Source organism: Pantoea sp. SGAir0215, assembly GCF_043543215.1.
The window spans coordinates 4,434,875-4,482,363 of record NZ_CP028031.1; the positions used below are offsets into that span (position 1 = coordinate 4,434,875).

Here is a 47,489-nt window from a genome sequence, read left to right on the forward strand (position 1 = left end):
GACGCCGAAACAGGCGCAGCACGCGCATCAGACTGGCTTCGCTGTCTGCCGCCGCCATGTCACCACTCAGCCACTGCGCATAGTGCCGCCACTCTTCAGGCTGAGGCGAGCGGTCAGCGATCGCCTGCCACCAGTCCGGGTTCTGCTGCAGGTTGTCGAGCACGAAATCGCTGAAGGCCAGACCGGCAAGCTGCTCTTCCGTAAGAGCAGAACCGGTAAGACCTGACTGTTCGACCGCCCGCTCGGCCTGAGTACGCAATACGGTAGGTAAGGCTGGCAACATGTTCTCTCCCTGATAGCGTGCTGTTAGATTCAGCGCGGCGAGCCGCTGGTTAACCAGAACGGCGGTTGTTTCATTGCCTGCGCGGTTAAGCCGTCTAAGCTGACGTGCTGCTTTTCGTGTATGGCGCGCTGTAGCTGCTGCCACGGGGCCAGCCAGCGCTCTACCGCGTCCGGCGAGTAAGCGCCTGCCAGCAAATGAACGGCCAGTAATTGTCGATCGAGACGCGTGGCTTTGTCCTGATATTCATTCGCCTGATGAATGGTGGCAAAGGTTTCTTTCAGATCGGCATTAATGCGGCCCAGCATGATATCGCCGAAGCGCTTGAAGGAACCTTGCAGCTTGGCTTGCCCCTTCTGATCAATCCACGGCGTCCATTGTGCCTCAGCCAGCCAGTGAGTAAGTGCTAACTGGGTTTCTACGGAGCGAGTAGAGAAGCAGAAGCTGTCTGCATCCACGTCTTCATTCAGCAGCGTTTCTTCCAGCGTCGTCAGCTTCTGACGCAGATCGCTACTGGCCTTACGCGGCACTAACGCACCAAAGAGCGCAAAGGCCTGGCGCAGCACGTCCAGCGCTTCACGTACTGATTCCCGTGCGCGCTTATTGCCCCGTAACCACACTTCTTCATGATATTGCCAGTGCTCCAGGCCAGCGGCCATTGCCGCCACCATGCCAGCTTCCACCGTCGCCTTCGGTCCGGCTTTCAAAAGCGGAAAAGCACGTAATTCACGTGGAAGGTTACCTTTCGCCAGCTGATAGCCGCGTGCCGCTTTGCTCAGGCTGCCCATACGCAGGTCGCCCACGGCAATCAGCTGCTGCGCAAAAGCCAGCATATCGCTGCGCTCACCGCTTTTTAACTCCAGTTCGACTTCTGACAGCGCTTCCTGATGCTCACCGGCCGCGACCTCGCCTTTATCGAACGCGATTTCCACTTCGCTCTTACCTGCCGTCACCAGCCAGATTTCACGGTCAAAATGCGTGCTGAACAGCGGGTTCAGGCGCTGCTGCAAGGCCGCGATATCCGTTCCCTCTGGCCAGATGTCGGCGGGCAGACGGCTGATATCCAGCGTAGGTTCCGTCAGGTCAACGTTGTATTCGCCGCGCTGATGTAAACCGCCCAGCGTACTGCCGGCCGTTTTCAGCGTCATTTCGTAACGCTGGTCCACGCCGCGAATACGTAAGCCCATGTTCCACCGTCGTAACTGGTTATCGTCGGTTTCAAAATAGATATTGGTCAGCTGGCGCGCTGCCTGATGCTGATGCGGAAAAGCCGCCAGCCTCTCTGCCAGTTTCCCGGCAGCGTTGGGTTTTGCAATGAACTTAAGCTCAATCTCAATGGTCATATTTTTTTATTCACTACGTCGCTGGCACTTGAGGATATATTCCCTGCCCGTTTAAGGTTATCTTCTGCTGCATCCACTGAGCCGAAGATGCGGGTTTTCAGGCGAAGAGTAATGCACAGAAGCCTTGCTGTCTCTGGTTTCTTTCTGCTTTCGCTCGCCTTTTCGCACTGTTATGAGACCAGGATAGTTCTCATTCAGATTTATGCGAAGCCTCTACAGACTGTGCCGGTAAATTATCTTTATTTTTAAACAAAACGAAATCGAATGAAAAAAATCACACTTGCTGGAATCACTTTGCTGGCCCTCAGCGCCCTTACACCTGCTCATGCCGATCAAAAACGCTATGTTTCTGACGAATTATCCACCTGGGTTCGCAGCGGCCCCGGCGACCAGTTTCGCCTGCTCGGTAAGCTGAACGCGGGTGAACAGGTCGAACTGCTACAAACCAATGACGCCACCAAATATGGCCAGGTGCGCGATGCGGAAGGCCGCACCGTCTGGATTCCCCTGTCGCAGTTGAGTGAAAATCCCAGCCTGCGCACCCGGGTGCCTCAGTTAGAACAACAGGTTAAAGACCTGACGGCTAAGTTAGCGAACATTGACAACAGCTGGAACCAGCGCACGGCCGAGATGCAGAATAAAGTGGCCAGCAGCGACAGCGTCATCAATGGGCTGAAAGAGCAAAATCAGAAGCTGAAGAACGAACTGATCGTGGCCCAGAAGAAGGTCAATGCCGCTAACGTTCAGCTGGATGACAAACAGCGCACGATCATCATGCAGTGGTTTATGTACGGTGGCGGCGTGCTCGGCGTGGGCCTGCTGCTGGGTCTATTGCTGCCGCATATGGTGCCGCGTCGCAAGAAAAACGATCGCTGGATGAACTAACCTTTTCCACCGCTCGCTGCAAAAGGGGATCGTAAGATGCCCTTTTTGGCCTGTCTGCAATATGTCGAATTTGTGTAACAATAAGGGTTGTGCCCGTCTGAATTCAGGTGCAGGACGCCCGCAGACGCGCAGGTCGCTTATTTATCTCTGGAGTGGTGCGTGAAGACGTTTCTTGTTGGCGGTGCGGTACGTGATGCGTTGTTGAAATTGCCGGTTAAAGACAAAGACTGGGTGGTCGTGGGCGCAACGCCAGAAAGCATGCTGGAACAGGGCTATCAGCAGGTGGGCCGCGATTTTCCGGTATTTCTGCATCCTGACAGCCGCGAAGAATATGCACTGGCGCGCACCGAACGCAAAAACGGCAAAGGCTATACCGGTTTTACCACCTGGTCGGCCCCGGACGTCACGCTGGAGCAGGATTTACAACGCCGCGATCTGACGATCAACGCTATCGCCCGCGATGAAAACGGCACGCTCTATGATCCCTACCAGGGGCAACAGGATATTGCTGACCGACTGCTGCGCCACGTTTCAGAAGCCTTTAGTGAAGATCCGCTGCGCGTGCTGCGCGTGGCGCGGTTTGCTGCGCGCTTTGCCCACCTTAACTTTCGCATTGCCGATGAAACCCAGGCGCTGATGCGGCAAATGGTGGAGAGCGGCGAGCTGGCCGATCTTACCGCTGAGCGCGTGTGGAAAGAGACCGAAAAAGCGCTGTCCTCGCATAATCCTCAGGTCTATTTTCAGGTGCTGCGTGACTGCGGTGCTCTGAAGGTGCTGTTCCCGGAAATCGATAACCTTTATGGCATCCCCGCCCCCGCCAGATGGCATCCTGAAATTGACACGGGCGTGCATACGCTGATGGCATTGACGCTGTCCGCCGCCTTAAGTGAGGCCATTGATGTACGTTTTGCCACGCTGTTTCACGATGTAGGCAAAGCGTTAACGCCCGTTGAAAAGTGGCCCAGCCATCGCGGTCATGGCCCCGCCGGTGTGCCGCTGGTTGCCGCACTCTGTGAGCGTTTGCGCGTGCCGAATGCCATTCGCGATTTAGCCCTGCTGGTAACCGAATTCCACGACACGATGCATACCATTGAGCAGTTGCCTTCTGAGGCGATTGTGGCGTTATTTGACCGTCTCGACGCCTGGCGTAAGCCTGAACGCGTGCATCAACTGGCGCTGTGTAGCGAAGCCGATGCCCGTGGGCGCGGTGGGCTCGCCAGCATGCCGTATCCACAGGGTGACTATCTGCGACGCGCATTTGCGCGGGCGCAGGCCGTGTCATCGAAAGCGGTGGTTGAGGCTGGCTTTAAAGGGAGTGCGGTGCGGGAAGAGCTGACGCGGCGCCGCATCGACGCCGTTGCCGAAGGCAGAGGTTAACGCGGCCAGTGACCTGGCCGCGTTGGGTTTACGTGAACAGCATGTAAACCGCAGCCGCTACGATAAAGCGGTAGACCGCAAACGATACGAAAGAGATGCGTTTGATCAGCTCCAGGAACACTTTGATCGCAATCATCGCGACGACAAAGGCAGTGATAAAACCCACTGCAAACATCGGGAAGTCGGCCATGCTCAGGAAGCCCAGGCTCTTGTACAGATCCAGCCCGGTCGCCCCCATCATCATCGGTACGGCGAGGATAAAGGAGAACTCGGACGCCGCATAGCGACTCACGCCCATCAGCATTCCGCCTGAAATCGTGGCACCTGAACGCGAGAAGCCCGGCCACAGCGCCAGACACTGGAAGCAGCCGATCATAAACGCCTGACGATAGGTAATGTCATCCACGCCAACGGATTTTGGCTGTTTTGGCTTCAGGAATTCCGCCGCTAACAGCAGCAAACCGCCGACCACCAGCGCATACATAACATTTATCGGATTAAACAGCGTTTTAATTTGATCGTGTAAGACCAGCCCTATCACGACAGCAGGAATCATGCCCAGCAGGATATGAATCAGCGTTAAGCGACCGGTTCCTGTCCCTTCGTGTTTGACTTCGCCAAAGTGAATGCCGATCAGGCCAAACAAACGCCGCCAAAACATCACGACTACCGCCAGAATGGAGCCTAGCTGAATCACGACTTCAAAGGTTTCGGCTTTGTCACCCTCAAAGCCAAGCAAATGCCCCACTATAATCATGTGCCCGGTGGAAGAGACCGGTAAAAACTCGGTCAGCCCTTCTACCACGCCCAGGATTGCAGCTACCCACAGCTGATGAATATCTGCCATCAATGTATTTCCTCTGTCCGTTTTAAAACCATGAAAAAGGCGCTAGCAGTCGCGCTATCGCCTTGAATCTTATCTGTCCAGCCTGAATATAACATTAAGCTCGCTTGCCATTGAGTTTGTTATAACGAAACGGCACCTGCTGAGACAGACCATAATTTGGTTTGGTTTCATTGTGATGGCAATCACATCATCACTATTTAGGAATAGTCCCGCGCTCAATTCGCACGCCAACCTGCGCGGCCTGCGCTACAGCGCCCGGTTTTGCTACCTTTATACGCACACCGGGCGAATTGAAACGGTTCATCAACAGATCCGCAATTTCTTCGGCAACGCGTTCGACCAGTGCAAAACGTCCGCCCGTCAGATGTGTCAGGATCGCCTCAGAGACGTCGGCGTAGCTCAGACAATCCTTAACATCGTCACTGGCGGCCGCCTGGCGGTTATCCCACGCCATTTCGATATCGATCACCAGCTTCTGCTGAATCCCCTGCTCCCAGTCGTAAACGCCAATTGTAGTGAAGACGGTGAGTTGTTCTATAAAGACGATATCCATGACGGTGCTCTCTGTTTTTGGCCAGGCCGGATACCACTTCCGGCAGATTGTGCGTATTATCCATAGTTGACGTGATCAAAACGACCCCAAAGGAAACGGGACGGTGTTATGAGTGCTTTCGCGCTTGGTATGATTATTTTCGCGTATCTGTGTGGGTCCATCTCCAGTGCGATTCTGGTATGCAAACTCGCCGGGCTACCCGATCCCCGCACCCACGGTTCAGGCAACCCGGGTGCCACCAATGTGCTGCGCCTTGGCGGCAAAGCGGCGGCAGCAACGGTGCTGGTATTCGATATTCTGAAAGGTATGGTGCCTGTCTGGCTGGCGTACCTGCTTCACGTGCCCCCGCTCTACCTGGGCTTAACCGCCATTGCCGCCTGTCTGGGCCATATTTATCCGGTGTTTTTCCGCTTCAGAGGCGGGAAAGGCGTGGCGACCGCGTTTGGTGCTATCGCGCCTATCGGCTGGGATCTGACCGGGCTGATGACCGGCACCTGGCTCTTGACCGTGCTGCTCAGCGGTTACTCATCGCTTGGGGCGATTGTCAGCGCCCTGATTGCGCCGTTCTATGTCTGGTGGTTTAAACCGCAGTTTACGTTCCCGGTTTCCATGCTCTCCTGCCTGATTTTGCTGCGACATCATGACAACATCCAACGTCTGTGGCGTCGTCAGGAAAATAAAATCTGGAAGCGCAAAAAGAAACAGTAAGCGTAAAAAAAGCCGGTTGACCGGCTTTTTTCTGTCAGATGGCAGGCAGTTCGGCCAGCGGCCAGCGCGGCCTGACGCTTACGCCCAGCTCTCCCCGCGTACCGCCTTTCAGACGCACCATGCCCGCGTAGGCAATCATGGCACCGTTATCGGTGCAAAATTCAGGACGGGCATAAAATACCTCACCACCGCGCTTCTGCATCATGACCGCCATTTGCTCGCGCAGCGTACGGTTGGCACTTACGCCGCCCGCAATCACCAGCCGCTTAAAACCGGTTTCATCCAGGGCGCGTTTGCATTTGATGGCCAACGTATCCACCACCGCATCTTCAAACGCACGGGCGATGTCGGCACGGGTTTGCGCGTCATCGTCATGGCCACGAATGGTATTCGCCGCAAAGGTCTTCAGGCCCGAGAAACTGAAATCCAGCCCCGGACGATCGGTCATCGGACGCGGGAACGTGAAGCGTCCAGCCGTGCCCTGCTGCGCCATTTTCGACAGCATGGGACCGCCGGGATAATCCAGCCCCAGCAATTTGGCGGTTTTATCGAAGGCTTCGCCTGCGGCATCGTCAATTGACTCGCCCAGCAGTACATATTCACCAATGCCGGTAACGCTGATCAGCTGCGTGTGGCCGCCAGAAACCAGCAAGGCCACAAACGGGAAGGCGGGTGGATTGTCTTCCAGCATCGGCGCCAGCAGATGGCCTTCCATATGATGCACGGGCACCGCAGGCACCTTCCACGCAAAGGCCAGCGCGCGCCCAATCGTCGCGCCCACCAGCAACGCGCCGACCAGGCCCGGCCCCGCCGTATAGGCCACCGCATCAATCTGCTGCGGCGCTAAATCCGCCTGTTTCAGCGCCGCCTGAATCAGGGGCACCGTTTTACGTACGTGATCGCGCGAAGCCAGTTCCGGTACCACGCCGCCGTAATCGGCATGCAGTTTTACCTGGCTGTAGAGCTGGTTCGCGACTAAGCCAGCCTCGTCATCATAGATTGCGATGCCGGTTTCATCGCACGATGTTTCAATACCCAGAATTCGCATTGCTTCACCTCATTCTTGCGGCGCGCAGTTTAGCATAGCCACTGTGCAAAAAGAGGACTCAATCCACGCAAAAAGTCATTTTCTGCTGCCTAAAGAGTGCGCTATACTCCCGCCCCTGGAAAAAACCGGCAGCCGCACAGGCATACGCTCCTGTTGGTTCTTAATTATCCATGGTGCTTTACAAGCCGACGCGAGTTGGAGTAAAATGCTGCACCATTTTGAAATGTGCTGGCGCCGCAGTCAGCAGAAAAACCGAATTTTATTGAGGTGAGAGTTACATGCCGGTAATTAAAGTACGTGAAAACGAGCCGTTCGACGTAGCACTGCGTCGCTTTAAGCGTTCTTGCGAGAAAGCAGGCGTTCTGGCTGAAGTTCGTCGTCGTGAGTTTTATGAAAAACCAACGACCGAGCGTAAGCGCGCTAAAGCATCTGCAGTTAAGCGTCATGCCAAAAAACTGGCTCGCGAAAACGCACGCCGCACTCGTCTGTACTAATATCCCGGAGGTTCGCCTCCACAGCGTGATAAACGCAGACCGAGTCAAGTAAAAGGCCGTGCTTTCCGAAAGGAAGCGCGGCTTGTTGTCGTTTATGAGCTGAAAAAACGGGGCTTATGGCAGGACGAATTCCACGCGTATTTATCAATGACTTACTTGCCCGCACGGACATCGTGGAGTTGATCGATGCTCGCGTAAAGCTAAAAAAGCAGGGAAAGAATTATCATGCGTGCTGTCCTTTTCATAATGAGAAAACCCCCTCTTTTACCGTAAATGGCGAAAAACAGTTTTATCACTGTTTTGGTTGTGGTGCGCACGGTAATGCCATCGACTTTCTGATGAACTACGATCGTCTGGAGTTTGTTGAAAGTATCGAAGAGTTAGCCACTTCTCACGGGTTAGATGTCCCTTACGAAGCGGGTAACGGGCCCAGCCCGATGGAACGCCATCAGCGCCAGAGCCTGTACCAACTGATGGACAACCTTAACGGTTTTTATCAGCAGAGTTTGCAGCAATCCAGTGCCCAGTCAGCGCGCGATTATCTTCAACATCGCGGCCTGAGCGCCGATATCATTAATCATTTCGCGATAGGTTATGCCCCCGCCGGTTGGGACAATGTTCTCAAACGCTTTGGTAAGCAGCCGGAAGATCGCGAGTCATTAATGGAAGCGGGCATGCTGGTCAGTAATGACAAAGGCCGGGTTTACGATCGCTTTCGCGAGCGTGTGATGTTTCCCATCCGCGATAAGCGAGGCCGCGTTATCGGCTTTGGCGGCCGCGTGCTGGGTAATGATACGCCGAAGTATCTTAACTCGCCCGAAACGCCTGTTTTTCATAAAGGTCGTCAGCTGTATGGCCTGTATGAAGCCTTAAAAAATCATCCTGAACCGAAACGCCTGTTAGTGGTGGAAGGCTATATGGATGTCGTTGCCCTGGCGCAATACGGCGTGGACTACGCGGTTGCCTCACTGGGTACATCGACCACGGCTGAACATATTCAGTTGCTGTTTCGCAGTACGGATAACGTGATTTGCTGTTACGACGGCGATCGCGCCGGACGTGAAGCCGCCTGGCGAGCGCTTGAAACCGCATTGCCTTACATGAATGACGGTCGTCAACTACGCTTTATGTTTTTACCTGACGGCGAAGACCCGGATACGTTGGTTCGCAAAGAAGGTAAAGCCGCATTCGAAGCGAGGATGGAGCAGGCTATGCCGCTCTCTTCGTTTTTGTTCGACAGCCTGTTGCCGCAGGTCGATTTAAGCTCTCGTGACGGCAAAGCGCGTTTAAGTACACTGGCATTGCCACTGATCACGCAGATTCCCGGTGAAACGTTACGCATTTATCTGCGTCAGGAACTGGGCAACAAACTCGGTATTCTGGATGATGCGCAGCTTGAAAAGCTGATGCCTAAACAGGCACAGGGCGCAAGCGCACCGGTTGCTCCGCCGCTGAAACGCACCACAATGCGCGTACTGGTGGCGTTGCTGATTCAGAATCCACAACTGGCAAGTCTGGTCCCTGCACTGGATGGGCTGGCCGAGTCAAAAATAGCCGGTTTACCGCTATTTATTGAATTAGTGAAGCGCTGTAACGAGAATCCTGGATTGACCACCGGTCAGCTACTAGAGTTATATCGCGGAACAAATTTTAGCCAAACGCTTGAAACACTGGCCGTGTGGAACCACATGATAGTGGATGAAGAGAGCGAAGCGGTGTTCCAGGATTCCCTGGCCAGTATTTATGACGCGGCTCTGGAAGAACGACTGGAGTTCCTGATTGCGCGAGAACGCACCCATGGACTCAGCACCGATGAACGCCGCGAGCTCTGGACACTGAGCCAGGCCTTCGCGAAAAAGTAACAGGTTACCCTACCTGCTGCTGTCCGTAACCGGAGCGGCAGGTTTAGTTATTCAGGGCGAAGCAGGTTTTGTCGCGGTAAGCGAACCGTTACCTCCGCTATGTGAGGATGGCGAGTACCGCCAGTGGCAAAAATGTTGTGAAAGCCAGCTTCCGTCCTCGGGCTATTGGCGTTGAAGCAGGTTTTGCCGCTGAAAGCGCGCAGTCACCGGAGCGTACTGATGTACGTGAGGATGACGAGCACTGTCAGAGGCAAAAATGGCGAGTAAGCCAGCTTCCGCCCTCGGGCCGTCGGCGTCGAAGCAAATTTTGTCGCTGAAAGCGCGCAGTCACCGGAGCGTACTGATGTACATGAGGATGACGAGCACTGTCAGAGGCAAAAATGGCGAGTAAGCCAGCTTCCGCCCTCGGGCCGTCGGCGTCGAAGCAAGTTTTGTCGCTGAAAGCGCGCAGTCACCGGAGCGTACTGATGTACGTGAGGATGACGAGCACTGTCAGAGGCAAAAATGGCGAGTAAGCCAGGCCCGACATAAAATTTGCGGCTTAAGTGCCGATTACTAATGGGCAAAGCCCAGGCCGCGACGAAGGCAGCGGCGAGAACGAAATGCCTTCAATGTTATTGTTGGCTCGCTGCCGACCGACACCAATCTAATTAACAGAAGTGTGGATACCGTCTTATGGAGCAAAACCCGCAGTCACAGCTCAAGCTTCTTGTCACCCGTGGTAAGGAGCAAGGCTATCTGACCTATGCTGAGGTCAATGACCATCTGCCGGAAGATATCGTCGACTCCGATCAGATCGAAGACATCATCCAGATGATTAACGACATGGGCATCCAGGTGGTTGAGGAAGCCCCGGACGCCGACGATCTGATGCTGAATGAAAACAGCTCCGATACTGACGAAGATGCCGCGGAAGCTGCCGCTCAGGTATTATCCAGCGTTGAATCTGAAATTGGCCGCACCACCGACCCGGTTCGCATGTACATGCGTGAAATGGGTACCGTTGAACTGCTGACCCGCGAAGGCGAAATCGACATCGCGAAGCGTATCGAAGACGGTATTAACCAGGTTCAGTGTTCCGTTGCTGAATATCCGGAAGCCATTACCTACCTGCTGGATCAGTACGATCGTGTTGAAGCCGGTGAGTCGCGTCTGTCAGACCTTATCACTGGCTTTGTCGATCCTAACGCAGAAGAAGACCTGGCACCGACCGCCACCCACGTCGGTTCTGAGTTGTCCGAAGAAGATCGTAATGACGACGACGATGACGACGAAGAGAGCGACGACGACAGCTCTGACGACGATAACTCTATCGACCCGGAACTGGCGCGCGAGAAGTTCTCTGACCTGCGTACGCAATACGAAACGACGCGCGATGTGATCAAGAGCAAAGGACGCAGCCATGCGGCCTCTGTCGCTGAGATCCAGAACCTGTCTGACGTCTTCAAACAGTTCCGCCTGGTACCGAAGCAGTTCGACTACCTGGTGAACAACATGCGCGAAATGATGGAACGTGTCCGTACCCAGGAGCGTTTGATCATGAAGCTGTGTATTGAAGTGTGCAAAATGCCGAAGAAAAACTTCATTACGCTGTTCACCGGTAACGAGACCAACGAGAGCTGGTTCAAAGCCGCACTGGCGATGAACAAGCCATGGTCTGAAAAACTGCTGGACGTGCAGGATGACGTGATGCGTTCGCTGCAGAAACTGGCACAGATTGAAGAAGAAACCGGCCTGACCATCGAGCAGGTGAAAGACATCAACCGTCGGATGTCGATCGGTGAAGCGAAAGCCCGCCGCGCGAAGAAAGAAATGGTTGAAGCTAACCTGCGTCTGGTGATTTCAATCGCCAAGAAATACACCAACCGTGGTCTGCAGTTCCTGGATCTGATTCAGGAAGGTAACATCGGTCTGATGAAAGCGGTTGATAAGTTTGAATACCGTCGCGGCTACAAGTTCTCGACCTACGCCACATGGTGGATTCGTCAGGCGATTACCCGTTCTATCGCTGACCAGGCGCGTACCATCCGTATTCCGGTGCATATGATTGAGACCATCAACAAACTCAACCGTATTTCGCGCCAGATGCTGCAGGAGATGGGCCGTGAGCCGACGCCAGAAGAACTGGCTGAGCGCATGCTGATGCCAGAAGATAAGATTCGCAAGGTGCTGAAGATTGCCAAAGAGCCTATCTCTATGGAGACGCCGATTGGTGATGATGAAGATTCACATCTGGGTGATTTTATCGAAGACACCACGCTGGAGCTGCCGCTGGACTCTGCAACCTCTGAGAGCCTGCGTTCCGCGACCCACGACGTGCTGGCTGGCCTGACCGCGCGTGAAGCCAAAGTGCTGCGCATGCGTTTCGGTATCGATATGAACACCGACCACACGTTAGAAGAAGTGGGCAAACAGTTTGACGTTACCCGTGAGCGTATTCGTCAGATTGAAGCGAAAGCCCTGCGTAAACTGCGCCACCCGAGCCGCTCGGAAGTGCTGCGTAGCTTCCTCGACGACTAAGCCCGTTAAAACCCCGGTTCGCCGGGGTTTTTTATGCCTGCTGCCCTGCCCTTTTCCAAACCGCCAACATCAATGCCGCAGCTGTAACGCCTCGTACATCTGGCGATATAGCGCCACCATCTCTTCCAGTGAGGCCCGGTTTAATCCGCTGGGATTCGGCAACACCCACACCTGGGTTTTCCCCATGTAGATAGGCTGCTCGCCCCATTCCACTTTGCTCTGACGAAACGCGCGTTTAAAGGCATCTTTGCCCAGGATCGCCAGCGCGGCAGGCTGATAGCATAGAACCTTGTCCATCAGCCGCTGACCGCCATCACGTAGCTCATCACTGGCCAGTTCATTTGCCTGAATGGTCGGGCGCTCGACCAGCATTGTAATACCACAGCCGGTCTCCAGTAAGCGCTGCTCCTCTTCCGGCTTCAGTTGCTGCACCGTAAACCCTGCCAGGTGAATCACCTTCCAGAAGCGATTGCCGGGATGGGCAAAATGATAGCCGGTGTGCGCGGTCGACTGACCGGGATTAATGCCGCAGAAGAGGACGTTCAGGTCCGGTGCAATGATATCGGTGATGTTGTGTTCGCTCATGAGGCCTCCTGGCTTTGCGCTGCGTCCTGGCCGCTCACGCAAAGAATCCGTATTCGTCATAATCTTGCCAGTGGTTAACGCTTATTTGCGGAGCAATGTCGTGATCGCGGCTGTCTTTCCTACTGTTAAGCCCAAAAAGACAATCGCGCTTCACCGCGCATGCGACGACGCTGCGTATCAGCGTAGCGTTTTTGCCGGTTTTATCATAGTTATCAGCAAGTAAAACATTGCTGCTTATTTCAGCAACCAGCCGAACAACGCTGGATTGCCCCGAACAGATACTTTATAATCCCCGCTCCATTGGCCCCTTAGCTCAGTGGTTAGAGCAGGCGACTCATAATCGCTTGGTCGCTGGTTCAAACCCAGCAGGGGCCACCAGATCTCACCTGTTGAATCAGGACATTAAGCCACTTTTAGCCGAGTGGCTTTTTTGTTTCTATAGGCCAGCGTCACAAAAGCATCACATGACTTTATTCGTTCTTTTTGAACGCAGATACAAAAAGCATACTTTCGCGAGCTTTCAGTGAAGTAACGATTACCTTCTGTCGTTATGCGTAAAAATCGGCACCTTATTAGTCTGGCCCGGCGAGACGATCATCCCCGCTATGCTTTCGTACGTTTTGAAGGTGCACCTGCTACGCGATCCTGGCGAGCGCGATCGCCATTTCCAGCGAGTTAAGGCCCGGCACGCCGAGCTGATTCTGCGCTTAACCGGACTTTCATTACAGTGTACTGGCCGTTTTCGTAAGTGGTACCGATGATGTTTGAGATGGTTTCCGCTTCGGTCGCACCCACGGCAACGCGCACCAAGACATTAACCGATTTGGCCTGGTCGACAATCGCCTGCTAACGTGCATTTTGCCCCGGCTTTGGCGATACCACCCTACACGTTAGCAAACAATACCGGCGTATTCAGCGGTAGTGTCGGTGTCCCAGGCGGTACAGACCAGCCCAATAATCGCGGTAGAGATGATGGAAATGGTGCGAGTGCCATCCATGATTTCGACGATGCAGATACCATGACAGTAATCAGACATCTGATGCCCCGGTAAAATGGATGTGCTCATAATGTCAGGTCAGGCGATGCAGTTTATACAATTAGGGTTTGTTGAAGAATGATCGGGCATTTACTCGGGAATGATCGCTTTGCCTTCCTGTGGCACTATGAACAGCCATCATCAAAAAGAGGGAACGAGAATGATCTCAGGAAGAGCAGAAAAACAGGAACCTGGACGGTATTACACTTTTGAGTCAAGATTGCCCCCCGGAGAATTTTTTGAGCTTCGGCCACAACATCTACCACGCAATGCTCAGCCGGTGCTTGATGAAACAAGCGGTATGTGTATCGGCTACACAGTGGCTCAGGCTCCCGGCCTCTGGCAAATTTATGATGCACAGGGCCATTTTGTCCGGCTTGAAGAGGCTCCGCTTGAAACGCCGTTGTTCGATCCCATTGATATTGCACTGATTGCTTTTGGTGTTTTCCGCATTCTCCGCACTGGCCGTGCTTTATTTGAAGCGGGTACGCGAACAGCGATTACAGCAAAGCTTGGCCAGGGAACGATTTCATTTTTGCGCGCCCGGTTTAAACTCGGCTTATCTGTACGCAACCTGAAAATGACCGAAACGGCTGCTAAGCACATGTATGAAACGGGTCGGTATGTTCCTTTACATATTCAGGAAAAAGCTATTCGTTTTGGTAAGCGAACGGCCGATCCCCGGAAAGTTAAAGGCCTGTACAGATACGAAATTGAGATGTACAAGCTTTATCGTAAGAAGGCCACTACTGAGTATAAAAAATACACACTCGAAGTTGTGGTAAGAGAGTCCGACTGGACAATCACCCACTTTATGTATTTTTAAAAACCGACAGGAACGCATCAATGTTTGATATTAAAGACGAGAAATTTACGTTTACGGTTTCTCCTTTTGAAAGAGTGGTCGATAACGACATTGACCCTGAACATCATCGCTGGGACTGGATAAAATCTTTTGTTGAATTTTCTGTTCCTGGCCTGAAAGCGCAGTTTCAAACTGAATTTACGGTAGGCGAGCTACTGGAACTACGTGAGCAATTTGCAGCGCACCATAACGCTTTAATTGCTCAACGTGAGATAAAGCCTTTCGAGTTTCAAAGCCAGTGCCATCAACTGAATATGATAATCAGGAAAGTAACCGGCGAAGAGGGTGTAATTATTGAATATAACCTTCGTCCTGAAGCGCATGCTGACAGCGCTCAGGTGAAAGGTGATTTCGACATCAATGAGAGCTACTTCCCAGATATTTTAAAACGGCTGGATGAGATGATTGAATGGCAAAATTAAGCCTTCCCGCCTCTAAAATTTTCCTGATAGTCCCCGCTGTAACGGGGATGTTTCTGTTTAGGCTTTCCCGGCCAACTAATATCCGGTGCCGTTAAGGTCTCCACGCGGTAGGTTCTCCATTACTCCAGTAGCGCTTTCTCGCTCTCCATGGCGATGCCCAACTCGTCCGCATCCTGCAAGGGCGGAATAACGTATTACACCTCACATTACGCTAAGAATGGCACACTTTGACCTACTCACATTTCCCCCATGATTTTGCGCGGACCAGCCACTGTAAAACAGGTCCGCAGATCCTATACGCTTTCCTGGATTGCTTTCGCTCAACGTTTTCAGCTTTGGCAAAATTTTGCTCTCAGTGCGTTGGTAACGCATACAGAGCGTACAGCAGGTATGCTATTTTTTTAACCTGACAAAATATCGGTAGATTTTTTTTGCCAGACAGATAGCGGCAATGCCCAGCAAAATCGATGTTATACCGAGAAAAAGCATTAACGAAAGGAGATGGCTAAACATCCCGCCCAGGCTTGTGAAATCGCTGAGTCTGACGAGTTGTTCTGGGGTTAGTGTACGAACCACTATTTCCGGAAGAATCAGAAAACATATAATGACTGCTAAAATATAAATCGTCTTATTTTTTCCCTTTTTCATTATTTTCCTGTCTGAGTTTGAGGGTAAGGTATTTTCTGTTTTTGATTTTTCTTCATCCGTCCAGTGACCTGCTCGGGCCGAGTCAATCAGTAATTGAATGGTCAACGCCTTTTCTGCTTTGCCATTATCTTCAGGAAAATAGCGAGTGAAATTGATTTCATCTAAATTAATTGAAAATTTCTCTGTGAATTCCTCCAGTAAATCATAGACATCTAACGGGTCCATTCGAAAATCTTCATTAAGATCGGTATTATGTTTGAGCGGATACCGCTTAAAGGTAAATATGCTTCGACCATTGTAAGTCTCAACAAGATCGAGTACTGCTTTTTCTGTCTCGTCCATTATCGTAGTCTGCTCTTCTTTCTGGCAATCTTATTTTATTTGAATGTTATCTCATAGCTAATATTGTAAGCGTACAACTTAGATTGCTCATTCATTTATAAGGATCTTACATTCTGATTATTTACTTTGAGCAAGTCAATATGGGTAAGGCCCGATTCACTGAACATCATATTACAGATAAATATTGAAACTTCATGGTGTTTTGAAAATCGCCATGAAAAAGATTATACGGTTGAGGTTAAACCCACTTACTGTATCTTACATAAAGATAAGCAACGATACCGACCCAGGCAACCACAAACCCCATTGGGTAAAATGGAACGAATCGCACAATAAAATAAGCACCAACAACACTGACTATAATCGGTACAAGATAGAAAAAAGATTGAAGTAACCCTACAATAAAAATCTTCATTTACTCACAACTCCATCAAAGCCTCAGCTATTTTATCAAACTTGTAATGGCCAAATTAAAAACTTCACAATAGCGAAATTTAGCTTTTTTCATTTACCACACATATAATTAACTCAATATTTCACGCACAAATTACCCCTCCGGCTCAATTCCCCTTGCCTTTAATGCCTCTCTCGCCAGGTTCTTCAGCCAGCTTGCCAGACTAATTCCTTCTTCAGTTGCAACCGCATCGAGCTGTTTTTTCAAGGCGGGATCAATGCGCATTTGAAATTGTGGGGACTTGCCTCCACCTTTTGGTTTTTTTTCACGCATTATAATTGACATGTACTGACCTATTCCCTCATTTTAATCCTTTAAAAGACCACACTAACATGAGGCCTTTTATGAGAGCAACGCCCCGGCAGTGATGCAACACATACCGGAGCGTCTGACCACAACGTTCAGTGTTAAGGAAACAACGCTATGGCTAACACCGATAGTAACACAACCGCCCATCATCAAATCGTGGACATTCAGCCAGTTATCGAATCTGCGATCTCAAACCTCTTGAAAACGCCGCTTGGCACCACGCACGATCTGTTTCAGGTGCTGGATACGTGCGTGCGCTATGTGGATGCCCTGATTGAATGTCACGATATCACCGCTCGTATGGCACTATGCGGCCGTCTGCTCGCTGCACTGGAAGTCTTGAAAGTTCTGTTAGACAAGCCACTGCCAGAACACCTGATTAAACGCCTCACGCTGGAGAAAGGTAATGACAAAGCCTGTCGCAGCGGTTGTTCGATAGATTCGGAAGAGATGCGGCAATATTGCAGCGCATTGACGTTAGTGTTGCTGAATCAGCCGGCTTCTACAGACTTGCAGAAACACATCACCGGCTTGTTATTCCAGATGATTAACATCATGACTGATGACTTAACCGCGCCGCGTTTTGTGCAAACAGCGTCGGGGCTGGTGATGATCGATAGCAAACTTACAGATAGCGTTCATTAATTCCGGCCCTTTCCCTTCTTCCCTTTGGAAGAAGGGAATTCGCATACCGAATTCAAATCCCAGCGCGGACTTACTCTTAGTACCAAAATACTTTATCACCCCTGCGTTTTCTTCTGCCGAAAATCGCCACGCTTTTTCTCTCTTCACCGGAAGCCTGTTTTGCCTGACTCATATCAGTAAAATCTTTTTATTCCGTACAGTAATTGCCAGTGTCCCCAAGTGCCCCGGCCCTCACCACCGTACAGTTATTAACAGAACTCCCAGAGGCCGCTTTCGCGCCCTTGAACGTCAACGGCTCGCTGGCCTTCAGCCTGATCTCCCAGCGATCCCATCCAGGCCGCAGCCATAAAAAAACCCGCTTTCGCGGGTTGGGCTTACAGCAGCTGCGGTGACGGGTTATTGCTGCCTTTCGCCATCACCGGCACGGTATTAATCTGTGCCGGTTCGACGATAATCCCGGATACGCTCTCCAGGGTTTTAAAGGTACAACTGCAGTTAATGTTCTGGCACTGGTGATAACGTTCTTTCGTCTCTTTCGAAACGTAACGGCTGCTTTTCGTATGGGCGGCGGTCTGACATTTTGGGCAATGCATCATAGTTGTTCTCCTCTCTGGCATAGTGCAACATTAGCCAAAGACTAAACAAAAAGCAACAATAATTAGACTTAATCTAATCAGCTTGCTTTTCAACTAAGATGTAGTCCACGTTTTCAGTCATCAGCTCCAGGTTCAACTGGGTGGTAAAGCCACTTTTATCGAGGGTATGCACGATATTAGTAATCAGCCATTTTTGATTATCGATGACCGATTTAAAACCTTGAGCTTTGACCGGCGTTTCAGGAATCAACTCCGCAGCACCCAGCGCCAGTAGGATCTTCAGCGTAGCCCGGTTGCGTTGCAGTTCCTGCCACTTTGCCTTAGCCGCCTCCTCTGCTTCCTCCTGGCTACTGAAGTGCGTATTCAGTACATACAGCTTCTTATTGCTGCCAAAAACATAGGTTTTTCCCGGGTCTTGTTGCCCGATTGTGGGGATATTTTTGGCTGCGGGATGGACAGGGTTCACCGTCGGTGTTGCTGGCGGTATCGTGTTGACGGTTACCCCTTTCTGCTGCGCCTTTTTCTGATCGTACCATTTTGCTTCTACGCCACTGTAATCGTCGCGCTTAAACAATTTGTACTCATACTTATCGCCATCCTGTCGGTTCAGATTCAAGAGTGAAATCGGCTTTCCGCTCACGGTCACGCCCTGCCCGGGGGCAAAGAACTGCAGCATTTCTTTTTTAATTGTCGCCACCGCGCCAACCAGCATAGCCAGACGAGTAATAAATGTGCCGTCCGTTTCCTGCGTTTGATCGAGATGCTTAATCTTTTTCTTAGCTATCTCCTGCGAAACTTTCCACTTGAGGTTGTTACGTTTCGCGATTTTCTCCACGGCCTCGCCAACCGTCATGTCTGGATATGAATCCGTGATTTTAACATCGAGCGAACCGCTAAAATCGGCGCTTCGGGCGACCACCGTTATCGTGTCCGGCGCGCCCTGGTAAGTGACCTCATCAATGAGGTAGATGCCTTTATTTGCAAGCGGCTGTCCTTTCCAGCCAATCTCCAGGGCGACTTTTGCGCCAAAAGGCGGCATGACCAACTGGCCGTCGCTGTCGTCCAGCGTCAGCTCCAGTTGATCGGCCTGCAAGCCACGGTTATCCGTTAACTTCAGAGAAATCAGCCGTGGGCGAATATCTTCCGTTTTATCCTTCGTCTCAATTTTGATATTGAAGTCCGGCGTCGGCGCAACGCGCAGAGGCACCGGAATCGGGGCGATATCGCTCATCTCAGCGCCCTCCGCTCAGCGCAGAGGTAACGCTGTTGATGACAGAACCCACCCGTTGCGCTGCGTCACTGGCCCGGTTTTGCAGTTCTTCCGCCTGCCTTTTTAAGTCGCCGAACATGCTGGTCAGCGAATCGTCAACCCGCAGCAGGCTGAGTGTAAAGCCAATCTTGCGCGCGCTGCCGTCGCTGTAAAATTCCGTATGCGTGGCCGAAAAATCTGTTACGACAAACATGCCGTAAATAATGCCATTGCCGCCAATCAGCGGCCACGCCAGGCCTTCATCGGCCATCGCCTTCAGTGCCAGCAGCGTGACATTGCCGCCGGTGATTTCAGGCCGGAGCTCGCCAGACAGGGTGATTTTATCGTCACCGGCACCCAAAAACTGGGTCGACTCACGTCGCCCTACGCGACTGTTTTTTGCCCAGCGATAGCCCACGTCATGCTTCAGATTGTCGAAGGGAAGGGTTTGCCGTACAAACGGCATCATGCCTAATATCATCATCATGGTGAATTAATCCCGGCTAAACATGGAGTTATAGCTGCTATCAGCCGTGGACCACGGCGATGCCGTGGAATACTGTGCAACGGCCTGTCCAATCGCCTGGGGGTCGCCTGTCGCATAGATGTTGTTGGTTACGGTGTGCTGACGGTTATCCACGTTTGAATTGTTAACCGAGGGCAAAGGCTGATTGAGCGTGCTGTTAAGGCTGGCGCGCGATGCGGCCGGACGGGCATCCGCGTTATCCTCATCCTCGTCATCCTGCTCGCGCATTTTGGGCGGTGGCAGCTTGTCTTTCACCTTGTCAGATTTCTCATCAATGATGCCAAGTTTGCCCAGAACCCAGTCAATGCCGCCCCGCAGTTGGTTAAGGGCTTCACCAGGTAATTTCAGCGCTGTCGCCAGCATGTTGCCGAAGCGCTGTCCCATCTCCCCTGCTGAAGCCAGTTCCTGCTGAGAAAACTTCACGGGTTCCAGCAGCTTCGAGAACCAGGCGCCCAGCTCGGACACTTTGTTACTGAACCAGTCAAATACCGGCTTCAGCGGCGCGAACGCGTCGCTGATCGGTCCCATCGCCGCGCTGAAACCTTCAGCAACGCCGCTGATAAAAGCGCTAATCGGTTCCCAGTACTGGTAAACCAACATGGCGCCCGCCGCGATAGCCGCGCCAAGCAAGACCACCGGTAGCGTAATCGCCCCCAGCGTGGCCGTAATCGCGCCACCGATGATGGCAAACGCGCTGCCCAGCAGCTCCACACTCGCCATGATAGTGCTCAGCCCGCTAATGACAGGCCAGGCAATGTTTCCCACGCTGGCCAGTGAATCCACCAACGTCAGCCCACCGGCCGCCAGCGTCAGCAGGCTGTCCGAGAGCTGGGGATTGATATTCATAACGCCGGTCAGGACGGACTGAACGGACAAGCCGTCCTGACTGATGGCCTGCAGGCTGGTATCAACCGACGCGTCTGTGGCTGGCGGCTGGGCAGCGGGCGCCTGAGACAGCTGGTCCAGTCGGCCACTGGCTGCGCCCTTCATCAGCACTGCGGCAGGGGCCGCGCCCTGTTCACCAAAAATGGCCTGCAGATAAGCGGCTTGTTGGGCTGCGTCGAGTTTATTTTTCTCAAACGCCGCCTGTACCTGACCGAGCACCGCGAAAATGGGCTGGTTGTTGCCCTGTTCGTCAGCGGTTTGCACATTCAACGCTTTCAGAGCGCTGTCTGCGCTGGCGTCCGGTGCCTGAACATGTGTCAACATGGCGCTGACGCCAGCACCGGCCTGGCTGCCCGTCATGCCGTTTTCTGCCAGCACGCCCATCATGGCCGCGGTCTGACCGACGCTAAGCCCCGCCTGTTTTGCCACCGGGCCTATACTCGCCATCGCCTTGTTGAGTTCAGTGATATCGCCTGCGCCCTGCCCACCCGATTTTTCCTTGCCGTTATTCGCGTCGCCAGGGGATAAGTCATCAATGACTTTTCGGCCCTTCTCAACAAAGTCTTTGGCCTTCGAACTGGCACTTTGCACGTTATCTGCCAGCGCCATGCCGGCACGGTAGCGATCGCGTATGCGGTTGAGCTTGTCCTGACGTTGATTCAGCCGATCCATGGACTGACCCTGCGCATTGAGGGTGGATGTCGTCTGCTCGGCTTGTTGGTTCAGCTTCCGGCGCTCACTGCTCAACCGGCGCGTGGAAATCCCGGCGTCATTCAGCGCCTGGCGTTGCTCCTGTACCGACTGACGCAGCTGGATGTTTTTTTGCTGCAGCGCGTTAGCCGACTGACGCAGCTTATCCAGCGCCTGCGTTTGTTCCGCGGTGGGGTTTTGGGTGTTTTTAAGTTGAATGGCGAGTGCTGCCGCTTCTGCCCGGGTATTTTTAAGATTTTGCTGGGTCAGCGTCAGTTCTTTGCGCGTCGCACGGAACCCTTCAATCTGCGCGGATTTAGCGTTGAGCGCATCCAGGCGGTCCTGCGTTTCCTGGATATCCGCAGACAGTTTTTCTGTTTCTTTACGCACGGCACTGAACGGGCGCGTCGCCCGATCAACCGCTTCCAGCAGCACTTGCAGCTTGAGCGTGTTACTCATCTGAGGTTACTCCACTGCGGATCATCACTCTATGCCGCCAGTCGAGTAACTCTTCCAGCGACATGGGATACATTTCTGAGGGGGGCCAGTGAAAAACGCTGGCAATATCGGCCATCAGATCATTGACCGTCATATCGCGGGGCCAGCTTACGTGGCCGATTTCGCTGACAAAAAACCAATCACCTTGCCGCCCAGGGCAATCAGGTCAACCGGGTCCAGCGCATTGCATTCCGCTTTGGTCAGCGAAGGCATCGTGATGCGGGGCAGCACCATCAACAGCGCATCCACATCGGACGAGGCCAGCTCGGCCAGTCGTACACCGCGCAGCGCGCCGGCGTTCGGTTTGACCAGCTCGACCTGGGCGATCACTACATCACCGCGTGAAATCGGGCTTTCCAGCACCACCAGGTTGTCTTTCTGTTCCGGCTTATCCAGCTGTTCCATTTTATCTCCATCTCAATTAAGAGGGGCCAGCGCAGAACGCGCTGGCCTTTGTTATTACACCAGGCCGAGATTTTTACGGCGCTGTTCCAGACGATCGACGCCGTTGACCTTCTCCACCATGTTGACGGTGTCGATTTCAATCAGCTCTTTGCCATTCCAGGTCAGTTTGAAATAGGTATTTTTGCTGGTGACTTTAGTTTCGGCGTTTTCACCCTGCTTGGCTTCACCGAAGTCAAACGCCTGGTGCTTACCGCGCACTTCAATTTCAACGGCAATCTCTTCGCCGGTGTCATCGCGCTGATAAGAACCGGTAAAACGTAACGGAACGTTGGCCGTTGCGCCCCACTGGCTGAGTACCAGCTCATCCATACCGCCCAGCGTCCACTCCATATCGAGCGCCGCATCGTCCAGGCCGTTATCGATAAACGCGGCGCCGTTCATGCCGCCTGCTCGATAGGTATCCAGCTTGCGTGACAGCTTCGGCAACGTAACGGCGGTTACAATGCCCTGATAGCTGTTTGAATCATTAAAGAGGTTTAACCCCTTGAGTTTACGTGGCAGTGCCATTTATCCGGCTCCTTAGCTGTTTACGGATGCGGCGAAGTTCGCCAGATAGGTATCAGTGATGCGCTGACGCAGCGTCAGATCTTCCAGCGGGGGCACCGGCGTGTAGTCGTAATCGATAAACAGTTTGCCCGCCTTCAGGCTCTCTTTATCGTTCGCACTTTCGTCGTACCAGCAGTTCGCACCCAGCAGATAACCAGCGCTGACCAGTTCACGGAACTTCGCGTTGATGCCGGCGATGATTTCGCGTACCAGCACTGGCGTCAGCGGTTTATCGTTGGCCCACATGTGCGCTTCCGCCATGGTATCGGCCAGCACCTGCGCTGAACGGGTGTAGTTCTCAAACGCGAAAAGCGGATCGTCGCTACAGGTACGGTTGCCCCAGAAACGGAAGCCGTCTTTGCGGATCAGCGTGGTGACGCACTTCTCATTCAGCAGATCGGCATCGGTGCCGGTCTGTTGCAGATCCCAGAAAACGTCTGCAGAGATGCCGGTTACGCCATTGACGCCCACGTTGGACAGGGTTTTATGCCAGCCCGTATCGTTGTCAATTTTGGCGCGCAGGCCCAGCGCACGTGCGGTGGCATAAGCCATTTCAGATTTGCTGGTCGCGGTGTTCCAGGCAATAAAGTCTGGCCAGATGACCATCAGCTCACGCTGGCTGAAGTTTTCGCGGTACTTCATGGCATCAGAGATGGTTTTGCTGTTCCAGGCAGACACGTAAGCAAAGCCACGCAGCTGCTGCGCAATGCTGGCCAGCGCGGTCGCCACTTCCAGCGAATCCAGCCCTGGCACGCCCAGAATACGTGGCTTAACACCCAGCTGAGTTTGCGCGCTGAGCAGCGCCTTCATGCCGGTGTATTTACCGTTCGCGTCTGTCGAGCCAATCAGGTTAGAGGTGGTTTCCGCCTGAGTCGCGCCTTCTGCTACGCGAACCACGACAGTCACTGGCTTCGCCTGGTCAGCAATCGCCTGCAGCGCGGCCGCCAGGGTGCCCTGGGTACCGGCTTTGCCGATGGCTGCCTGCACGTTGGTCAGCAGAACAGGTGTGTTAAGAGGGAACGCCGTTGCATCAGCATCTTCTGCGGTGCAGATCATGCCAACAATGGCGGTTGAAACAGTCGAGATGGTGCGTGTGCCGTCATTAATTTCGACGACGCGGACACCGTGATGAAAATCAGACATCTGTAGCACTCCGTGTTGAGGGTGTGCTCAGAGTGTCAGGTCAGCAGAAAGGATGCATGCGATTGCGGTTTGCTGGCGCGTGGCTAAACAGCGGCGATAATTTACAGGGTAACAGGGCTGTCAAAAGCCTTACTCCAGAACCGGATATCCACGTTTTGACGCAGCCCCTCTTGCCAGAACGGGTCCTGCTTCAGGAGAGTTTCAACGGCTTCTTTGGATGCGGCTTCCACAATCCATAACGCACCATCGGGATGAGCCGTGGCATGCTCTCTGAGGGAGCCCGCAATCAGTACGCCTGACCTGACGCTTTCCAGCCACTGCAGATGAGCATCCATATAGATTTTGCGGATATCAGCCCGGTCGGCACGATCGTAAAAACGCACGGCAAATAACATCGCTTATTCCTGTTAGTTACTACTGTGATCGGTGGGTTTAGCGGCATTGACTGGAAGATAGCGATACAGGGTTTTGACAGAAATATCCAGCACCAGTGCCACCTGGTAACGTGTGGCGCCGTTCGTCAGCATTCTTTTTGCCCGCTCCACGACGTCTGGCGTCATAATGCGCCGCCGCCCACCAATGCGTCCTTTTTCTCGCGCAGCGGAGAGGCCCGCTCGCGTGCGTTCAACGATCAATTCACGCTCCATTTCCGCCAGGGCGCCCATCACATGAAAGAAAAAACGTCCCATCGGCGTGCTGGTGTCGATGCTGTCTGTCAGGCTACGGAAATTGACTCCCCGTTCACGCAGCTCCTCAGTGAGCATGACCAGATGACGCATGCTGCGGCCAAGCCGATCCAGCTTCCACACCACCAGGGTATCACCCGCTTTTAACGTCCTGAGCGCCCGTTTTAGGCCTGGTCGTTCGCTGGTCTTACCGCTGATTTTATCCTCAAAAATCTGTTCACAATTTGCACTCTGCAAGGCATTCCGTTGTAAATCGGTGTTTTGGTCATTTGTTGACACCCTGACATAGCCAATCAGCATCGTTTTTCCTCTGGTAAAAGAGGGGGAGTTTGCCATTGTGCAGGTTACAGGGGCCAGGGATTTGTTTCGCGGAAACCTCGGTTTAGACGAAAAGCTTTTTGGCCGATTATTGAAGGTAAATATTTTCAGTCAAAATACGACTTATGCAAAACCGACCGCGAGACTACTAAAAATAATCGTTACAGGAGGCGGCGGCGGTGGCGGTGGGACTTCTGCAGTTGGAGCAAATCAGGGAGCGGTTGGCTCAGGTGGAGGGGCGGGTGGTACCGCTATCTCCTGGCATTCAGTCGATGAGCTTGAGTTTCCCATATTGCTAACCGTCGGAAAGGGTGGTTCTGGTGGAGTCGGTGGTAACGAGCCGCAATCAGGGCAAAGCAGCAGTTTTGGTAGATACCTCTCTGCATCAAGCGGTGCTCGAGCGGCAAGTGGTACGGCATTTAACTACGGAGAGAATCGCTTACTTTCTAACGGCGGCAGTGGTATTGGCTATGGTGGTAATCACATGAATGTCAGAGGCTCTGCAGGAACCCCAGCAATTACCTTAAGCTCGGGCTATGAGAGTGGAGGTGGTGGCGCATCGTTTTTCTGTGGAGGGGGAAATCCTATTGCTGCAGGCTCATCTTTGTCTGGTGATCCTGGCGCGTTTGGATCAGGCGGCGGCGGTGCATTTTCTGTTAGTAATTCATCTGCTCAAAATGGAGGGGGCGGTGGCGATGGCATTATTATCATTGAGGAATATGCATGAAAAACTATGCGCGAATTGAAAAAAACACAGTAAGAGAACTATTTTCAACGGAAGATGATATAACGGAATTGTTCCACCCTTCTATTCAGTGGGTTGATATCACAGAATGTGAAGTTAAGCCTGAAGAAGGTTGGGAGTATGTAAAAGGTATGTTCGTGCCGCCCAGGAAATGAACACCACGTCGGAAAAAGACCCGCGGCAGCGGGTCTTAATTTAAATCTCATAAATATCAAAAAGATGCTTATAAAATGATTAGTAAATGATTCTACGTTATGGCTTCAACTGTTATGGACTGCGTTAATAAACTTATGCTGAAGTATATTTTTAAAAATAACCCTTAAAAGATATAAATTAAAAATCAACCATGGAAAGATTGAATGTTTTTAATTATTTCTGGCCGGATTATTTCTTCAGGGTTATTAAATTCTTGTGAGAAAAAATTGTTTTTTCCCAATTACCATTCGACTATGACTAAACCTGGCTGCCCCACAGCCCCTTTACCGTTTATTCCTGTTGACCCGCCAGCACCGCCAGTACCATAACCATCGCCAACGTAACCATTTTGGCCTCCAGCACTCCCATCTCCCGATGATCGCACTGAACCACCACCGCCACCAAATGGGCAAGATGCACCAGCTCCACTTCCGCCTGACCCGATGATTGTAGCATTTACGCCAATGTAACCCGTTCCATCGTTACCAGAGCTTCCGCGAGGATAACCTCCTCCGCCAGCTCCGCCATACTGCGCTGAACCACCACCACCAGGGTCTCCACCCTGACCGGCGATGAGGGTCAAATAATTGCCAAAAACAGTATTGCCACCAACTCCTCCAGCTTTGCCATCGGAGTTTACTGACGTGGTTCCACCGGCACCACCAGCCCCGATGACTACATCGATCATTTCTCCAGGCTTAACTGTTATGGCGCGCTTAATAACTGACTGTCCAGCGCCACCGCCACCGCCGCCACCGCCAAATTCACTGGTGTTTGTACGGCAACCGCCACCGCCCCCGCCGCCTCCAGCAGCACATCCGGATAAGTAGACAGTGCTTACGCCATCCGGGACCTGGAACTTGCCGTTACTCGTGAATTGTTTAACGCCTCGGGAGCGCGAAATTTCATTTTGAACCGCTTCTACAAAACCGAGGTTTTTGAGAACCTCCGCCACCAGCCCCGCATCTTTAATCTCTGCCAGCGCTTTAGCCGTTTGCAGATACTGGCTATGAGGGTTTGCCGCATCGAAATGCTTCTTCATCACGTCGTCGGTATAGGCTTTCACTTCGATGACTTTGTCATCCACATACTGCCGCGTGGCCAGCACCACCGAAGGATCAATCTTTAATGTGACGGCACTGGTGCTGTTCACGATCAGAATCATGCGCACGGTCTGGGTACGGCCGCTGCCTTCCTGAAGTTGTGGCTTATAAGTTTCAGCGCAGTTTGCCACCGCAACCATAACGCCATCGGCGTCATACAGGCCAATTTCGCGGATCCAGAAGCCACCTTCGCCTTCAGGGATAATCTGCTCAGCAATAATCTGACTAGCGTTCGCCGCATCCACCTTCAGTGAATTCAGCGCGGCGCGTCGCTTTTCGCCGACCAGTTTGGTCTGTGCAGGATCGGGCGTGGGCAAAGTGCCGCCGCCATCCCCCACCGCCATTTGGGTGATTTGCAGTTGGGTACCCAGGGCCGCGGCATTGGCCAGCTTTGCCGCGCCCTGATTGGTCAGTAGGGCAAAATATTTCGTTGTCATGCTCTCACTTCCGTCAGGTCAATAAGATGGACCGCTGCGCCGGTGTAACCGGAACCGCCTGCGGTGATAACTTCAGGTGTATAGGGATAAACGGTAAGCTCATCGCCACTGTAACTGGCGGCCGCAACAGGAACGGTGCCGGTGCTGTCCAGATTGATGGATAACCCCGTCAGATGACGGCTGACCGGTTTGGCATCGGCAATTAATCGCTCCAGCTCGTTGTACATGGCCTCAGTGATACCGGTTTCCAGCACGCCCACGTCCAGGCGGAACGTGCCCGGCGCTTCGTTGGTGTTCCACCATTCCTTGATGCGGATTAGATAGCCAAGCGGCTCCACCACACGGCGCAGCGATCCAATCGTTCCCTTGTGCTTATGGATGTATTCCGATGCGGCAACCACGCTGCGCTTGGTGCTTTCGCTCCAGCCTGAATCCCAACGGTCAACCGACCAGGCCCAGGCCAGATAAGGCAGCAGCTCGACCGGGCAGGTCTGAGCATTCCACAACATGCGCATCGGCGCAGGGATGGCCTCCAGCGTTGCGCAGGCTTCCGCCGCCGCCACTTCCAGTGCCGAAGATCCGGTGGGCAGCAGGCGTTTACTCATCAGAACCTCCTACCGTGATCTGATAACCGGTGCAGAACGCCGCTTGGGTTTTATCCAGCACCACATCCGCAGTCGGCTGCGCCAGTTCGACACGCTGTACGCCTTCGACGTGCAGGGCGGCGTAAAGCGCAGACTTACGGATATCGCGGCCCAAACGTGCCTGGGTGTTCACGAACGCCTGCAGTTTTGCTTCTGAGGCAGCGCGAATAGGTTCGGCTTCGGGGCCGGGATAGAGGTACAGCGTGGCCTCGACGCGATAATCCACAATCTGAGCCGACTGAACAGTGACGCGGTCGGCGACCGGTCGTACATCTTCATCGTTCAGGGCGGCATCCACGATTGCCAGCAGATCGTTATCCGCCACGCCGTTGCCCTCGCGTGACAGCACGGTAATGGTGACGCTGGCAGGAGACGGACTGATGGCGGAAGCATCGGCGACGCGTCCGTCGGCACTGCGCGCATGAAACTCATAGGCACCCGATGGCCCTGCCACACTCAGCCCCTCAAAGGCGGCAGCAATGCGGGCGCGAAAATCTTCGTCGCGCTCCATTACGGCTTCAACAGGCGGCGTGGCGGTGGGATCTGCAGGGATCAGTACCAGCCGCGTCACGCCGTTATTTGCGCCCAGTTGATCCAGATCGCTGCCGTTGGCCCAGGCAACCATCACCGCCTTTGCCGCCTCGTTAACGCGCTGGCGCAGGATAACTTCCCGGTACGCGTTCTCCTGCAGGAGCTTCACCAGCGGATCCGACTCCAGCGCCAGTACGCGGGCAACCGACGCCTGCTGGTCAGCAGGATAGAGCGAAATCAATGTCGCCTTGCGTTCCGCAAGCAGCGTTTCATAGTCCAGCGTTTCCACCACATTTGGCGCAGGCAGCTGGCTCAGGTCGATAGTAGGCATGGTTCAACTCACAGGGACGGTTAACGAAAAATCCTGCGCGGTATCCGCACGGTTGCCGGTGATTTCCACCACCATCCCGCCGTCAAACGCAGACTCAAAATTGATGCCGGTCAGGCTGATGCGCGGCTCCCACTGCAGCAGCGCCATATAACAGGCCGACATGATTTGCAGACGCAGCGTGTCGTTTTGTGGCTGGTCAATCAGCGCCGACAGTAGCGAGCCATAATCACGGCGCATCACCCGCGACCCGAGTGGCGTGGTTAAAATGTCGCGCACGGATTGTCGGATGTGATCCAGCTCTTCCAGCGTCGTACCCGTTTCGCGGCTCATACCGCTGTAGCGTGCTGTTGTCATAATGGCGCTCCTGTTGTCCCACCGCTGTCGCCCGGATGTTGATGCGTATGCAGCACTTTGCCATTGGAGGCGAAACTGCCGCCGCTGTGCGATACGTCGCCCTTCATGGTGCCGCCCTGGGTGACTTCCAGCGTGGCGGTTTTGAGTAACGTTGTGCACTCCACCTCGGGCGTATCCAGCAGGATTTTAACGGCCGCCTTGAGAGTGGCAGTCTGGATCCCCTCCGCTTTTAGCGCGCCGGTCTGGGGCTCATATTCAATAACCGCCCATCGGGAAAGGAGCAGTGCAGCGCATCCGCAGAGGCCGATGGCGCCGGACTGGCATCCGAAAACACACCGGGCAAAACAAAGCCGCTGTTCAGCTCGCCGCCCAGGCTCATGATCAACACCTGCTCGCCAACCGAAGGGGCATTCCAGGTACGGGTGCGTCCCGCCCGGGCTGTCAGCCAGTGCAGCCAGTCAGTGGTGTTATCACCGGTCTTTACACGGCAGGTGCCCGCCTCCAGATTGACGTCGGAGACAGTACCGATGCGGACCATGTTGCGCAGCAAGCGCTTGATTTCTAATATTTGCTCGTTCATGGCAGTAGTTTCACGTTGCAGGAGAAAAGCAGCAATCGAATGCCGTTTACTCAGAAATGACTAAACAGCGCCTCAGCAAAAGCGGCAGTGGCTATGCCTTCCATTCGCTGACCAGCTTGCCTTTGATATACAACTGCCAGGGCCGCGCATCGTTTTCTGGCAGCGCAGGTTCCGGCAGATGCGTGATGTGTAATCCACCTTCCTGCTGCTCAACCCAGACACGTTCGGTCAGCTGGAGCGTGACCGTCACGGTGTGCTTCCCCTCGTCCGTGGCATCAAGCGTGAAGGTAAAGCCGGTGCGGCGTTTTTCCTCCGACACCATGATGTCGGGCTGGTTTTCCCGCAGCCAGGCCAGCACGGGCACCATGATCAGATCAATATCGTCGGCATACTGAGTAATGACGACAGCCAGCTGAAAGTGGTATTCAAACGACAGCGAGCTGGCGAGGGTGGAGACCAGACTGCCGGACTGAATATCGATGGTCAGGTTGTCAGGATTTTGCTGTAGCAGCGGAACGCTGTTTATCAGCACCTGACGGAGTTGGGTTGCTTTCAACATCATGCTGCTCCTGGCACGCTTTAATCATCTCTACCTGCAACCCGCACGATGCGAGCGCAGCCTCTAACTGGCGGTTATCTGCCGCCAAATCACCCTGCGTTTGCAGGCGGTTCTCCGGGATGGGGCAACTGGTCACGCGTGGACAGCCAGTCCAGATAATCTCGGGCATTGCTGAAGGCGGGACGGCTGTGCAGCCGGATAACGTCAGCAGGCAAAGCAGTCGCACTCCAGGCACGTAAAGCGGGATTCGCATCGGTTTCTCTTCTGATTGTCGTTTCGCGGTTCAGCGCCTGAGCGCTGGCCTGGTTTTGCTGTAGCCGCAGTTCGGCCTCACGTTTTCGGCTGGCCTGACTGTCCCGCTTGAGTTGATCGATGGCCTTCTCCCGGTTGCTCAGGTCGGCGGCCAGCGCCGCGGCCTTGTGCTGTGCCTTGTCCAGCCGCGCCTCGATGACGCTGAGACGCCAGCCGCCGGCCCCAGTGCCGCAAGTAACGTCACGATCGCAAACACCATCAGTCGCATCATCCTGCCCCTTCAGGCACCAGGCCATTTCACGCTGGCGACGGTTATCCAGCCCGGCGTTATACGTCCCTTTGACATAGACCCAGCGTCTGAGCTGCAGGCAGGCATCGCGCCAGCGGCCACGGTTAATGAAGCCCGCCAGCGTGGAGTTACAGGCGGCATGTACGCCGACGTTAAAGCCAAAGGACACCACCGCGTCGTAGACCTCGGAGGGCATGTCACGTGTCATGCACTGATCAATGCCGCGCTCAACGCGCATGACGTCATAAACCAGGTTGACTGCCGCCTGGCGCTCGTTCACCACGCTGGCAGGCGTAACGCCCTGCGTATGGCCAATGCCGTTAGTCCAGACGCCGGCGCTGCACTGATAAGGTGACGTGCGGCACCCTTCGGCATCAGCAATCAGCCTGAGTCCGGCTTCGGAGGTTTTTAGCATCTTGATTTGCGGTAGCAGTGCGGCCATGGCCAGCACGGCGACGACGGCACATCGCTTAGCGGTCTGGCTCAAAATTCAGCCCCTTAACGTTACGCTGCTGCAGCTCGTAGGTTTTGCGGCGGTAATACCAGTTGATAAAAAAGGTTGCGACATTGATGCACATCGTTAACACAGCAACGCCAGAGCCCACCATAAAAGCGATATCCTGTGGTGTGTGACGTCCAAACCACATCAGGACAATCCCGATGAGGTAATTAATCAGAGAACTGATTTTTTCCATTGGCACTAATCCCACAGATTGAGCGTCTCACCAGTAGCCGCCTGGGGCAGATCCGGTAAGACCACTTTGCATCCGTGCGGTAAGGTTGGGCCTTTTTCTGCCAGGCCAGGATTGGCGGCATAAACCTGTTCAACCGCCTGCTGCGTGCGTCCGTAATAACGCCAGCAAATCTCATCAACCGTTTCTTCCTGTCGTGCATAAATCAGCATTGATTGGCCCCTTATGAGCATAAAAACCATGGTTGGCTGGGCGAAATGTTGTCGGTAGCCTGCATTACCGGCACCGCATCGCCAGGCCATATCTCCTGTCGCAAAAGCAGGTTTCATAAAGCTCAGGCCATGCGGTAAACAGGGGGCATGTGCTCAGCGCGGCCTGCGTTGCCAGCGCGCGACAGGAGTAGTGTCTGCTTCAGCAGCGCATTGCTCAACGCGGGAGCGCCCGCTCAACAGTGAGCGGGCAAAGGCAGTAAAAATGGGATGACTCCGGCTAAAAAAACGGCAGGAAGGAAGAAAAGCGCGCGTTTTAACGATGAGGTTCAACGACCGGAAGAGGCAATAGAACGGGAAAGGAAGGTGCGTGTTTTAGCCGTGATGATCCGCAGGCGGAAGAGTCAGCGAAACGGGAAAGAAAAGTGCGTGTTTTAACGATGAGCGTCTGCGGCCGGACGAAGCAGTGAAACGGGAAAGGAACGTGACAACTGCCTGGCGTTTTTTGTGGCCTGACACGACAGTAAGGAACGCTAAAGACCGATCGAAGTGAAGGTCTGTTTGCCCGGACCGCTGCCCGCGCCTGAGCCCACATCATCCTTTGGGTGGGCTCAGGCGACAGACAACCCGCTGACGTTACAGTGAGAACGCCGGCATCATGGTTTTTTTAAAGGCGTAGCCGAAAAGACAACGGAAAATCGGTTATCGGAAAGGGTGTAGTTAGCTGCGAGTTCAGCAATCAAATTTAACGCAATTTCCCTGTCTCGTTCGCCGCAGGCCCTTCACTGGTGAGCCTGGCGATAAGCTCAACGCGCTCAAGCATAACTCGCTCATGTAATTCATTTCCCACAATTCCCTCCCCCAAAATAAACACTGTACATACATACAGTATCATAGCATTGATTAACTGTGGAAGCGTTTTAAGATAGTTGGTAAAAAATTATATCATGTTGATAGGCATCAACTTTTATTAACCTTCCCTTAAGACAAACCTTCAGCACTGACCTGCAGAAGCGTAAGAAAAATCAATAGATTTTCCTCTAAATGATGCCAAAAACGTGGCGTGTGTTTCGTCCGGATTTGAAAGCATTTCATGTATGCTCTTCCACACAGAGCGCTACCAGCCATAAATGCAGACACACTTTTGAGCGGATGCGTCTAAAGGCAAGATTGCCATAAAGCCGTCCTTACAAAAGGAGATGGGTAAGCGATACCCCCTACAACGCAACCATCCACCAGTGCACTTCTGCGAAGGGTGAAAGCGGGAGGGAAAACCTACTGAAAAGATGTTCAGCGTTCCCTTCGCTATCCTGGCATGCTCGATATCCAATACCTGACATAGCGTTGTTGCCAGTTACTTATTTGAATGAATGAGTTGAAATTATGATAAGTAGTATGGCTCAATTATTTAAAACCTTAATCTGCAGCAACATGATGGCTTTTAATTCCCCTATAATCATCTATCAATACGTTTCATCCTCGGCAGCTAAAAACGAATAATTCTTTTAACGATACTGCCATGTAATTTAATTCCCCAGTCAAAAATGCCATCCGAACATTCTCCGCCTGCATTCTTTATGCATACTACAAAAATTTTATAATCTTGCATATTTAATCAAAAGACCGGCTCACCTTTCAGGCTTTATTAAGTCATCAGATGGAGGCGGCCTGATGGAAGATCTACTGAATTTTATTTATTACAAGCGTAGCTTGCCCGTGTTATTGTAACAACCATCGTCAGAAACCCAGGCAATTATTGTTGAGGTTACATCAACGTAAACGCGAACCGGTGTCGATGTAATGCTTTGCCCCCACCGATTAGTTGAATATCCTAAGCCCCCTGAAGCAGAACAGTATCAATAGCGCAGCCACCGCCCAGATCATTACTGGAACAGCTCATATTGTTATTCGTGATTGAGACATCATAAGTCCCTTTTTGCATCTGGAACTGTGCCGGTTTACCAGCAGCAGCGGTTCCCGGAGGCGATGTGATGCAGTTTTGTAGTGCATTGATATTAATGCTTGTTGCTGCCTGACTTGACAGCGCTATAAAAGCAGTAAAAGCGACCAACGTTTTCTTTGCGTTCATAATTCTTACTCCTGAAAACAATGTAATTGAGAAAATCCAGTACCGGTTGAATACATTCCATTTGGATAAACATGACTTGAAAAGACGAAAAATTGACCAGCAGTACTCTTGAAGATACGGAAATTCATCCGCGTTCTGGTGTCACGATGCTGTCCCACTAAAAAAAACGTTAAGTCCCCAAATACATTTCGATAATTTAAAGAGATACCTTATTGCCCATCCAGTTTCATGTCACGTGGACTCAACAGCAATCGTATACCGTTTACTCAGCAATACTTAAACAGCACGTCACGCTAAGATAAATGTAAATTTTTATCTCTTGGCTCGGCTGCAAGGATTTAAAAGCAGTCAGTCCTTTTCGATATTCGTGAGAGTTCTACTTTATTTTCATACAGCAACAATGTCGGTCTGGCTTTTTCAAAGCCCGTTAAGTCCTCGGACAGGAATAGCCTGTAAAACGAAGAGTATTCATCATTATCTAAACCTTTTTGCTGAAATTTTTGGCATTCGATAGTGTAAATCCCGCTGCCGTGGCAATTATTAAAAGGCATTGCTGGCATATGCGTACAGTTATTAACAGAACTCCAAGACCGCAACGCCGGCTGCGGTTTTTGGCCGCCTCTTCTTCAGCGCGTTTAGGCACAACTTTCCATGTTTTCAGCCGGGTCAACACGGGCACGCCGGGCCCTGTCGCCGTGGCATAAACACCTTTAATCGACTGCGTTTCCTCGCCAAAGGCATTACAATTTTCATCGGGCTGATACCAGACACGCACGGTAAGTGCGTCACGTTTAACGAAGGGGCCGCCCTGGGCATCGGTGTACGCAGCCCATTGACCGGCATCAGCCGCAGCATGTACGGCAGCAAACGCCTCGTCCGCACCATGAGCGCTTTGCAGATCAGCCAGGCGGCGCAGTTCGCGATAAACCGTGACGGGAGCACCGCCAATAAACTGAAACTGGCGGATGCGCCAACGGGCCGCCCAGGCCGAGACGGCCATCGCCGTTTCCTTCAGCGGCTTTCCGCTTTCATGATCCCGCTCGCCCTCGAGCGCATAGCCATCAATGTTTTTTGCTACGTATTTAGCGATATAGCCTGTCGCGCTGCCTTTTGCTGGATCCATGGCTTCCGCATGAAAACGCGCTTTGCGTGCGCGGGCGCTGTTCAGCTCATCGCTGTCCTGCTGGCAGGCATAATCACGCAGGATCTCACTTACCCGACTGACGTCCTCAGGGCGCATAAACATCAGCATGTGCCAGTGCGGTGTACCATCGTGATGAGGCTCAGCAACGCGCAGACCAAAAATACTGATGTTATTTCGATGCAGTTTGGCACGGACTCGCTGCCAGAGCGTGCAAAGATAGCGCTGCGTGTCCGCCGGGCTGGCCCCGTTCCATTTCGCATTGCGGTGGCCCGTTTGCAAGGTGGCGTGATAGCGAGAGGGGGCGGTTAAAGTATAAAACTCCGCCGGAAGCCCATATTTTGACAAAGGGTTTCAAAGCCACGAATGCGTGTCATGAGTTCCGCACGACGAATGGCTGGATTGGCCACACTGCCGTCATATTTTTCGATCAGGCTGATGCGGTTCCCCTCCTCATCTTCCAGATCCATACTCTGCAGGAAGTCACGAGTGCATCGACGCTGTTCCCGCCATTCCGCAACCGCCATCGGGCTGGCATAAGGTGACCGCTTTTTGCTGACGTTGGCTAAGGCAATATGCAGATGTTCTCGCCAGAAGGCGCTGAGACGACGCAACTGTCCTTTCCACCATTTCTCTGCCTGCATACGCAGGATGGCGGCGGTAACATCGTCGGGACAGAAGAAGCGAGTACTGACCGTTTCCCAGAGCGGTGGCGTTTGTCCAGCTCACGGGTGATGATAGCCGCGGTTGTGTAGAGGTGATGGACATAACGGTAATCCGTCCTCTCACTGATGCTGGCATGCAACTGCACCAGTTCTGCATGAATAAAGCTGGCAATATCGCCCGCGAGTAAATCAACATCAGCACGGGACATATCCGGCAGGCGGTTAAACCGCTTCAATCAGTTCCCACAATGTGCCGGCCGCTCTGGCTGCACCTTGCGGGCACGACAGCGTTCGGGATAGTTGCGCCACGATGCCGGGACGCATGGCATGCAACTGGTAGCGCTGGTTGACTGACTCAACACGCGGTAATGTACGCTCAACAAAGGTTTTTGCTAAGTACGCATTAGCCCGGGCTGTGCCCTGTTGCTTTTCAAGTAACGCCATGCGACGCCGGACGTCCAGTTGCACCATCCTGGCCTGGGCATTAAGGGTTTTCTGCCCATGCAGCCACGCCGCAATCAGGCGATCGCGGTGTTGCTGCTGGTCATAAGTGGGATACGGGCTGGCAATCGCCAGCCGGGGGCATTCCACGGGTAAGCAAAAGTCATCATCGCGCCTGTCCGTGGTGAAGACGTGTGCGTAACTCGCAGACTTCCTGACAGGACAGGCAGCGGGTGACACCCTGAACGGCGCGACGGCGCGCCTCGGGAATCGGTGCATCACACTCTTCACAAAACGAAGCGCTGATTGCCACGGGCCGTTGCGTGACCTGGGCAATATTGTGCGCCAGGATTTCTTCGCTGCGCTGCTGCGCGACATCAATGGTATCGGCCATCAGCGCAGCGCTCCTGATTCGTTTTCATAACGTTCAGCTTCGTTGCGCAGCAGTTCCGCAGCCTCAATGCCGTTTAATGTCTGACGCGTAATATGCGCCGCCATAACATTCAGCCGTCTGGCGACCGCCAGTGCGCAGGCTTTTCTTTCGTTATCAAGCAGTTTGTTGAGGGTAAAGGTTGTGGCGTCATTCAGTGAATGGGTTTCGCTGTTCATCATTTCTCTCCAGATTTTGGGCAAAGTCATGCCCGACGGGTTTACGTCATTGCGTTACGATTAGGTGGTTTATTCAGGCAAAAAGCAGTCCGCCGTTGAGAACTGTCGCGGCAATATCTTTCCCAGCGCGCCAGCTTGTTCATCGCCATGATGATGCGTTCACGACGTAGCTGATCGAAACACTCGAAAGGTTTGCCAATATCTTCCTGCCTGAAACTGCCGGGCCAGTCACGATTGACCAGCGTTAAGACACAGAATTTGAAATCGTTATTTTGGTGATTGAAGTACCGCAGCGCAGGGTTACGGTTGCTGTCGCGCAGCAAACGCCAGCGCTGACGAAATTCATCAAAGGTCATCTTTTCGCTGCTGCCGTTGTCAAAACGCGCTTCAGCATGCGAAGCGGATAGCGGGCTTTTTATCTGGACGGTGCGACTCATTGTTTTCCTCCGATAAAGTTTGCATCGGGTTTGACTGACCAGTCGCCACCGTCACTGACATCATGGTGTCTGTACCTGATGACGGATTCGCGCCTGTCTCATCGCTGGCTTTTGTTAAGCATTAAGCGAAACGGTAATAAAACTGGCCTCAGTGTTAGCACGACAAGGCGTTAAACCACTTTCACTCACATCTTGCGTGCAATCGCGGCGCTTACCGACACAATCGCCCTTGTTGCCTTATCTCACCGGTGCTGACCGTTACACGCAGACAGGTGAGCGACGCGATAAGGTTCCGGCATGACGATTGTAAAAATGGGCCTCATCAGGCAAAATCTTTCGTTATCTGATAAAGCCGCCTGCTGCTGCATCAATCAAAGGCTAACTAAAACCGGAGGATACTTAGACTAAATCTAAGTGTCAATGAAAATGAGCGTTTATACTAATTTCAAATTTCCGAACTCGAGCGCTGAAGCTCTGGATCGCGTTGTCGATGCTATGGCTTTACCATGAAAATGCAGCTTGCAGATCACCTTGGAATTGCCGCAAGCAGCCTGTCTGCACGCTATAAACGTGATGTTTTTCCGTCAGATATCGTTTTGCAGTGCGTTATGGAAACGGGGGCGGACTTGCAATGGTTGATTACGGGTAAAGGAAGTAAGTTCTCAGAAAGCAAACCTGACACACCGACACTGATTAGAAAAAAACTAATCAGCGGAAAAATCGAGGATGCGGGTTATGTGATGCTGGATAAAGCCTTATATGCGCCCCTGAAGCAGGAACCGCGCAACGCTTTTTTACTGTTGGCCGAAACCACGCAATACATCATCGATACTGACTTCGAAGATATGCATGACGGCGTCTGGTTGGTCGAAATCGAAGGCACAGCCAGCGTCAGAACGCTGACGCGTATTCCGGTCAGGAAAGTCCACGTCAGCGGGATTGGCGTGGCCTTTGATTGTGGGATTGATGACATCAAACTGATTGGCCGGGTTGTTCTGACCATTCAGTGACAGGCCGATTGCCTGGCGACGCGGGGATGTCCTGTCGTGAGGCTGGGCAAGCCAGACTCTGTGATATAAAAAAGGGGCGTTACCGCCCTGCTAAGCGATCAAACCTGAAATGCTTCAACCATGCCGCGTAAGGCGTGCGCCTGCTCTGACAGGGAGTGCGAGGCGGATGAGGATTCTTCAACCAGCGCCGCGTTATTCTGGGTGACCCCATCCATCTGACTGACGGCAACACTGACCTGCGAGATCCCTGCATCTGCTCTGACGAAGCCATTGATATTTCATCCATCGCGCCCGCCAGTGCATTGACCATGCCAACGACCTTCAGAATACTTTCTCCGGTCCCGGCGGCGACATGAACGCCGCTATCCACCTGTTCCACCGCATGTTCAATCAGTTCCTTGATCTCTTTTGCGGCAGTGGCGCTACGCTGTGCCAGGATTCTGACCTCGCCAGCGACGACGGCAAAACCGCGCCCACCCTCGCCCGCCGCGCTGCCTCAACCGCCGCATTTAACGCCAGGATATTGGTCTGAAACGCAATACTTTCAATCACGCCTGTGATGTCGCGTACTTTTGTCGCGCTCAGGGCGATGTCATTCATGGTATGAGACATGCGCTGGACTTCGGACTCGCCGCTGCGCGCCAGGGTTGCAGCCTCGCGGGCAACGGTAGCCGTATGTTGTGCACTGGCCGTATTGCTCTTCACCGTGGCGGTGAGCTGTTCCATACTGGCCGCCGTTTCCTGTAGGGCGGCAGCCTGCTGTTCTGTACGTGATGACAGCTCAGTATTGCCTGAGCGATTTCATCGGATGCCGAGGCGACCGATCCGGCGGTCTCTTTGATTTGGCTAACCAGACGACGCAAACTGGTCTGCATATTCGCCAGAGAGGCGAGCAGACTGGTTGAATCGTTGGCACGCAAGGTGACCGGTGCGGTTAAATTGCCGCCGGCAATCGCCGCAGATAATGCCTGCGCCTGAGCAGGTTCACCCCCGAGCTGACGCATCAGCACGCGTATAATCATATACCCCGCTGCGACGGAAACGACCACCGACAGAGAGGCAAGAATCAACAGAATCAGCGTGGCCCGGCGCACATTTTGACTGGTGATTTCAACGGACTTTTCACTGTCTTCCATTTGCAGCCTGGTCATCTCTTTCAGCGACTCAAGTAATTGCCCTTGCAATGGCCGAACCGTTTTTATCAGATAAGACGTCGCGTCCTGCTGCTTGTTTTGTAAGCCAAGCTGGCCGGCATGTTCCAGCGCCGCCAGCACCGGGCCCTCGCTACTTACTATCTTATCAAAGGCCTCTCTGGCCTTTGGCGTTGAATCTCTGGCAACCATTGCAGCCAGACGCTCACGGTTCTCTATATAGCTCGCTTTTTGCGTGACAATACGTTGCCACTCTCGCTGCATTTGGTCGGGATCCGTAATCAGGGCAAGGTTACGCACAATGACGGCCATGTCACGTAACCCACCGTACATGTCCATCCCACACGGTATTTCTTCATTTTGACATTTACGGCTTCATCCATGCCGTTACGAGCATTATTCATACCGGTATAGGCCACTGAGGTGCAGATAATAAACAGCGTAATTAAAAGGCCGAAACTCATCGTCAGGCGCGTTGAAATTTTCATTATGGACTCCCTGCTTATGGTGAAAAACAGGTATCGGTTAAAAAAGTAAAATCCACAGTAAAAATTAAGAGCCCCGTAATAAAAAAAATAATAAGCAATTGATAATTATGGTTTTTTAATAAAAACAAAAATAATTTGACGAATATTAAATCTTAAACTAAACGAGAAGAATTTAATTTAGAAAAAGAGAATAAAACATTGTATTGGTTACTTTCTGGCGATAAGAAAAAAATATTCAATCGTGGTTAACAGGGAACACTCACCGTTTGCCGCTGCGGCGTCAGAGCGTGCACCACTTCTTCACTGTAAACAGTGCTTAAGCGCAGGAAAACACGCAGGCGATGACGCACGCAGCGACACAAAACGCGTCACAGGATTGCAACACAACCTCAGCTTCGGAAGCGTCTTGCGGGAGTAAGCGGAATGTATGTTTAACCGGTCCTGAGCACGTGGCGATACTCATCGTAAGTCATATGACTTTAATTATCTGACCAGAATATTACCCGGTAAAAGCCCCTGGAAGACTTTATTGTTGGCTAAAAAATAAGGACCGCCATTATCGTCACCCCTCAGGATAACTTTAATTTTTTTTTTCATTCTTTGGGATCGAGGCTGCTTTTTTATAACAAGCATCCCATATATACCTATTTATAATTAGATGAAAATTAAAAAAGAAAAATAATTTGGCTTAGCCACATTGAAAAGAAAATTTAGTGAATCTTTAACATGATAAACAGAAGAATGCACTCTATACTGTCTTTCACTGTGAAAAAATGGGCCTCGCCCTGCCGTTAAATCAAACAGATCGTTGATAATAAGCGAAAAATTTCCATTCTATTACAGTAAAAACATAACATAATTATATTTTGATGATTTTTATCAAAAGACACCACTCCACCTGGACCGCAAGTAATGAAAAACATTCTCGACAAACTCGGCCTGCCGACAAAATTTCTTATCCTCGGTATTTTTGCTCTGGTTTTATTTATATTACCTACCTATCTATTTATTCAGACGGGTAATGAAGCGATTAACGTAAAAACACAAGAGTTACAGGCGTACCGATCGAAAAAGATATCCTGACATTACTTAACCTGATACAGCGCCATCGTGCGGAAAGTGCCATCGCTATTTCCCAAAATAAGCTGGATAACGCGCCACGCGTAGCGCTGGCTTCTCAGATCGATGCAATGTATGAAAAAATAGCCTCTGAATTGCGTCAATATGATGCCAGCGCACAACCCACTCAGCGTTTTTTAAATGTTCAGACCGCATGGTCACAGCTACAACAGGACGTGTTAACGGGGAAGTTAACGCTGTCGAGCAGCCTGACGCATCATGCCAACTCATTCAAAACCTGCTGGACACGAATCAAGACATTCTTGATTTGTATAGTCTCTCTTTAGATGCGACCTGAATACTTATCAGCTTATCATGAGTATTTATGGCCGCCTGCCAGAGCTGACCGAAACGCTCGGGCGCATCCGGGCAAGTGGTACGTCCATCATTGCGGCGGGGGATAAAGCTGACGAATCCTATCGTGGCGTCATGGAATATCAACTTGAAGGCGGCCGAAATGCACTGGAAAAATTCAGTAATGTACTGAAATAAAGCCTTTACCGTGGAGCCAGGACTGAAAACTGACTTTGCCGCGCAGGCGCAGGACGCCTATCAACGTTCGGCCAGCGTACTTAAGATGGCGGAAAACGTCTTTATCACGAAAACCGTGCAGATTACGCCTCTGGACTACGTAAAAGACTTTACCCAGGCGATTAACGCCTATAACGATCTTGGCACAAACTCAGCCAGCAACTGGCAATTACGCTCAACGATCAAATCGATCAACGTCGTCATTCGCAGTATATCCTGCTGGCCGCATTACTGGTGTTAGCACTCATAGCAGTCTTTGTGGCGTTTATGATTAGTCGTTCGGTCACGCGCCCTGTAAAAGAGGCGGTGGCAGTGGCCAGTAAAGTTGCAGCGGGTGATCTAACCACCGTAATAACGGTCTCGGGCAATAATGAGATCGCGCGAACTGCTGAATGCCCTGGCGCAGATGCAGCTACGTCTTTCGCTGTTAGTGACCAGTATTAAAATAACGCGTCAACCATTGCCAACTCGTCGAAGAAATTGCGATGGGTAATAACGACCTCTCATCGCGTACGGAGGAACAGGCCGCCTCGCTGGCTGAAACCGCCGCCAGTATGGAGCAACTGTCGTCCATTATTAAACAGAATGCCGATAACACACGTTACGCCTCCGATATGGCCGTATCGGCGACTAATGCGGCCTTAATGAGTGGTGATGCGATGAACGCTGTCATGGCGACAATGCAGAAGATTCGTGGCAGCTCAAGCCAGATTGAGGAAATCACCGCCGTCATTGACAGCATCGCCTTTCAGACCAATATACTGGCGCTTAACGCCGCCGTTGAAGCGGCTCGCGCCGGCGAACTGGGTAAAGGATTTGCCGTAGTAGCGGCCGAAGTGCGCGCACTGGCGCAGCGCTCAGCCGGTGCCGCGAAAGAGATTAAAGGTCTCATAGAGCAATCTGTCGTTCAGTCGAATGAAGGCTTAACGCTGGCGCAGGATGCGGGCAGCAAAGTTAAGCAGAGCGTAGAGGCCATAGAGCAAACCTCTCAGCTGATTCGCGATATCTCATCATCGTCTGAAGAGCAGAGCAGCGGCGTAAGCCAGATTAATATTGCCGTTAACCAGATGGATCAGGTGACACAGCAAAATGCAGTACTGGTTGAGCAGTCGGCGTCATCCGCAGATGAACTGGCAAAACGGGCCAGTGATTTGCGCGACATGGTTTCTGTGTTTCGTACAGCCTGACCGCCTGCTCAGTTAACCGGCGATGCAGCAGCATGACCGCCAGAGCCCGGCACTGCCCGGGCTCTTTCTTTGGCAAAGATGAAAAATACGTCAATGTACAATTGAATGATTGCTCAAAGAAACTTATTCTGTTGCCCGCAAAAAAAAAGCCAGTAAAGGTTTTCGGTGCCATTGCAGTGCCGCCTGCACATCCGTGCAGTCTCATTTTGATGCTGAGCAAACCCCACTGGAAAAACCTGTGCTAATCTTTCGGTCTCAGAACCGCCTTCCGGGGAGTATATGAATAACGTTTTTGACGAAAAAATGACGGACATCATCATCGGAGAGATGGTGACGCAGCTACTGAATGAGGATGCGGCAATTTCCTGCGCCTTCTCCTTGAGCGGCTGCAACAGCTTCTGGATACCGAAAGTGATGAGGTACGCATTCGCGCAGCATTGCGGGGCCATTGAAGAAATCCGTGCGGAGATGATTTCTCGTCCGGCTGAATCGCAAACGACAGAACTCGGTGATCTCAGTATCCATCACCTTCATTAAGTCGCTGCCAGGCAGCGGCTTACCCTACTTTCTGAAAAACGCTTTGCACGAGTAAGCGCCTTGAAAGGTATTCACATAACCGACGCGCTGATTAATAAAGGCACGTTTTCGCTGACGGAGGTCGAATGAGTGATGACACCGCCATGCAAGACATCTATACCATTATTGGTACGATAGTTGCGCGTTTGCTTAAACCCGATGGCGAGCTCCATCTTCAGGATATTGTCAGTTCACTGCATAATTACAGTGAACAGAGCACAGCAGCTTGAAAAGAAAGCGTGTCAGGAAGCGATACGTCTGCTTTCCCGACAGTTTCATTAAGATGATGAAGCACCGGACTAGCGGTGGCACCAATACCGCTTTATCAGTACAGGGCGATGCGCTTTTATTCCATGACAGATTCAGCGAGACCGCGCAGGCTGTATCTTACGCATCGTCCCTGGAGGATGTTCGCCCCACAACAATTTCCAGGCAATGGCGTAACACGGCCAACTCGGTGCTATCTTCCGTGCATTCCAGTTCGGCAATCAGACGTATGATGATGGCCTTACTGGTCACCTTTTGTCCCTGAATGACGATGTCACGAATCACCGCATCCAGCACTGCATTTTCAGCCTGAAGTGTGTCACCCGCACGGCGAAAGAGATGCAGTATTTCTGCTTCTGTCGTGTTTTGCTCAATGTCGATAGTATTCGGCATGATGATCTTCTTAATCTGTATCTGTGAAGGTAAGTGACGTCATACTGACTGTTCAGTGCTGCAATCCTGCGTGCATACCAGCAACCGCTGCGTTTTTACCCTGCTGCATGCATCGCCCTGAAGGCCGCCCAGACTTAGTGCTTACGACTGTTGTCCGGAATGCTCTGACCAAATGCCAGTACGGTGGCATCAATCGGGTCACGTGCGGAGGCAAACTCGTTGCGAACTTCCGTGAGCGCCATTTCAATAGCCTCGTGCCGCTCGTCGTGAGTTTCATCCGGAGCATGATCTTAAGTCTGTTTGCCAGTGTCGCACCACTGATGGTGTCATTGCTGTCAAGCAACGCGGTAATCGCCTCGCCCATGACAATTTCAATAAGTTTCTCTTGTTTATCTTTTTGCATACCGCATTCCTGATGACATTGTGCCCCTGTAACCGGGCAAACCAGCCTCAAATGCTCAGGCCTCTGGTGACCTGCTTATTTGACCAATCAGATTACTGCTGCGGGACGTGAATGCACGTGTGCGTCGCAGCGTTCAGCGGTCAAAAAGCATACTGATCAGTTTCTGATAATGTTGCTCTTCAAGCGGACTGGCCGACTGACTCAGTCGACGAATCAGCGCGCTACAAATGGCCTTACGGTTAAGGCTTTTGCCTGCATGAAGGATCTCCACGATGACCTGACCCAGCGTCGCTTTTTCGGAAGGGAGCGTGTCGTTGCCAAAGTAACGGGCAATATCGTGAACCGTATTGGACGTATTTTCGTTCTGACGCATCATGAATCTCCCAAATGAGAAATAGTATAAACGTTAGTCAACGCAATGTTCACTAAACTTATACATCATCTGGAAAATTGTACAGGAATTCTCTTAACTGGCTGGCAGGGTTATTGTGCATAAAGTGCTATATCATACTTAACAGTCACTTGCGTAAATATCAGAAAGCTAACCGTCTTACAGCGTTGCGATTACACCACAGGGCAGAGGCGAGGCGGTAAAGCAGAGGCAGAGAGGTCATTGATTACCTTTTCTTGACTAACTTGCCAACGTTTGGCTATGCACGGTCGTCATCCTCTTCCGGATTAAGACGAATAACATTTTCATCTGTTTTTCCTTCCTGACTGGCTGTCATTAACCAGCGCAGGCCGGAATCCCTCCTGACGGGTGAAGGTCTGAACTGCTTTAGCCAGCGTCGCGCCGAGAAAATGTCGGCTAATCTGTTATCACAGGTTTCTGACTCGGCCATCATATTGAGCTCCGCAATGAGTGTATCAATACTAATTTCTTTCTCACCGAGGGCAAGATTGACCACCGCTTCGCCAAGAATGACATGACTTTTCTCATCGTCGTGAAATAACACTTTACGTTCCTCAATCGGGCAATTAATCACTATTGTTTTTCACATTCTAGTAATAATCAAACAGATGACAAAAGCCTTTTTCTGCCGAAAGAATAGTAGCCTGAAGTGATAAAAATGATACTTTTGAAATGCCTGTTTTAACTTAATGAATTGCAATAAATTTATTAAATTCCTGGCCTGAATGCTGTCTGATAAAGACTATTCTGAATATATCTACAGTACGCCTGACAACACCTGCAGGCCTTGCCAGGCCTGGCCCGGCGTTATGCGTGTATTTCAAAGGCACGTAAAGACAGATATCCGTCAACGTCGAGATATTATCGTTCAGCATTTTGTAAGAGCAGTATTAATATTTTTTGTTGTGGCGCTGATGGTTATACTTCCTGGCGACTGTTTACGCCCCATGAATAAAACCCTGCTAATGATGGTGTTTATTCTCTTCGGTAATGCTTCGCACTAAAACGTTATTATTAACGTGCGCCATGTCTGTGCCTGTTCATTTAGCGGCGTTTATGCTCTTATCACAGACTGAAATATTCACGCACAATGGGAAGCCAGTCGCCGCTGTCAGCCAGCTCTGAAGCGCCAGTGCCCGCCTTACATATCGCCGCTTTACCCTGCAGATCTAAGCCAGACGGCTGGCAACCTTTCTTTCGCCAGTAATCGGTAATACTGCTGTACAGCGGCCCCCAGGATCGGTTAACTTGCGCACAAATACTCCTACTCAGCTTCAAGGAACACTATGCGCCAGGACGGTTTGCCGCCTCAGGAAAAACCAGCAACCTGGCCCATTATTTCAGCCAGATTGATCACCCACATCAACTTGAAACACTTGGCAGGATCGCAGTCGAAATTTCTTCGGGAAAATAAGCCTGTGAGTCGACGCATCATCTGTCTGAAGCTGATTGGTTGTCTTGAAACGGCAACGAATGAGGACGATGCGTCACATTATCGTGAACTTCTGACGCTGCTCTTCAGGCAATAAACGTTACACGCGCCTGCTTACCTGCCTCTCGACTCACCATTACCACGCTGACGTTAATGCCCTTCCCTCTCTTACTCTGTCCTCTGTCGTTATGCACAGAAAACGGGCTGTCGTCAGCGCTGGCCTGCAGGCAGGTTTTACGGCCTTCCCTGACGCGTTGAACGTGCAACAGAGAGGCAAGGCGCTGTTTTAAGTGCAAAAAAATGCCCGAACCTCGTTAAAGGGCCGGGCCGGAGTTCTCAGGGAAATCCTAAATGACTTCCAAACAGCGTTATTACACTAGTTCACGCTTTGGATTGTCGCCACCCGGGATCAAACAAATTTTCTCTATACCTGAAATGCCTCTCTCTTTTTTTGCGGATAAATGCCCTCAGACCGCTTAAAACCTGCGTCGCGTCACGTTTTCACAAACGTGTCATCGGTTCGCTCAATCTTCCTGGCACAGGGCCGTTAATCTTAGTGTGAGTTGATTATCACAATGATTGTCCTGACAAACGTTGCTCACTTCGGCACCCTCGCGGTGCCGTTTTTTCTGCCTCATCGGTCAGGACAGCGTCATCTTCGTTAACGCTCAGGACCCTGAGCGTTAACGCCGGAAGAAAGCAGCAATCAGGGTTGGGGGCAATTGAGCGGCGTAACATAAAGCTTTTCGAAGCGAGGCGCGCTGACGGGTGCCCCCATCTGTTTGCCCTGTAAAATGTCACATGCCGCAGCACAAATGAATTCATGCTGTGCACGGTTCTCAATGCCTTCAGCCGCGACCGTGATGCCCATATTTTTGCCTAACGAAGCAATCGCGTTAAACAGCAGTCGGGCTTTGTTGCTCTGCTCAAGTTGGCCCGTCAGCGATTTATCTATCTTGAGACCGGCAACAAAGCGATGCTGCAACAGGCTGAGCGAGGCCAGGCTGCGACCAAAATGGTCGATGATAAATAACGCCCCCGTATTTTTAACCGCATCCAGAACCTGTAATTTTGTCTCATCGGCATCGGTAAGCAGCGGTTCATCGATTTCCAGTTCGATAAAGCCTGCATCTTCCCCGGCACAGTGACGGATAACATCGGCCAGGCCCGTTTCCAGCAACTGACGTGGGAACAGATTAATACTGACACGCAAGGCCGCGTGTTGACGCCGCCACTGCTTAATTTGACTGACAGCGGACTGAATGATCCACTCCCCCAAGTTTGACTGACAGCGGACTTTTAATCAGCATATCAATAAAACTCAGCGGGAAAAAGGATGCCACGCGCGGGATGCATCCAGCGCACCAGTGCTTCGCAGCCGATCAATGTCC

The 47,489-nt window shown here is 52.1% G+C and carries 48 protein-coding genes, 1 tRNA gene and 8 pseudogenes (1 of these 57 cut by a window edge); 17 read left to right on the top strand and 40 right to left on the bottom strand.

Going from position 1 to position 47,489, the window contains the following annotated elements:
* A protein-coding gene (glnE, locus tag C1N64_RS20730) for a bifunctional [glutamate--ammonia ligase]-adenylyl-L-tyrosine phosphorylase/[glutamate--ammonia-ligase] adenylyltransferase (protein ID WP_367143637.1) crosses the window boundary here: on the bottom strand, positions 1–283 show its start. It extends 2,570 nt beyond the left edge of the window; the window shows 283 of its 2,853 coding nt (coding positions 1–283); its start codon is at positions 281–283; the stop codon falls past the left edge of the window.
* 29 nt (positions 284–312) lie between these two features.
* Positions 313–1,623: a CYTH domain-containing protein gene (locus C1N64_RS20735; protein ID WP_058708788.1), complete on the bottom strand. Its 1,311-nt coding sequence runs from the start codon at positions 1,621–1,623 to the stop codon at positions 313–315.
* Positions 1,624–1,887: 264 nt separating this feature from the next.
* On the opposite strand from C1N64_RS20735, the gene C1N64_RS20740 reads away from it, so the two are divergent.
* Together C1N64_RS20740 and C1N64_RS20745 are read left to right on the top strand one after the other, a co-directional pair.
* Positions 1,888–2,508 (top strand): TIGR04211 family SH3 domain-containing protein, encoded by a 621-nt coding sequence (locus tag C1N64_RS20740; RefSeq protein WP_006118202.1) that lies wholly within the window; start codon positions 1,888–1,890, stop codon positions 2,506–2,508.
* Positions 2,509–2,667: 159 nt separating this feature from the next.
* Positions 2,668–3,885 (top strand): multifunctional CCA addition/repair protein, encoded by a 1,218-nt coding sequence (locus C1N64_RS20745; RefSeq protein WP_039342118.1) that lies wholly within the window; start codon positions 2,668–2,670, stop codon positions 3,883–3,885.
* A gap of 28 nt (positions 3,886–3,913) precedes the next feature.
* Here C1N64_RS20745 and bacA read toward each other — a convergent pair whose 3' ends face one another.
* Both bacA and folB read right to left on the bottom strand, forming a co-directional pair.
* Positions 3,914–4,732 carry an undecaprenyl-diphosphate phosphatase gene (gene bacA / locus C1N64_RS20750; RefSeq protein WP_054633121.1) on the bottom strand — a complete coding sequence of 273 codons (819 nt, stop codon included), beginning with the start codon at positions 4,730–4,732 and terminating at the stop codon, positions 3,914–3,916.
* Positions 4,733–4,925: 193 nt separating this feature from the next.
* A complete protein-coding gene (folB, locus tag C1N64_RS20755) occupies positions 4,926–5,285 on the bottom strand; it encodes a bifunctional dihydroneopterin aldolase/7,8-dihydroneopterin epimerase (RefSeq protein WP_006118205.1) in 360 nt (119 codons plus the stop codon).
* Positions 5,286–5,393: 108 nt separating this feature from the next.
* Here folB and plsY point away from each other — a divergent pair, with 108 nt between their 5' ends.
* Positions 5,394–5,993 carry a glycerol-3-phosphate 1-O-acyltransferase PlsY gene (gene plsY, locus C1N64_RS20760; RefSeq protein WP_039342115.1) on the top strand — a complete coding sequence of 200 codons (600 nt, stop codon included), beginning with the start codon at positions 5,394–5,396 and terminating at the stop codon, positions 5,991–5,993.
* A 34-nt stretch (positions 5,994–6,027) separates the two neighbouring features.
* On the opposite strand, the gene tsaD is transcribed toward plsY, so the two are convergent.
* A complete protein-coding gene (gene tsaD / locus C1N64_RS20765; RefSeq protein WP_006118207.1) occupies positions 6,028–7,041 on the bottom strand; it encodes a tRNA (adenosine(37)-N6)-threonylcarbamoyltransferase complex transferase subunit TsaD in 1,014 nt (337 codons plus the stop codon).
* A 278-nt stretch (positions 7,042–7,319) separates the two neighbouring features.
* On the opposite strand from tsaD, the gene rpsU reads away from it, so the two are divergent.
* The 3 genes from rpsU to rpoD all read left to right on the top strand — a co-directional run bounded on the left by rpsU (position 7,320) and on the right by rpoD (position 11,917).
* On the top strand, positions 7,320–7,535 hold the full coding sequence (rpsU, locus tag C1N64_RS20770; RefSeq protein ID WP_001144069.1) for a 30S ribosomal protein S21: 216 nt from the start codon (positions 7,320–7,322) through the stop codon (positions 7,533–7,535).
* Between the two features lie 116 nt (positions 7,536–7,651).
* A complete protein-coding gene (gene dnaG / locus C1N64_RS20775) occupies positions 7,652–9,397 on the top strand; it encodes a DNA primase (protein ID WP_033739835.1) in 1,746 nt (581 codons plus the stop codon).
* Between the two features lie 675 nt (positions 9,398–10,072).
* Complete coding sequence (gene rpoD, locus C1N64_RS20780; RefSeq protein WP_028723590.1) at positions 10,073–11,917, top strand: RNA polymerase sigma factor RpoD; 1,845 nt, start codon at positions 10,073–10,075, stop codon at positions 11,915–11,917.
* Between the two features lie 69 nt (positions 11,918–11,986).
* On the opposite strand, the gene mug is transcribed toward rpoD, so the two are convergent.
* On the bottom strand, positions 11,987–12,502 hold the full coding sequence (mug, locus tag C1N64_RS20785; RefSeq protein WP_367143633.1) for a G/U mismatch-specific DNA glycosylase: 516 nt from the start codon (positions 12,500–12,502) through the stop codon (positions 11,987–11,989).
* Positions 12,503–12,804: 302 nt separating this feature from the next.
* Here mug and C1N64_RS20790 point away from each other — a divergent pair.
* Positions 12,805–12,880, top strand: a tRNA-Ile gene (locus tag C1N64_RS20790).
* A 263-nt stretch (positions 12,881–13,143) separates the two neighbouring features.
* Here the strand turns inward: C1N64_RS20790 and C1N64_RS20795 are convergent.
* Positions 13,144–13,539 (bottom strand): annotated as a pseudogene (locus C1N64_RS20795) (phage tail protein); the annotation flags it as partial.
* A 127-nt stretch (positions 13,540–13,666) separates the two neighbouring features.
* On the opposite strand from C1N64_RS20795, the gene C1N64_RS20800 reads away from it, so the two are divergent.
* Together C1N64_RS20800 and C1N64_RS20805 are read left to right on the top strand one after the other, a co-directional pair.
* Complete coding sequence (locus tag C1N64_RS20800; RefSeq protein WP_394515168.1) at positions 13,667–14,365, top strand: hypothetical protein; 699 nt, start codon at positions 13,667–13,669, stop codon at positions 14,363–14,365.
* A 20-nt stretch (positions 14,366–14,385) separates the two neighbouring features.
* Positions 14,386–14,826 carry a WapI family immunity protein gene (locus tag C1N64_RS20805; RefSeq protein ID WP_205952308.1) on the top strand — a complete coding sequence of 147 codons (441 nt, stop codon included), beginning with the start codon at positions 14,386–14,388 and terminating at the stop codon, positions 14,824–14,826.
* A 702-nt stretch (positions 14,827–15,528) separates the two neighbouring features.
* On the opposite strand, the pseudogene C1N64_RS20810 reads toward C1N64_RS20805, so the two are convergent.
* Together C1N64_RS20810 and C1N64_RS20815 are read right to left on the bottom strand one after the other, a co-directional pair.
* A pseudogene (locus C1N64_RS20810) lies at positions 15,529–15,816 on the bottom strand (DUF1493 family protein); the annotation flags it as partial.
* 547 nt (positions 15,817–16,363) lie between these two features.
* Positions 16,364–16,555, bottom strand: coding sequence for a toxin-antitoxin system HicB family antitoxin (locus C1N64_RS20815; protein WP_039341980.1), 192 nt, complete (start codon positions 16,553–16,555; stop codon positions 16,364–16,366).
* A gap of 138 nt (positions 16,556–16,693) precedes the next feature.
* On the opposite strand from C1N64_RS20815, the gene C1N64_RS20820 reads away from it, so the two are divergent.
* Entirely contained in the window at positions 16,694–17,224 is a 531-nt protein-coding gene (locus C1N64_RS20820; RefSeq protein WP_058702287.1) for a hypothetical protein, read from the top strand.
* 374 nt (positions 17,225–17,598) lie between these two features.
* On the opposite strand, the gene C1N64_RS20825 is transcribed toward C1N64_RS20820, so the two are convergent.
* The 10 genes from C1N64_RS20825 to C1N64_RS20870 all read right to left on the bottom strand — a co-directional run bounded on the left by C1N64_RS20825 (position 17,599) and on the right by C1N64_RS20870 (position 24,808).
* Positions 17,599–17,820, bottom strand: coding sequence for an ogr/Delta-like zinc finger family protein (locus tag C1N64_RS20825; RefSeq protein ID WP_033739904.1), 222 nt, complete (start codon positions 17,818–17,820; stop codon positions 17,599–17,601).
* A 73-nt stretch (positions 17,821–17,893) separates the two neighbouring features.
* Positions 17,894–19,051, bottom strand: coding sequence for a contractile injection system protein, VgrG/Pvc8 family (locus tag C1N64_RS20830; protein ID WP_394515169.1), 1,158 nt, complete (start codon positions 19,049–19,051; stop codon positions 17,894–17,896).
* A gap of 1 nt (position 19,052) precedes the next feature.
* Positions 19,053–19,556, bottom strand: coding sequence for a phage tail protein (locus C1N64_RS20835; protein WP_058702289.1), 504 nt, complete (start codon positions 19,554–19,556; stop codon positions 19,053–19,055).
* 6 nt (positions 19,557–19,562) lie between these two features.
* On the bottom strand, positions 19,563–21,629 hold the full coding sequence (locus tag C1N64_RS20840; RefSeq protein ID WP_394515170.1) for a phage tail tape measure protein: 2,067 nt from the start codon (positions 21,627–21,629) through the stop codon (positions 19,563–19,565).
* Positions 21,622–21,744, bottom strand: coding sequence for a GpE family phage tail protein (locus C1N64_RS20845; protein ID WP_013027268.1), 123 nt, complete (start codon positions 21,742–21,744; stop codon positions 21,622–21,624). The genes C1N64_RS20840 and C1N64_RS20845 overlap by 8 nt, the downstream gene beginning before the upstream one ends.
* A 32-nt stretch (positions 21,745–21,776) precedes the next feature.
* A complete protein-coding gene (locus C1N64_RS20850) occupies positions 21,777–22,073 on the bottom strand; it encodes a phage tail assembly protein (RefSeq protein ID WP_033739909.1) in 297 nt (98 codons plus the stop codon).
* 54 nt (positions 22,074–22,127) lie between these two features.
* Complete coding sequence (locus C1N64_RS20855; RefSeq protein WP_033739911.1) at positions 22,128–22,640, bottom strand: phage major tail tube protein; 513 nt, start codon at positions 22,638–22,640, stop codon at positions 22,128–22,130.
* A gap of 12 nt (positions 22,641–22,652) precedes the next feature.
* On the bottom strand, positions 22,653–23,822 hold the full coding sequence (locus C1N64_RS20860; RefSeq protein WP_394515171.1) for a phage tail sheath protein: 1,170 nt from the start codon (positions 23,820–23,822) through the stop codon (positions 22,653–22,655).
* A gap of 101 nt (positions 23,823–23,923) precedes the next feature.
* Entirely contained in the window at positions 23,924–24,217 is a 294-nt protein-coding gene (locus C1N64_RS20865; protein WP_394515172.1) for a YciI family protein, read from the bottom strand.
* Positions 24,218–24,229: 12 nt separating this feature from the next.
* Complete coding sequence (locus C1N64_RS20870) at positions 24,230–24,808, bottom strand: recombinase family protein (protein ID WP_058708776.1); 579 nt, start codon at positions 24,806–24,808, stop codon at positions 24,230–24,232.
* 61 nt (positions 24,809–24,869) lie between these two features.
* Between C1N64_RS20870 and C1N64_RS20875 the strand changes: the two genes are divergently transcribed.
* The gene (locus C1N64_RS20875; RefSeq protein ID WP_394515173.1) at positions 24,870–25,553 is read left to right on the top strand and encodes a glycine-rich domain-containing protein; all 684 of its coding nucleotides are present in this window, start codon (positions 24,870–24,872) and stop codon (positions 25,551–25,553) included.
* Positions 25,550–25,726, top strand: a complete 177-nt coding sequence (locus C1N64_RS20880; RefSeq protein ID WP_166649059.1) for a hypothetical protein — start codon at positions 25,550–25,552, stop codon at positions 25,724–25,726. The genes C1N64_RS20875 and C1N64_RS20880 overlap by 4 nt, the downstream gene beginning before the upstream one ends.
* 281 nt (positions 25,727–26,007) lie before the next feature.
* Here C1N64_RS20880 and C1N64_RS20885 read toward each other — a convergent pair whose 3' ends face one another.
* The 16 genes and pseudogenes from C1N64_RS20885 to C1N64_RS20960 form a co-directional block, all read right to left on the bottom strand.
* Positions 26,008–27,306, bottom strand: a complete 1,299-nt coding sequence (locus C1N64_RS20885) for a phage tail protein (protein ID WP_394515174.1) — start codon at positions 27,304–27,306, stop codon at positions 26,008–26,010.
* Positions 27,303–27,911: a phage tail protein I gene (locus C1N64_RS20890; RefSeq protein ID WP_033739917.1), complete on the bottom strand. Its 609-nt coding sequence runs from the start codon at positions 27,909–27,911 to the stop codon at positions 27,303–27,305. The genes C1N64_RS20885 and C1N64_RS20890 overlap by 4 nt, the downstream gene beginning before the upstream one ends.
* Entirely contained in the window at positions 27,904–28,812 is a 909-nt protein-coding gene (locus C1N64_RS20895) for a baseplate assembly protein (RefSeq protein ID WP_205958853.1), read from the bottom strand. The genes C1N64_RS20890 and C1N64_RS20895 overlap by 8 nt, the downstream gene beginning before the upstream one ends.
* Before the next feature lie 3 nt (positions 28,813–28,815).
* On the bottom strand, positions 28,816–29,166 hold the full coding sequence (locus C1N64_RS20900; RefSeq protein WP_172913629.1) for a GPW/gp25 family protein: 351 nt from the start codon (positions 29,164–29,166) through the stop codon (positions 28,816–28,818).
* Positions 29,163–29,746, bottom strand: a pseudogene (locus tag C1N64_RS20905) (phage baseplate assembly protein V). Before C1N64_RS20905 ends, C1N64_RS20900 begins: the two are co-directional and overlap by 4 nt.
* A gap of 91 nt (positions 29,747–29,837) precedes the next feature.
* A complete protein-coding gene (locus C1N64_RS20910; RefSeq protein ID WP_081049498.1) occupies positions 29,838–30,308 on the bottom strand; it encodes a phage tail protein in 471 nt (156 codons plus the stop codon).
* Positions 30,238–30,513, bottom strand: coding sequence for an Rz1-like lysis system protein LysC (gene lysC / locus C1N64_RS20915; protein ID WP_226374589.1), 276 nt, complete (start codon positions 30,511–30,513; stop codon positions 30,238–30,240). Before lysC ends, C1N64_RS20910 begins: the two co-directional genes overlap by 71 nt.
* Positions 30,395–30,853: an Rz-like lysis system protein LysB gene (gene lysB / locus C1N64_RS20920; protein ID WP_394515524.1), complete on the bottom strand. Its 459-nt coding sequence runs from the start codon at positions 30,851–30,853 to the stop codon at positions 30,395–30,397. The genes lysC and lysB overlap by 119 nt, the downstream gene beginning before the upstream one ends.
* Positions 30,833–31,333, bottom strand: a pseudogene (locus C1N64_RS20925) (lysozyme); the annotation flags it as partial. The pseudogene C1N64_RS20925 and the gene lysB, both read right to left, overlap by 21 nt.
* Positions 31,317–31,541, bottom strand: coding sequence for an HP1 family phage holin (locus C1N64_RS20930; RefSeq protein ID WP_033739930.1), 225 nt, complete (start codon positions 31,539–31,541; stop codon positions 31,317–31,319). The gene C1N64_RS20930 and the pseudogene C1N64_RS20925, both read right to left, overlap by 17 nt.
* 5 nt (positions 31,542–31,546) lie before the next feature.
* The gene (locus tag C1N64_RS20935) at positions 31,547–31,750 is read right to left on the bottom strand and encodes a tail protein X (RefSeq protein ID WP_033739932.1); all 204 of its coding nucleotides are present in this window, start codon (positions 31,748–31,750) and stop codon (positions 31,547–31,549) included.
* Positions 31,751–33,578: 1,828 nt separating this feature from the next.
* Positions 33,579–33,836, bottom strand: a complete 258-nt coding sequence (locus tag C1N64_RS20940) for a hypothetical protein (RefSeq protein WP_394515175.1) — start codon at positions 33,834–33,836, stop codon at positions 33,579–33,581.
* 563 nt (positions 33,837–34,399) lie between these two features.
* Positions 34,400–36,253 (bottom strand): annotated as a pseudogene (locus tag C1N64_RS20945) (replication endonuclease); the annotation flags it as partial.
* Positions 36,250–36,477: a TraR/DksA C4-type zinc finger protein gene (locus C1N64_RS20950; RefSeq protein WP_006118222.1), complete on the bottom strand. Its 228-nt coding sequence runs from the start codon at positions 36,475–36,477 to the stop codon at positions 36,250–36,252. The gene C1N64_RS20950 and the pseudogene C1N64_RS20945, both read right to left, overlap by 4 nt.
* Positions 36,477–36,695 carry a DUF2732 family protein gene (locus C1N64_RS20955; RefSeq protein WP_006118223.1) on the bottom strand — a complete coding sequence of 73 codons (219 nt, stop codon included), beginning with the start codon at positions 36,693–36,695 and terminating at the stop codon, positions 36,477–36,479. The genes C1N64_RS20950 and C1N64_RS20955 overlap by 1 nt, the downstream gene beginning before the upstream one ends.
* Positions 36,696–36,733: 38 nt before the next feature.
* Positions 36,734–37,129: a hypothetical protein gene (locus tag C1N64_RS20960; RefSeq protein ID WP_394515176.1), complete on the bottom strand. Its 396-nt coding sequence runs from the start codon at positions 37,127–37,129 to the stop codon at positions 36,734–36,736.
* A 426-nt stretch (positions 37,130–37,555) separates the two neighbouring features.
* On the opposite strand from C1N64_RS20960, the pseudogene C1N64_RS20965 reads away from it, so the two are divergent.
* Positions 37,556–38,139 (top strand): annotated as a pseudogene (locus tag C1N64_RS20965) (phage repressor protein CI).
* Between the two features lie 98 nt (positions 38,140–38,237).
* Here the strand turns inward: C1N64_RS20965 and C1N64_RS20970 are convergent.
* A pseudogene (locus tag C1N64_RS20970) lies at positions 38,238–39,778 on the bottom strand (methyl-accepting chemotaxis protein).
* A gap of 912 nt (positions 39,779–40,690) precedes the next feature.
* On the opposite strand from C1N64_RS20970, the pseudogene C1N64_RS20975 reads away from it, so the two are divergent.
* The 3 genes and pseudogenes from C1N64_RS20975 to C1N64_RS20985 all read left to right on the top strand — a co-directional run bounded on the left by C1N64_RS20975 (position 40,691) and on the right by C1N64_RS20985 (position 43,421).
* A pseudogene (locus tag C1N64_RS20975) lies at positions 40,691–42,615 on the top strand (methyl-accepting chemotaxis protein).
* Between the two features lie 279 nt (positions 42,616–42,894).
* Positions 42,895–43,152, top strand: coding sequence for a hypothetical protein (locus tag C1N64_RS20980; RefSeq protein WP_394515177.1), 258 nt, complete (start codon positions 42,895–42,897; stop codon positions 43,150–43,152).
* A 125-nt stretch (positions 43,153–43,277) separates the two neighbouring features.
* Positions 43,278–43,421 (top strand): hypothetical protein, encoded by a 144-nt coding sequence (locus tag C1N64_RS20985; protein ID WP_394515178.1) that lies wholly within the window; start codon positions 43,278–43,280, stop codon positions 43,419–43,421.
* A gap of 157 nt (positions 43,422–43,578) precedes the next feature.
* Here C1N64_RS20985 and C1N64_RS20990 read toward each other — a convergent pair whose 3' ends face one another.
* The 3 genes from C1N64_RS20990 to C1N64_RS21000 all read right to left on the bottom strand — a co-directional run bounded on the left by C1N64_RS20990 (position 43,579) and on the right by C1N64_RS21000 (position 45,210).
* Positions 43,579–43,851, bottom strand: coding sequence for a biofilm development regulator YmgB/AriR family protein (locus tag C1N64_RS20990; protein WP_054633066.1), 273 nt, complete (start codon positions 43,849–43,851; stop codon positions 43,579–43,581).
* A gap of 536 nt (positions 43,852–44,387) precedes the next feature.
* Positions 44,388–44,627, bottom strand: a complete 240-nt coding sequence (gene ycgZ, locus C1N64_RS20995) for a regulatory protein YcgZ (RefSeq protein WP_033739954.1) — start codon at positions 44,625–44,627, stop codon at positions 44,388–44,390.
* Positions 44,628–44,904: 277 nt separating this feature from the next.
* Positions 44,905–45,210: a hypothetical protein gene (locus tag C1N64_RS21000; RefSeq protein WP_033739956.1), complete on the bottom strand. Its 306-nt coding sequence runs from the start codon at positions 45,208–45,210 to the stop codon at positions 44,905–44,907.
* A gap of 742 nt (positions 45,211–45,952) precedes the next feature.
* Here C1N64_RS21000 and C1N64_RS21005 point away from each other — a divergent pair.
* On the top strand, positions 45,953–46,195 hold the full coding sequence (locus C1N64_RS21005) for a hypothetical protein (RefSeq protein WP_394515179.1): 243 nt from the start codon (positions 45,953–45,955) through the stop codon (positions 46,193–46,195).
* Between the two features lie 609 nt (positions 46,196–46,804).
* Here the strand turns inward: C1N64_RS21005 and C1N64_RS21010 are convergent.
* Positions 46,805–47,377: an EAL domain-containing protein gene (locus C1N64_RS21010; protein ID WP_394515180.1), complete on the bottom strand. Its 573-nt coding sequence runs from the start codon at positions 47,375–47,377 to the stop codon at positions 46,805–46,807.
* Positions 47,378–47,489: the final 112 nt, after the last annotated feature.

Excerpts from the sequence above, each read along its gene's own strand:
- C1N64_RS20735 (WP_058708788.1), bottom strand. The coding sequence starts at position 1,623 with ATGACCATTGAGATTGAGCTTAAGTTCATTGCAAAACCCAACGCTGCC.
- C1N64_RS20740 (WP_006118202.1), top strand. The coding sequence starts at position 1,888 with ATGAAAAAAATCACACTTGCTGGAATCACTTTGCTGGCCCTCAGCGCC.
- bacA (WP_054633121.1), bottom strand. The coding sequence starts at position 4,732 with ATGGCAGATATTCATCAGCTGTGGGTAGCTGCAATCCTGGGCGTGGTA.
- folB (WP_006118205.1), bottom strand. The coding sequence starts at position 5,285 with ATGGATATCGTCTTTATAGAACAACTCACCGTCTTCACTACAATTGGC.
- plsY (WP_039342115.1), top strand. The coding sequence starts at position 5,394 with ATGAGTGCTTTCGCGCTTGGTATGATTATTTTCGCGTATCTGTGTGGG.
- tsaD (WP_006118207.1), bottom strand. The coding sequence starts at position 7,041 with ATGCGAATTCTGGGTATTGAAACATCGTGCGATGAAACCGGCATCGCA.
- rpsU (WP_001144069.1), top strand. The coding sequence starts at position 7,320 with ATGCCGGTAATTAAAGTACGTGAAAACGAGCCGTTCGACGTAGCACTG.
- dnaG (WP_033739835.1), top strand. The coding sequence starts at position 7,652 with ATGGCAGGACGAATTCCACGCGTATTTATCAATGACTTACTTGCCCGC.
- rpoD (WP_028723590.1), top strand. The coding sequence starts at position 10,073 with ATGGAGCAAAACCCGCAGTCACAGCTCAAGCTTCTTGTCACCCGTGGT.
- mug (WP_367143633.1), bottom strand. The coding sequence starts at position 12,502 with ATGAGCGAACACAACATCACCGATATCATTGCACCGGACCTGAACGTC.
- C1N64_RS20800 (WP_394515168.1), top strand. The coding sequence starts at position 13,667 with ATGAACAGCCATCATCAAAAAGAGGGAACGAGAATGATCTCAGGAAGA.
- C1N64_RS20805 (WP_205952308.1), top strand. The coding sequence starts at position 14,386 with ATGTTTGATATTAAAGACGAGAAATTTACGTTTACGGTTTCTCCTTTT.
- C1N64_RS20815 (WP_039341980.1), bottom strand. The coding sequence starts at position 16,555 with ATGTCAATTATAATGCGTGAAAAAAAACCAAAAGGTGGAGGCAAGTCC.
- C1N64_RS20820 (WP_058702287.1), top strand. The coding sequence starts at position 16,694 with ATGGCTAACACCGATAGTAACACAACCGCCCATCATCAAATCGTGGAC.
- C1N64_RS20825 (WP_033739904.1), bottom strand. The coding sequence starts at position 17,820 with ATGATGCATTGCCCAAAATGTCAGACCGCCGCCCATACGAAAAGCAGC.
- C1N64_RS20830 (WP_394515169.1), bottom strand. The coding sequence starts at position 19,051 with ATGAGCGATATCGCCCCGATTCCGGTGCCTCTGCGCGTTGCGCCGACG.
- C1N64_RS20835 (WP_058702289.1), bottom strand. The coding sequence starts at position 19,556 with ATGATGATGATATTAGGCATGATGCCGTTTGTACGGCAAACCCTTCCC.
- C1N64_RS20840 (WP_394515170.1), bottom strand. The coding sequence starts at position 21,629 with ATGAGTAACACGCTCAAGCTGCAAGTGCTGCTGGAAGCGGTTGATCGG.
- C1N64_RS20845 (WP_013027268.1), bottom strand. The coding sequence starts at position 21,744 with ATGGCCGATATTGCCAGCGTTTTTCACTGGCCCCCCTCAGAAATGTAT.
- C1N64_RS20850 (WP_033739909.1), bottom strand. The coding sequence starts at position 22,073 with ATGGAACAGCTGGATAAGCCGGAACAGAAAGACAACCTGGTGGTGCTG.
- C1N64_RS20855 (WP_033739911.1), bottom strand. The coding sequence starts at position 22,640 with ATGGCACTGCCACGTAAACTCAAGGGGTTAAACCTCTTTAATGATTCA.
- C1N64_RS20860 (WP_394515171.1), bottom strand. The coding sequence starts at position 23,822 with ATGTCTGATTTTCATCACGGTGTCCGCGTCGTCGAAATTAATGACGGC.
- C1N64_RS20865 (WP_394515172.1), bottom strand. The coding sequence starts at position 24,217 with ATGTTATTTGCCGTGCGTTTTTACGATCGTGCCGACCGGGCTGATATC.
- C1N64_RS20870 (WP_058708776.1), bottom strand. The coding sequence starts at position 24,808 with ATGCTGATTGGCTATGTCAGGGTGTCAACAAATGACCAAAACACCGAT.
- C1N64_RS20880 (WP_166649059.1), top strand. The coding sequence starts at position 25,550 with ATGAAAAACTATGCGCGAATTGAAAAAAACACAGTAAGAGAACTATTT.
- C1N64_RS20885 (WP_394515174.1), bottom strand. The coding sequence starts at position 27,306 with ATGACAACGAAATATTTTGCCCTACTGACCAATCAGGGCGCGGCAAAG.
- C1N64_RS20890 (WP_033739917.1), bottom strand. The coding sequence starts at position 27,911 with ATGAGTAAACGCCTGCTGCCCACCGGATCTTCGGCACTGGAAGTGGCG.
- C1N64_RS20895 (WP_205958853.1), bottom strand. The coding sequence starts at position 28,812 with ATGCCTACTATCGACCTGAGCCAGCTGCCTGCGCCAAATGTGGTGGAA.
- C1N64_RS20900 (WP_172913629.1), bottom strand. The coding sequence starts at position 29,166 with ATGACAACAGCACGCTACAGCGGTATGAGCCGCGAAACGGGTACGACG.
- C1N64_RS20910 (WP_081049498.1), bottom strand. The coding sequence starts at position 30,308 with ATGATGTTGAAAGCAACCCAACTCCGTCAGGTGCTGATAAACAGCGTT.
- lysB (WP_394515524.1), bottom strand. The coding sequence starts at position 30,853 with ATGGCCTGGTGCCTGAAGGGGCAGGATGATGCGACTGATGGTGTTTGC.
- C1N64_RS20930 (WP_033739930.1), bottom strand. The coding sequence starts at position 31,541 with ATGGAAAAAATCAGTTCTCTGATTAATTACCTCATCGGGATTGTCCTG.
- C1N64_RS20935 (WP_033739932.1), bottom strand. The coding sequence starts at position 31,750 with ATGCTGATTTATGCACGACAGGAAGAAACGGTTGATGAGATTTGCTGG.
- C1N64_RS20940 (WP_394515175.1), bottom strand. The coding sequence starts at position 33,836 with ATGAACGCAAAGAAAACGTTGGTCGCTTTTACTGCTTTTATAGCGCTG.
- C1N64_RS20950 (WP_006118222.1), bottom strand. The coding sequence starts at position 36,477 with ATGGCCGATACCATTGATGTCGCGCAGCAGCGCAGCGAAGAAATCCTG.
- C1N64_RS20955 (WP_006118223.1), bottom strand. The coding sequence starts at position 36,695 with ATGATGAACAGCGAAACCCATTCACTGAATGACGCCACAACCTTTACC.
- C1N64_RS20960 (WP_394515176.1), bottom strand. The coding sequence starts at position 37,129 with ATGAGTCGCACCGTCCAGATAAAAAGCCCGCTATCCGCTTCGCATGCT.
- C1N64_RS20980 (WP_394515177.1), top strand. The coding sequence starts at position 42,895 with ATGAATAACGTTTTTGACGAAAAAATGACGGACATCATCATCGGAGAG.
- C1N64_RS20985 (WP_394515178.1), top strand. The coding sequence starts at position 43,278 with ATGAGTGATGACACCGCCATGCAAGACATCTATACCATTATTGGTACG.
- C1N64_RS20990 (WP_054633066.1), bottom strand. The coding sequence starts at position 43,851 with ATGCCGAATACTATCGACATTGAGCAAAACACGACAGAAGCAGAAATA.
- ycgZ (WP_033739954.1), bottom strand. The coding sequence starts at position 44,627 with ATGCGTCAGAACGAAAATACGTCCAATACGGTTCACGATATTGCCCGT.
- C1N64_RS21005 (WP_394515179.1), top strand. The coding sequence starts at position 45,953 with ATGCGCCAGGACGGTTTGCCGCCTCAGGAAAAACCAGCAACCTGGCCC.